General features: G+C 51.5%; 60 protein-coding genes and 1 tRNA gene (1 of these 61 running past the window's edge). 32 read left to right on the forward strand and 29 right to left on the reverse strand.

Annotation, left to right across the window (positions count from 1 at the left end; genetic code table 11):
* Positions 1-28: 28 nt before the first annotated feature.
* The 3 genes from ABUA09_RS06275 to ABUA09_RS06285 all read right to left on the reverse strand — a co-directional run bounded on the left by ABUA09_RS06275 (position 29) and on the right by ABUA09_RS06285 (position 6,664).
* Positions 29-3,472 (reverse strand): pyruvate carboxylase, encoded by a 3,444-nt coding sequence (locus ABUA09_RS06275; RefSeq protein ID WP_349949213.1) that lies wholly within the window; start codon positions 3,470-3,472, stop codon positions 29-31.
* A gap of 341 nt (positions 3,473-3,813) precedes the next feature.
* The gene (gene clpB, locus ABUA09_RS06280; RefSeq protein ID WP_033117425.1) at positions 3,814-6,426 is read right to left on the reverse strand and encodes an ATP-dependent chaperone ClpB; all 2,613 of its coding nucleotides are present in this window, start codon (positions 6,424-6,426) and stop codon (positions 3,814-3,816) included.
* Positions 6,427-6,457: 31 nt separating this feature from the next.
* On the reverse strand, positions 6,458-6,664 hold the full coding sequence (locus tag ABUA09_RS06285) for a helix-turn-helix domain-containing protein (protein WP_033117426.1): 207 nt from the start codon (positions 6,662-6,664) through the stop codon (positions 6,458-6,460).
* Positions 6,665-6,758: 94 nt separating this feature from the next.
* Here ABUA09_RS06285 and ABUA09_RS06290 point away from each other — a divergent pair, with 94 nt between their 5' ends.
* A complete protein-coding gene (locus tag ABUA09_RS06290) occupies positions 6,759-6,968 on the forward strand; it encodes a hypothetical protein (protein ID WP_349949214.1) in 210 nt (69 codons plus the stop codon).
* Between the two features lie 71 nt (positions 6,969-7,039).
* Here the strand turns inward: ABUA09_RS06290 and ABUA09_RS06295 are convergent, their stop codons facing one another.
* The 3 genes from ABUA09_RS06295 to ABUA09_RS06305 all read right to left on the reverse strand — a co-directional run bounded on the left by ABUA09_RS06295 (position 7,040) and on the right by ABUA09_RS06305 (position 8,592).
* Positions 7,040-7,468, reverse strand: coding sequence for an Hsp20/alpha crystallin family protein (locus ABUA09_RS06295; RefSeq protein WP_033117427.1), 429 nt, complete (start codon positions 7,466-7,468; stop codon positions 7,040-7,042).
* Between the two features lie 310 nt (positions 7,469-7,778).
* Positions 7,779-8,192: a cupin domain-containing protein gene (locus ABUA09_RS06300; RefSeq protein WP_195614689.1), complete on the reverse strand. Its 414-nt coding sequence runs from the start codon at positions 8,190-8,192 to the stop codon at positions 7,779-7,781.
* Positions 8,185-8,592 (reverse strand): MerR family transcriptional regulator, encoded by a 408-nt coding sequence (locus ABUA09_RS06305; RefSeq protein ID WP_033117429.1) that lies wholly within the window; start codon positions 8,590-8,592, stop codon positions 8,185-8,187. The genes ABUA09_RS06300 and ABUA09_RS06305 overlap by 8 nt, the downstream gene beginning before the upstream one ends.
* A gap of 432 nt (positions 8,593-9,024) precedes the next feature.
* On the opposite strand from ABUA09_RS06305, the gene ABUA09_RS06310 reads away from it, so the two are divergent.
* The 3 genes from ABUA09_RS06310 (at position 9,025) to ABUA09_RS06320 (ending at position 10,066) form a co-directional block, all read left to right on the forward strand.
* Positions 9,025-9,312 (forward strand): hypothetical protein, encoded by a 288-nt coding sequence (locus ABUA09_RS06310; protein WP_033117430.1) that lies wholly within the window; start codon positions 9,025-9,027, stop codon positions 9,310-9,312.
* A gap of 106 nt (positions 9,313-9,418) precedes the next feature.
* Positions 9,419-9,778: a hypothetical protein gene (locus ABUA09_RS06315; protein ID WP_147586055.1), complete on the forward strand. Its 360-nt coding sequence runs from the start codon at positions 9,419-9,421 to the stop codon at positions 9,776-9,778.
* 108 nt (positions 9,779-9,886) lie between these two features.
* Complete coding sequence (locus ABUA09_RS06320) at positions 9,887-10,066, forward strand: hypothetical protein (protein ID WP_033117431.1); 180 nt, start codon at positions 9,887-9,889, stop codon at positions 10,064-10,066.
* Positions 10,067-10,231: 165 nt separating this feature from the next.
* Here the strand turns inward: ABUA09_RS06320 and ABUA09_RS06325 are convergent, their stop codons facing one another.
* The 10 genes from ABUA09_RS06325 to ABUA09_RS06375 form a co-directional block, all read right to left on the reverse strand.
* Complete coding sequence (locus tag ABUA09_RS06325) at positions 10,232-10,645, reverse strand: DUF3788 domain-containing protein (protein WP_033117432.1); 414 nt, start codon at positions 10,643-10,645, stop codon at positions 10,232-10,234.
* 154 nt (positions 10,646-10,799) lie between these two features.
* Positions 10,800-11,657, reverse strand: coding sequence for an AraC family transcriptional regulator (locus tag ABUA09_RS06330; protein ID WP_058117143.1), 858 nt, complete (start codon positions 11,655-11,657; stop codon positions 10,800-10,802).
* A gap of 65 nt (positions 11,658-11,722) precedes the next feature.
* Complete coding sequence (locus ABUA09_RS06335) at positions 11,723-12,145, reverse strand: GNAT family N-acetyltransferase (RefSeq protein ID WP_349949215.1); 423 nt, start codon at positions 12,143-12,145, stop codon at positions 11,723-11,725.
* Between the two features lie 53 nt (positions 12,146-12,198).
* Positions 12,199-12,495, reverse strand: a complete 297-nt coding sequence (locus ABUA09_RS06340) for a DUF3781 domain-containing protein (protein WP_083631042.1) — start codon at positions 12,493-12,495, stop codon at positions 12,199-12,201.
* Entirely contained in the window at positions 12,492-12,887 is a 396-nt protein-coding gene (locus ABUA09_RS06345; RefSeq protein WP_075705335.1) for an SRPBCC family protein, read from the reverse strand. Before ABUA09_RS06345 ends, ABUA09_RS06340 begins: the two co-directional genes overlap by 4 nt.
* Positions 12,888-12,891: 4 nt before the next feature.
* Positions 12,892-13,449 (reverse strand): DUF3795 domain-containing protein, encoded by a 558-nt coding sequence (locus tag ABUA09_RS06350; RefSeq protein WP_075705334.1) that lies wholly within the window; start codon positions 13,447-13,449, stop codon positions 12,892-12,894.
* 13 nt (positions 13,450-13,462) lie between these two features.
* Complete coding sequence (locus tag ABUA09_RS18330) at positions 13,463-14,290, reverse strand: GNAT family N-acetyltransferase (protein ID WP_116721910.1); 828 nt, start codon at positions 14,288-14,290, stop codon at positions 13,463-13,465.
* Between the two features lie 121 nt (positions 14,291-14,411).
* Complete coding sequence (locus ABUA09_RS06365; RefSeq protein WP_349949216.1) at positions 14,412-15,047, reverse strand: GyrI-like domain-containing protein; 636 nt, start codon at positions 15,045-15,047, stop codon at positions 14,412-14,414.
* The gene (locus ABUA09_RS06370; RefSeq protein WP_033117438.1) at positions 15,037-15,372 is read right to left on the reverse strand and encodes a TfoX/Sxy family protein; all 336 of its coding nucleotides are present in this window, start codon (positions 15,370-15,372) and stop codon (positions 15,037-15,039) included. The genes ABUA09_RS06365 and ABUA09_RS06370 overlap by 11 nt, the downstream gene beginning before the upstream one ends.
* A 1-nt stretch (position 15,373) precedes the next feature.
* Entirely contained in the window at positions 15,374-16,285 is a 912-nt protein-coding gene (locus ABUA09_RS06375; protein ID WP_349949217.1) for a helix-turn-helix transcriptional regulator, read from the reverse strand.
* Between the two features lie 238 nt (positions 16,286-16,523).
* On the opposite strand from ABUA09_RS06375, the gene ABUA09_RS06380 reads away from it, so the two are divergent.
* From ABUA09_RS06380 to ABUA09_RS06390, 3 genes are read left to right on the forward strand one after another with little or no spacing between them, the layout of a single operon-like run.
* Entirely contained in the window at positions 16,524-17,054 is a 531-nt protein-coding gene (locus tag ABUA09_RS06380) for a dihydrofolate reductase family protein (protein ID WP_165366635.1), read from the forward strand.
* Between the two features lie 6 nt (positions 17,055-17,060).
* The gene (locus ABUA09_RS06385; RefSeq protein WP_058117137.1) at positions 17,061-17,810 is read left to right on the forward strand and encodes a GNAT family N-acetyltransferase; all 750 of its coding nucleotides are present in this window, start codon (positions 17,061-17,063) and stop codon (positions 17,808-17,810) included.
* A gap of 9 nt (positions 17,811-17,819) precedes the next feature.
* Positions 17,820-18,269: a GNAT family N-acetyltransferase gene (locus ABUA09_RS06390; RefSeq protein WP_058117136.1), complete on the forward strand. Its 450-nt coding sequence runs from the start codon at positions 17,820-17,822 to the stop codon at positions 18,267-18,269.
* 56 nt (positions 18,270-18,325) lie between these two features.
* On the opposite strand, the gene ABUA09_RS06395 is transcribed toward ABUA09_RS06390, so the two are convergent.
* Positions 18,326-19,570, reverse strand: coding sequence for a HEPN/Toprim-associated domain-containing protein (locus tag ABUA09_RS06395; RefSeq protein WP_147586054.1), 1,245 nt, complete (start codon positions 19,568-19,570; stop codon positions 18,326-18,328).
* Positions 19,571-20,202: 632 nt separating this feature from the next.
* Positions 20,203-20,877, reverse strand: coding sequence for an alpha/beta hydrolase (locus ABUA09_RS06400; protein WP_009260435.1), 675 nt, complete (start codon positions 20,875-20,877; stop codon positions 20,203-20,205).
* A gap of 177 nt (positions 20,878-21,054) precedes the next feature.
* On the opposite strand from ABUA09_RS06400, the gene ABUA09_RS06405 reads away from it, so the two are divergent.
* From ABUA09_RS06405 to ABUA09_RS06440, 8 genes are read left to right on the forward strand one after another with little or no spacing between them, the layout of a single operon-like run.
* Positions 21,055-22,839 carry a type I restriction-modification system subunit M gene (locus tag ABUA09_RS06405; protein ID WP_349949218.1) on the forward strand — a complete coding sequence of 595 codons (1,785 nt, stop codon included), beginning with the start codon at positions 21,055-21,057 and terminating at the stop codon, positions 22,837-22,839.
* 1 nt (position 22,840) lies between these two features.
* A complete protein-coding gene (locus ABUA09_RS06410) occupies positions 22,841-24,172 on the forward strand; it encodes a restriction endonuclease subunit S (protein WP_009260437.1) in 1,332 nt (443 codons plus the stop codon).
* A gap of 32 nt (positions 24,173-24,204) precedes the next feature.
* On the forward strand, positions 24,205-24,468 hold the full coding sequence (locus ABUA09_RS06415) for a hypothetical protein (protein ID WP_172698049.1): 264 nt from the start codon (positions 24,205-24,207) through the stop codon (positions 24,466-24,468).
* 19 nt (positions 24,469-24,487) lie between these two features.
* Positions 24,488-27,550, forward strand: a complete 3,063-nt coding sequence (locus ABUA09_RS06420; protein WP_009260438.1) for a type I restriction endonuclease subunit R — start codon at positions 24,488-24,490, stop codon at positions 27,548-27,550.
* Between the two features lie 2 nt (positions 27,551-27,552).
* A complete protein-coding gene (locus tag ABUA09_RS06425) occupies positions 27,553-27,774 on the forward strand; it encodes a hypothetical protein (protein ID WP_009260439.1) in 222 nt (73 codons plus the stop codon).
* Positions 27,775-27,779: 5 nt separating this feature from the next.
* Positions 27,780-28,901, forward strand: a complete 1,122-nt coding sequence (locus tag ABUA09_RS06430; protein WP_009260440.1) for a DNA cytosine methyltransferase — start codon at positions 27,780-27,782, stop codon at positions 28,899-28,901.
* Positions 28,898-31,507 carry an ATP-binding protein gene (locus tag ABUA09_RS06435; protein ID WP_009260441.1) on the forward strand — a complete coding sequence of 870 codons (2,610 nt, stop codon included), beginning with the start codon at positions 28,898-28,900 and terminating at the stop codon, positions 31,505-31,507. The genes ABUA09_RS06430 and ABUA09_RS06435 overlap by 4 nt, the downstream gene beginning before the upstream one ends.
* On the forward strand, positions 31,507-33,111 hold the full coding sequence (locus tag ABUA09_RS06440) for a hypothetical protein (protein ID WP_349949219.1): 1,605 nt from the start codon (positions 31,507-31,509) through the stop codon (positions 33,109-33,111). The genes ABUA09_RS06435 and ABUA09_RS06440 overlap by 1 nt, the downstream gene beginning before the upstream one ends.
* 144 nt (positions 33,112-33,255) lie before the next feature.
* On the opposite strand, the gene ABUA09_RS06445 is transcribed toward ABUA09_RS06440, so the two are convergent.
* The 3 genes from ABUA09_RS06445 to ABUA09_RS06455 form a co-directional block, all read right to left on the reverse strand.
* Complete coding sequence (locus ABUA09_RS06445) at positions 33,256-34,446, reverse strand: site-specific integrase (RefSeq protein ID WP_101629279.1); 1,191 nt, start codon at positions 34,444-34,446, stop codon at positions 33,256-33,258.
* Between the two features lie 77 nt (positions 34,447-34,523).
* Positions 34,524-34,730 carry an excisionase gene (locus tag ABUA09_RS06450; RefSeq protein WP_101629282.1) on the reverse strand — a complete coding sequence of 69 codons (207 nt, stop codon included), beginning with the start codon at positions 34,728-34,730 and terminating at the stop codon, positions 34,524-34,526.
* A 12-nt stretch (positions 34,731-34,742) separates the two neighbouring features.
* On the reverse strand, positions 34,743-35,792 hold the full coding sequence (locus ABUA09_RS06455; protein WP_257963366.1) for a replication initiation factor domain-containing protein: 1,050 nt from the start codon (positions 35,790-35,792) through the stop codon (positions 34,743-34,745).
* A gap of 497 nt (positions 35,793-36,289) precedes the next feature.
* Here ABUA09_RS06455 and ABUA09_RS06460 point away from each other — a divergent pair, with 497 nt between their 5' ends.
* The 6 genes from ABUA09_RS06460 to ABUA09_RS06485 all read left to right on the forward strand — a co-directional run bounded on the left by ABUA09_RS06460 (position 36,290) and on the right by ABUA09_RS06485 (position 41,893).
* Positions 36,290-36,925 carry a helix-turn-helix domain-containing protein gene (locus ABUA09_RS06460; RefSeq protein ID WP_101629280.1) on the forward strand — a complete coding sequence of 212 codons (636 nt, stop codon included), beginning with the start codon at positions 36,290-36,292 and terminating at the stop codon, positions 36,923-36,925.
* 411 nt (positions 36,926-37,336) lie between these two features.
* A complete protein-coding gene (locus ABUA09_RS06465) occupies positions 37,337-37,651 on the forward strand; it encodes a hypothetical protein (protein WP_009243730.1) in 315 nt (104 codons plus the stop codon).
* Between the two features lie 81 nt (positions 37,652-37,732).
* On the forward strand, positions 37,733-39,688 hold the full coding sequence (locus ABUA09_RS06470; RefSeq protein WP_101629281.1) for a bacteriocin-associated integral membrane family protein: 1,956 nt from the start codon (positions 37,733-37,735) through the stop codon (positions 39,686-39,688).
* A 2-nt stretch (positions 39,689-39,690) separates the two neighbouring features.
* On the forward strand, positions 39,691-40,341 hold the full coding sequence (locus ABUA09_RS06475; RefSeq protein ID WP_009243732.1) for an ATP-binding cassette domain-containing protein: 651 nt from the start codon (positions 39,691-39,693) through the stop codon (positions 40,339-40,341).
* Between the two features lie 638 nt (positions 40,342-40,979).
* On the forward strand, positions 40,980-41,558 hold the full coding sequence (locus tag ABUA09_RS06480) for a GDSL-type esterase/lipase family protein (protein ID WP_349949220.1): 579 nt from the start codon (positions 40,980-40,982) through the stop codon (positions 41,556-41,558).
* Positions 41,516-41,893 (forward strand): rhodanese-like domain-containing protein, encoded by a 378-nt coding sequence (locus ABUA09_RS06485; RefSeq protein WP_349949221.1) that lies wholly within the window; start codon positions 41,516-41,518, stop codon positions 41,891-41,893. The genes ABUA09_RS06480 and ABUA09_RS06485 overlap by 43 nt, the downstream gene beginning before the upstream one ends.
* A 119-nt stretch (positions 41,894-42,012) precedes the next feature.
* Here the strand turns inward: ABUA09_RS06485 and ABUA09_RS06490 are convergent, their stop codons facing one another.
* Positions 42,013-42,978 carry a DUF6076 domain-containing protein gene (locus ABUA09_RS06490; protein WP_009260445.1) on the reverse strand — a complete coding sequence of 322 codons (966 nt, stop codon included), beginning with the start codon at positions 42,976-42,978 and terminating at the stop codon, positions 42,013-42,015.
* 516 nt (positions 42,979-43,494) lie between these two features.
* On the opposite strand from ABUA09_RS06490, the gene ABUA09_RS06495 reads away from it, so the two are divergent.
* The 11 genes from ABUA09_RS06495 (at position 43,495) to ABUA09_RS06545 (ending at position 51,650) form a co-directional block, all read left to right on the forward strand.
* Complete coding sequence (locus tag ABUA09_RS06495) at positions 43,495-43,704, forward strand: helix-turn-helix domain-containing protein (RefSeq protein WP_009260446.1); 210 nt, start codon at positions 43,495-43,497, stop codon at positions 43,702-43,704.
* Entirely contained in the window at positions 43,701-44,141 is a 441-nt protein-coding gene (locus tag ABUA09_RS06500; protein WP_009260447.1) for a helix-turn-helix domain-containing protein, read from the forward strand. Before ABUA09_RS06495 ends, ABUA09_RS06500 begins: the two co-directional genes overlap by 4 nt.
* The gene (locus ABUA09_RS06505; RefSeq protein WP_009260448.1) at positions 44,135-44,506 is read left to right on the forward strand and encodes a hypothetical protein; all 372 of its coding nucleotides are present in this window, start codon (positions 44,135-44,137) and stop codon (positions 44,504-44,506) included. Before ABUA09_RS06500 ends, ABUA09_RS06505 begins: the two co-directional genes overlap by 7 nt.
* Before the next feature lie 350 nt (positions 44,507-44,856).
* Positions 44,857-45,264 carry a hypothetical protein gene (locus tag ABUA09_RS06510; RefSeq protein ID WP_009260449.1) on the forward strand — a complete coding sequence of 136 codons (408 nt, stop codon included), beginning with the start codon at positions 44,857-44,859 and terminating at the stop codon, positions 45,262-45,264.
* Complete coding sequence (gene mobP3 / locus ABUA09_RS06515; RefSeq protein WP_024723266.1) at positions 45,264-47,069, forward strand: MobP3 family relaxase; 1,806 nt, start codon at positions 45,264-45,266, stop codon at positions 47,067-47,069. The genes ABUA09_RS06510 and mobP3 overlap by 1 nt, the downstream gene beginning before the upstream one ends.
* Before the next feature lie 87 nt (positions 47,070-47,156).
* Positions 47,157-47,411, forward strand: coding sequence for a type II toxin-antitoxin system prevent-host-death family antitoxin (locus ABUA09_RS06520; RefSeq protein WP_009260451.1), 255 nt, complete (start codon positions 47,157-47,159; stop codon positions 47,409-47,411).
* The gene (locus tag ABUA09_RS06525) at positions 47,404-47,739 is read left to right on the forward strand and encodes a type II toxin-antitoxin system RelE/ParE family toxin (RefSeq protein ID WP_009260452.1); all 336 of its coding nucleotides are present in this window, start codon (positions 47,404-47,406) and stop codon (positions 47,737-47,739) included. Before ABUA09_RS06520 ends, ABUA09_RS06525 begins: the two co-directional genes overlap by 8 nt.
* 216 nt (positions 47,740-47,955) lie before the next feature.
* Positions 47,956-48,258, forward strand: coding sequence for a DUF6809 family protein (locus ABUA09_RS06530; protein WP_009260453.1), 303 nt, complete (start codon positions 47,956-47,958; stop codon positions 48,256-48,258).
* Between the two features lie 3 nt (positions 48,259-48,261).
* Positions 48,262-49,470: a tyrosine-type recombinase/integrase gene (locus tag ABUA09_RS06535; protein WP_009260454.1), complete on the forward strand. Its 1,209-nt coding sequence runs from the start codon at positions 48,262-48,264 to the stop codon at positions 49,468-49,470.
* Complete coding sequence (locus ABUA09_RS06540) at positions 49,463-51,043, forward strand: tyrosine-type recombinase/integrase (RefSeq protein ID WP_009260455.1); 1,581 nt, start codon at positions 49,463-49,465, stop codon at positions 51,041-51,043. The genes ABUA09_RS06535 and ABUA09_RS06540 overlap by 8 nt, the downstream gene beginning before the upstream one ends.
* A gap of 112 nt (positions 51,044-51,155) precedes the next feature.
* Complete coding sequence (locus ABUA09_RS06545; RefSeq protein WP_225123427.1) at positions 51,156-51,650, forward strand: hypothetical protein; 495 nt, start codon at positions 51,156-51,158, stop codon at positions 51,648-51,650.
* Between the two features lie 93 nt (positions 51,651-51,743).
* On the opposite strand, the gene ABUA09_RS06550 is transcribed toward ABUA09_RS06545, so the two are convergent.
* The 7 genes from ABUA09_RS06550 to ABUA09_RS06580 form a co-directional block, all read right to left on the reverse strand.
* Positions 51,744-52,586, reverse strand: a complete 843-nt coding sequence (locus ABUA09_RS06550) for a DUF6508 domain-containing protein (RefSeq protein WP_009260457.1) — start codon at positions 52,584-52,586, stop codon at positions 51,744-51,746.
* Between the two features lie 18 nt (positions 52,587-52,604).
* On the reverse strand, positions 52,605-53,456 hold the full coding sequence (locus ABUA09_RS06555) for a GIY-YIG nuclease family protein (RefSeq protein WP_009260458.1): 852 nt from the start codon (positions 53,454-53,456) through the stop codon (positions 52,605-52,607).
* Positions 53,457-53,548: 92 nt separating this feature from the next.
* Entirely contained in the window at positions 53,549-54,271 is a 723-nt protein-coding gene (locus tag ABUA09_RS06560) for an alpha/beta fold hydrolase (protein ID WP_009260459.1), read from the reverse strand.
* Positions 54,268-54,840, reverse strand: a complete 573-nt coding sequence (locus ABUA09_RS06565; RefSeq protein ID WP_009260460.1) for an SGNH/GDSL hydrolase family protein — start codon at positions 54,838-54,840, stop codon at positions 54,268-54,270. The genes ABUA09_RS06560 and ABUA09_RS06565 overlap by 4 nt, the downstream gene beginning before the upstream one ends.
* 383 nt (positions 54,841-55,223) lie before the next feature.
* Positions 55,224-55,299 (reverse strand) — tRNA-Pro (locus ABUA09_RS06570).
* Complete coding sequence (locus ABUA09_RS06575) at positions 55,300-55,587, reverse strand: hypothetical protein (protein WP_349949222.1); 288 nt, start codon at positions 55,585-55,587, stop codon at positions 55,300-55,302.
* 232 nt (positions 55,588-55,819) lie between these two features.
* Positions 55,820-55,961, reverse strand: partial view of a peptidase gene (locus tag ABUA09_RS06580; RefSeq protein ID WP_279202948.1) — the 3' portion only. Its footprint extends 3,041 nt past the window's final position; the window shows 142 of its 3,183 coding nt (coding positions 3,042-3,183); its start codon lies beyond the right edge, outside the window — the gene reads right to left on this strand; the stop codon is at positions 55,820-55,822.

Below are 55,961 nucleotides of genomic sequence, written 5' to 3' on the forward strand. Positions count from 1 at the left end.
CCGCATTGCGGTCCGCTTTTCTTCTTTCTTATTGAATGGTAATGAGCAGCTCGCCCGCCTTCACCGAAGTTCCCTCCGTCACCAGGATCTGGTCCACGGTGCCCGACATCCGGGCCACCACGCTGGTCTCCATCTTCATGGCCTCAATGACTGCGAGAACCTGGTTTTCCTCCACCACGTCGCCCGGCTTTACCGAGACCTTGGACACCATACCGGGGATGGAGGCGCCCACCTGGCTCTTGTCCTCCGGGTCCGCCATGGCCACGGGGTGGACCTGCACGGCCGAGTTCCGGTCCGGCACCGCCACAGTACGGCCCATGCCGTTGAGGTCGAAGTGGACGTTCCGGGTGCCGTCCTCATTGAGGTCGCCCAGGCCCAGGTACTTGATGACCAGGGTCTTTCCGTCCTCGATGCTGATCTTGTTGGTCTCGCCCAGGGCCAAGCCATTGAAAAACACATGGCTGCCCATGCGCATGATGTAGCCGTACTCCTGCCTGTGACGGCAGAACTCCTCCACCACCTTGGGATAGAGGCACCAGGAGATGACCGTCCGGTCAGAAGCGCCGGGGTAGAACTTCTCCACCTCTTTCCGGGCTGCCTCCAAATCCACGGGGGGCAGCAGCTCTCCGGGGCGGCAGGTGATGGGCGCCTCGCCCTTGAGGACCACTCGCTGGAGGTCCTCGGGAAAGCCCCAGGCCGGCTGGCCCATCATACCCTTGAAGTAGCTCACCACGGAGTCCGGGAAGGCAAGCGCCGCCCCCTTTTCCACCACGTTTTCCGGCGTCAGGTCGTGCTGGACCATAAAGATGGCCATATCTCCCACCATCTTAGAGGAAGGGGTCACCTTTACAATGTCTCCCAGCATATCGTTGACGGCCTTGTACATCTCCTTGACCGCCTCGAACTTGTGACCCAGGCCCAAGCTCTCCACCTGGGACTTGAGGTTGGAATACTGGCCCCCGGGCATCTCATAGCGGTAGATATCGGTGGAGGGGTTCTTGATCCCCGTCTCAAAGGAGGCATACCGCTCCCGCACGTCAGACCAGTAGTCGGAGAGCTTCTGGAGGCCGTCGGAGTCCAGCCCGGTGTCCCGCTCCTGCCCGCGGAGCGCGGAGACCACCGCATTGAGGGAGGGCTGGCTGGTCATGGAGGACATGGAGTCCACCGCGCAGTCCACGATGTCCACCCCGGCCTCAGCCGCCATCAGGAGGGCCGCCACCTGGTTGCCGGAGGTATCGTGGGTGTGGAGGTGGATGGGAATGCCCACCTCCTCCTTGAGGGCCTTCACCAGCTTCTTGGCGGCGTAGGGCTTCAGGAGTCCGGACATATCCTTGATGCACAGGATGTGGGCCCCTCTGCGCTCCAGCTCCTTGGCCATGTCCACATAGTAGGCAATGGTGTAGCGGTCCCGTTTGGGGTCCAGAATATCGCCAGTGTAGCAGATGGACGCCTCGCAGACCTTGCCCTGGTTGAGGACCTCGTCTATGGCCACTTCCATACCGGGGACCCAGTTGAGGGAGTCGAAGATGCGGAATACGTCAATGCCGCAGCGGGCGGCCTCCTTCACAAAGGCGCGGATCAGATTGTCCGGATAGTTGGTGTAGCCCACGGCGTTGGCGCCCCGGAGCAGCATCTGGAAGGGGATGTTGGGGATCTTCTCCCGCAGCAGGTCCAGCCGCTCCCAGGGGGACTCGTGGAGGAACCGATAGGCCACGTCGAAGGTGGCCCCGCCCCACATCTCCAGGGAGAAGCAGTCCGCCAGGATCTCCGCAGTGCCGTCCGCCCCCAGGAGCATATCCCGGGTCCGCACCCGGGTGGAGAGCAGGGACTGATGGGCGTCCCGCATGGTGGTGTCGGTGATGAGGAGCTTTTTCTGCCCCTTCACCCAGTCCCGCAGGGCCTCGGGCCCCTTCTGGTCCAGGAGCTGCTTGAGCCCGGGCCGGGCCTCGCCGGAGGCGCGTGGGATCCGCGGGATGTCCAGTTGCCGGCGGTCGATGGAGGGATTGTCTACCTGCTTTTGGGCGATGTACTTGAGCACCTTGGTGGCGCGGTCCTGGCCGTACTGCATCTCGAAGAGCTCGGGGGTCTCGTCAATGAACTTTGTGTGGCAGGCCCCGGACCGGAAGGTGGGGTGGCTGAGAATGTTGGTGATGAAGGGGATATTGGTCTTGACGCCCCGGACGTGCTCCTCCCGCACCGCGCGGGTGGCCCGGCGGCAGGCCCCCTCAAAGGTGTTGTCCCAGGAGGTGACCTTGACCAGCAAGGAGTCGTAATAGGGGGAGATCACGGCCCCGGTATAGGCGTTGCCGCCGTCCAGGCGGACGCCGCAGCCGCCGCCGGAGCGATAGGCGGTGATCTTTCCGGTGTCGGGCGCGAAGTGGTTGGCCGGGTCCTCGGTGGTGACCCGGCATTGGATGGCATACCCCTTGATGTGCAGGTTGTCCTGGCTGCCCATGTCGATAGATGGGTGGGAGAGGGGGTGTCCCTCGGCGATGAGGATCTGTGCCCGCACCAGATCGATGCCGGTGACCTGCTCGGTGACGGTGTGCTCCACCTGGATGCGGGGATTCATCTCAATAAAGTAGTGATTGCCGTCCCGATCCACCAGAAATTCCACCGTGCCGGCGTTCACATAGCCCACATGCCGGGCGATCTTCACCGCGTCTGCGCGGAGCTTTTCCAGCGTGGCCTGCGGCACGCTCCAGGCCGGCGCGAACTCCACCACCTTCTGGTACCGCCGCTGAAGGGAGCAGTCCCGCTCACCCAGGTGGACCACGTTGCCGTACCGGTCGCCCAGCACCTGGACCTCGATATGCTTGGGCTCCACCAGGTACTTTTCAATGAAGATATCGTCGTTGCCGAAGGCCTTGTGGGCCTCTCCCTTCACCAGCTCGAAGGCGGGCTTGACCTCCTCGGGCCTGTCACAGCGGCGCATCCCGCGGCCGCCGCCTCCGGCGGCCGCCTTGAGGATGACGGGAAACCCATAGGACACCGCCCGCTCCAGGGCCTCGTCGGCGTCCCGCAGGGGCTCTTTGGAGCCGGGTATGGTGGGCACGCCGCAGGCCAGGGCCGTCGCCTTGGCCGCCAGCTTGTCGCCCATCTGGGCCAGGATGCCGGAGTCCGGACCGATAAAAGTGATCTCCGCCTCCTCGCAGGCGCGGGCGAATTCGGCGTTCTCGGAGAGGAACCCATAGCCCGGATGGATAGCGTCCACGCCTCTCCGCTTGGCCAGATCGATGATGCCGGGGATATCCAAATAAGCCCCCAGGGGGGATTTGTTCTCCCCGATCAGGTAGGCCTCGTCGGCCTTGGTGCGGAAGAGCGCATAGGTGTCCTCATTGGAATACATGGCCACCGTGTGCAGCCCCAGGTCATAACAGGCCCGGAAAATCCGGATGGCGATCTCCCCCCGGTTGGCCACCAGTACCTTCTTGAAGTTGTGTTCTGACACTTTCCCCTTCCTCGCTTTCATTCAAAGGTAAGTCGTGCTCCGAAGAAAAAGGGGCGGGCGAAATCGCCTGCCCCGCTGTCCGACAGCCCTTGTCAGGATTTCACGACCATTGGTTTATTGTTCTTTATTATACGATATGGACGCCATTTTTGCAATCTGTTTCTTCTAAAGTTGCAAAGCTCGTCAGAACGCACAGGGATATGCTGTTTTTCCTCTTTTGTCTCGTTTGAACGCACAATAGTCCGCAATATGCGCACATCCTGTTTTTTCTATGGAAAGCCCACCTTATTTCAAGCGGTAAAAGGCCCCGCCGGGCATACCCGGCGGGGCCAAAGCTTAACATTGATCTGCTTTTTGCGGAATCATTGCACCTGCACGGCGCTGACGGTGAGCTCGTCCCCGGCACAGTCCACCACCAGGGTGTCGCCGGGCTCCACCTCGCCGGAGATGATCTTCCGGCTGATGAGGGTCTCCACGGTGTGCTGGAGGTAACGGCGCAGGGGCCGGGCGCCGTAAATGGGATCGTAGGCGCTGTCGATGACGTGGTCCTTGGCCCGCTCGGTGAGACTCACGGTGAGCTGCTTGTCTCCCAGCCTACGGTTGAGCTCCGCCACCATCAGGTCGATGATGTGGGTGACGTTGTCCTTGGTAAGGGGCTTATAGAACACGATCTCGTCCAGCCGGTTGAGGAACTCGGGCCGGAAGGAGTGCTTCAGCAGGTCGCTGACCTGGTTTCTGGCCTCCTCGGTGATTTCCCCGTTGGGACCGATGCCGTCCAGCAGGAACTGAGAGCCCAAGTTAGAGGTAAGGATGATGATGGTGTTCTTGAAATCCACCGTCCGGCCTTGACTATCCGTAATACGGCCGTCATCCAATACCTGGAGTAATATATTGAACACGTCCGGGTGGGCCTTCTCCACCTCGTCGAAGAGGACCACGGAGTAGGGCTGGCGGCGGACGGCCTCGGTGAGCTGGCCGCCCTCCTCATAGCCCACATATCCGGGAGGGGCGCCGATGAGCCGGGAAACGGAGAACTTTTCCATATACTCCGACATATCGATCCGCACCAAGTTCTTCTCGCTGTCGAAGAGGGCTTCGGCCAGGGTCTTGGCCAGCTCCGTCTTGCCCACGCCCGTGGGGCCCAGGAACAGGAAGGAACCGATGGGCTTGTCGGGGTCGGCGATGCCGGCCCTGCTTCTCAGGATAGCCTCGCTCACCAGGCGCACGGCTTCGTCCTGACCCACCACCCTCTGGTGGAGGATATCCTCCAGATGGAGGAGCTTCTCCCGCTCGCCCTCCATGAGCTTGGACACGGGGATGCCGGTCCATCGCTGGATGATGCGGGCGATCTCCTCCTCCGTGACCTTATCCCGCAGCAGGGAGCGTTCCTTGCCCTCCTGGGCGATCCGCTCCTCGGCCTCCAGGGCCTTCTGGAGCTCGGGGATCTTGCCGTACTGGAGCTCCGCAGCCTTGTTGAGGTCGTACTCCCGCTGGGCCTTCTCCAGCGCCGCATTGGCGTTTTCCATCTCCTCGCGGAGCTTCTGCACCTTGCCGATGGCGTTCTTCTCGTTCTCCCACTGGGCCTTTTGGGCGTTGAACTCATCCCGCATCTCGGCCAGCTCTCTCTGGATCTCGGCGAGATGCTCCTTGGAAATGCCGTCGTCCTCCTTCTTGAGGGCGGCCTCCTCGATCTCATGCTGGATGATCTTCCGGCGGATCACATCCAGCTCGGTGGGCATGGAGTCGATCTCCGTGCGGATCATGGCGCAGGCTTCGTCCACCAGGTCGATGGCCTTGTCGGGGAGAAACCGGTCGGTGATATAGCGGTTGGAGAGGGTGGCGGCGGCAATGATGGCGTTGTCGGTGATCTTCACGCCGTGGAACACCTCGTAGCGCTCCTTCAGGCCGCGGAGGATGGCGATGGTGTCCTCCACCGTGGGCTCGCTGACCATGACGGGCTGGAACCGGCGCTCCAGGGCCGCGTCCTTTTCGATATACTGGCGATACTCGTTGAGGGTGGTGGCGCCGATGCAGTGGAGCTCGCCCCGGGCCAGCATGGGCTTGAGGAGGTTGCCTGCATCCATGGCGCCCTCGGTCTTGCCCGCGCCCACGATGGTGTGGAGCTCGTCGATGAAGAGGATGATCCGTCCCTCGGACTTCCTGACCTCGCCCAACACCGCTTTGAGCCGCTCTTCAAACTCGCCGCGGTACTTGGCGCCGGCCACCAGGGAGCCCATATCCAGGGCGAAGATGGTCTTGTCCTTCAGGGAACCGGGCACGTCCCCTTTGACGATCCGCTGGGCCAGGCCCTCGGCGATGGCGGTCTTGCCCACGCCGGGCTCGCCGATGAGGACCGGATTGTTCTTGCTCTTCCGGCTCAGGATGCGGATCACGTTTCGGATCTCGTCGTCCCGGCCGATGACGGGGTCCAGCTTATTCTGCCGGGCCCGCTCCACCAGATCGGAGCCGTACTTCTTGAGGGCGTCGTAGGTCTCCTCAGGGTTGTCGGAGGTCACCCTCTGGTTGCCCCGGATGGCAGAGAGGGCTTTGAGCACCCCCTCCTTGGTGATGTTGTAGGTACGGAACAAGTCTTTGAGCCCGCTGTTGGCCGTCTCCACCAGGGCGAGGAGCAGGTGCTCCACAGAGACATATTCATCCTTCATGGAGGAGGCCACGGCTTCCGCCCGGTTGAGGGCCTTGTCCACGTCGGCGGCGATATAGACCTTGCCCGCCTCCCGGCCGCCGCCCACCGTCACCCGAGGCAGCTCCTCTACCTCTTTACGGACGGCCGCTTCCAGACTCGGGACGGTGAGGCCCATGCCGCCCAGGAGCTGCGGGATCAGGCCGTTCTCCTGCTCCAACAGTGCGTAGAGGAGATGGACCTGTTCGATCTGCTGGTTGCCGTACTCCTGGGCGATGGTCTGGGCGTTTTGCACCGCTTCCAGGGATTTCTGTGTGAATTGATTCATGTTCATGGTGGTTCACATCCTTTCCGGAGTGATCGATTTACAAATTTTTGGTGTCCCGGCCCAGGAGATAATCCACAGTGACGTGGTAATAGTCGGCCAGGACGATCAGATGTCTCAGTGGAATCTCACGTTTTCCTGTCTCATAGTTGCTATAAACTCTCTGGTCAATCCCCAGGAGACTGGCCACCTGAGCCTGTGTCATATCTCGGTCCTCACGCAAATCGCGCAGCCGCGGCAAATACATATTCTTCACCTCGACTGCATTTTAATCTACTATCAAATAATAGTATTTACTTTACTATCAAAAAATAGTAAACTATCTTCGTGAGGTGAAATTTATGAGATCTACAAAAACCTATATCGTGCGGGCGCAGGTCTGCGGCACTTGCGTCCACTATCGCCAGCACTACGTCCTGAGCGAGGGCGGACGGCTCGAACCTCTCTGGTACGGGCACTGTCATGTACCCCACCAGGGGCGGTATCCGCAGCCCGACGGGACCTGTCCGCACTGGAAGGCATACAGGGAGGAGCCGGCCAGACCGCGCTGACCGGCTCCTTCTCTCCCAGCAGAGCGCTCCGGAGCCCTGGCGCTTGTCACGCTCCGGCCCATCCGCGCTGTTTACTCTATGGCGATGCGCTTGCTCTCCGGCACGGCAGGAATGACCTTGGGGAGATGCAGCTCCAACACGCCGTTCTGATAGGAGGCGGTGATGTGCTCGTCATCCACACCGCTGATGTCGAAGGAGCGGCGGAAGGACCCATAGCGGCGCTCCCTGCGGATATAACCGCCCTGCTCGTTCTTTTCGTCCTTGCTCTCGCTGTGCTCGGCGGAGATGGTGAGGATCCCATCCTTCACATCCAGCTTGATATCCTCTTTCTGGAAACCGGGCAGCTCTGCCTCCAGCACGAACTTGTCGCCCGCGTCGCGGATATCGGTGCGGAAATCGGGCAGGGCGGCGCTGCTGTTGCCGAAGAACTTGCGCTCAAAGTTGTCAAAAATATCAAAGAAATTGTCGTTATTGCGCTCAAAGGGAATCATACCAAACATATAAAAGGCTCCTTTCAAACTGTGATCCATCTTGATTTCTCTGTTAGCAGTCATTAGACTAATTTGCTAAAATCCTTTGCTTTTCATGGAAACCATCCTCTTTCCGGGGACTGCGCCCTCTCGAACGCGCCCCCTTGTCTCATCTTCTGGACCTAGTATAAGCCTGGATTATGAACAAATATACAGACAAATATGTCTAAACTGTAAATATTAGCACTCATCATTATAGAGTGCTAATTCCTTGGCGTCAGAAAGGCGGACCGGGCCGTTTCCGGTCCGCTCCGCCCCCTGCGGTACTTCGCTTCTATAGTTACGGCAACTTCCCATATGCCTCGTCATCCACCGGCTCGCACCACTCGTTCCCGGCGCCCTCCCCCGGTATCTCCACGGCCAGGTGGGCAAACCAACTGTCCTTGGCGGCGCCGTGCCAGTGCTTCACGTTGGCGGGAATATGGACCACATCTCCGGTCCGGAGTTCACGGGCTGGCTTTCCCTCCTCCTGGTACCACCCCCGGCCGCCGGTGCACAGCAGAATCTGCCCGCCGCCTTTTGCGGCCCGGTGTATGTGCCAGTTGTTTCGGCAGCCCGGCTCAAAGGTCACGTTGCCGATGACCACCCCCTCCAGCGAGAGCATATTCAAATAGCTCCGGCCCACAAAATAGGGGGCAAAGGCGGCGTTCTCCGGCCCCCGGGGAAAGATCACGCCTTGCTTCCAGTCACACATGGCCGTTCTCCTTTCCGTCCTGATGCCGCTGAAGCAGCTGCTCCTTGCACATCAGGCCCTTTTCATACCGCTCGATCTTGTGATTGAGCCGGTCCAGCGACTGCTGCATCTCTTCCATGCGGGCCGTCAATTGTTCCCGCTGCTCGATCAGGAGGGCCTTGCGGGCCTCCACGGTCTCGTCGCCCCGCTGGAAGAGGGCCACATACTCGATCAGCGCCTCGATCTGCACGCCCGCGGCGCGCATACACTTCATCAGCTCGATCCAGTTGCAGGACTCCTCGTCGTAGTCCCGGATACCGCTCTTGGTGCGGGGTACCGGTGGAATCAGTCCGATGCGTTCGTAATAGCGCAGGGTGTCCGCCGACAGGTCGAATCTCCTGCTCACTTCTGCAATGGTCATGGCGTCTGTCTCCTTTCCAGCATTCAGCCGGTCTCTCCCTTCGCGCACAAAGGGTCCCGGCGGCCTTTTGAGCCGGACGGGTATCCCGCAGGCCACGCAGTCACCTGCCTTGCCCCGTCCGGCGGTGCGGCCCCATCATAGTAAAGCGTTGTCTCGGCCCTTGTACGTTTGATTCGCGTTCCTGCAGACAGAGAGGCGTCGCAGGATCTTCTCCTCTGTTCCGCATGCTTTTTACTACCATAACACCTGGAGTAGACTCCAAGTCAATAGGCTGCTCCTCTTTTTTGAAAATATTTTTCAGGCCGGTTTCACGCGGGCCTCCCTGGAAAAGGGAAACCTGCTTTTGAACCGGTTCAAAAGCAGGTTTTCCTTCGGCGCCCCAGCGCCGCAGAAAGCGATTGCCCGACCAAAAGAGTTGGTCAAAACCTCCATTTGGAAAATCAGGAAATCCCCTGTTCCGCCAGCCTTACCCGCAAATCTTTCATCCTGAATTCTGCCATTGGGCCGGGGGATGCGGACAAAAAGTTGGAGGGGAAGCAGCTCATTGCTGTGGAGAGCACCAGCTATATCGACAACCATGGTATGAAGTGGAACGGCAACAACCAGTACACCATGCCCATTCAAGTAGCGATGTATCGCTGTTACCAGCAACAGATGCTTCACTTGGAGGAACAGCGGAATCGGCAAGCGGGCAGTTTCAGGAGTTTCCGTGGGCGTTAAAAATGGGGGCGAATCCAGAGAGAAAAATCAGTTCTGCGGTCGTTATCCCGCAGTGCCTGCTCCCACAGGGAAAAAACAGGGGGCAAGCCCCGGAGAGGAGATCAACATGAGCAAAAAAGAGAAACTTCCCCTCTACCTGTCGCCGAAGAAAAAAGCAATCCTGGAGCGAAGATATACGGAAGATGGCAGCCGAAATCTCACCGGCTTTATCGTAAAGTCGGTGGAGCTGGACATGGGTCTGAGTACGCTGGTGGACTGTGTTAAGCTGGACGATGAGTACCTGCGAGGAGAAAGGCGGTACTTTGACGCCCTGGGATACCGAGACCGCCGCGGGGACTCGCACCATTTACCCTGTCGCCCAGCACTGCCGAGTCGCTCCGGGAGCGGAAAAGACTGCCCTGACGGAATGGATCTTTCCCCATCCGTTAAAGCCGGAGCAGCCCACCCGCCCAAGCGCTGCCTCTGACAAAACAGAATCCAGTCACCGACTTCCAGCCGGTGACCAGGTGTACCCGAAAGCCCGGTACCGGTTGCATCTCTGACCTCAATGACCACCTCTTTGGGGGCCCGCTACTTGCCCGCCTGGCCGGACGGAACCAAACACTTCAAGCCCGCCTACGTCCACACCCGGGAGGAACTGAAGGTGCTCATTCGGCAGATGAACGCGGAGCGGAAGGCCGTACAGGACCGCCTGCGGGGGATCCCCCACCGTGCAAGCTCCACAAGAAGGAGCGTCAGATCTGGGAGCACATGAAGTTCCATCCTGATGAAACTAATATGAGCGTCATCGCCAAGGGCGCGAAGGCAACCAGGCACACGGTGGCCAAGCACTATTGAGATGCTCCAAAAGATGTTGGGAATAGAAAAGCGAGAGGGGACGGCATCATAAATGCGCCGTCCCCTTCTAAGGATCATGTCTCTATTTTCTGTTTGGTTTCCTCTTAATGCCCAAAAGCCTGATGAAATCATCAAACAACGAGGTGTCTGCTGGCTCAAACATCAGCCATTTTCCATCGTGGTAGGTCTGCGTTTCGTCATAAATTCTTTGAACTTTCTCTGAGTAATGTTCTCTGTCGTTTACGAATTTCAAGCGCTCATCCTTACCTAAGATGATCATAAATCCTATGCAGTTTTCTCTCGCATACAGTGCGCATAGGGTTTTGCCGCCTCGGCGGTATTTATATTCATAGGTCCATGCTTTCCCACCGCTGCCCCACAGACGTTCCATGTCATATTTTTCATCAATCAAGGCACATAACTGAGTCCAGATCTCGTATAAGGATTTTCCCACTAAAGTTGTCATTTGCTCTGCGTCCGGTACCATGTCAAGCACGACAGCCGCCTCCTCTATCAATCAGAATTATATTGTTATTCTACCGTATAGGTATGAGTTTCTCTATCAAATTCCTCTTATAGCGAGGCGGCTGTCGATCAAGCCTCTCGTGCTCCTTTATCGCACAGGGGCATTTTCCCGTGGGGGATGTGCCTTACTTCTTTTCCACCGGGATCCAGACCTCGCAGTAGTAGTCCTGATCCTGAGCGCCGTTCTCAAACTTGCTGGCGTCGCTGTACAGCTCCACGTTGATGCCGGCGGCGATCTTGTAGTCTGGGTTCGTGGGCAGCCACTGGGAGAATATCTGCTGGTTCAGCCCCTGGAGAGCCTGAGGCATCCGACCGGTGCAGGGGAACACCGCCCAGGTGTGGGCCGGGATGGTACGGGTGGTGAAGCCGTCAGGGATTTCCTTGGCGGGATCGTAGTTGTCGGCGATGAGATATTCAAACTCGTTGCCGCCCATACTCTCGTCCAGGTTGATGCCGTACATGCCGCACACCACCTTGCCTCCACCTGTGCCGAAATGCTCCGCCCAGAACTGGGGGACCTGAGCGGCGGCGTCCTCATACTTGAAAGTCTTTGCCCGGCAGAGCACCGTAAACGCCTCTTTTTTCATAACCTTACAGTCCATGTTTTGACCACCTTCCAATGTCACTTTGATCCGAAGCGGAGCAAAGGAACGGACCGCGCCTCCGCCTTTTCGCAGTGCGGCAGGTGTGAGGCCATGGAACCGGGCAAAGGCTTTGGTAAAGCTGTCCGGCGAATCGTAGCCGAACTCCAGCGCGATGTCGATGATTTTCCGGTCCGTCGTGAGGACCTCCAGCCCGGCGGCGGAGAGCCGGCGCTGGCGGATATAGTCGCCCACCGTCATGCCGCACAGCATGGCAAACCCCTTCTGGAAGTAAAAAGGAGACAGGGCCGCCTGCTGCGCGATCTCCCGGATGGTCAACTCCTCCCGGAGATGTTCCTCGATATACTGGATCGCCTGATGAATGCTTGTTACCCAATCCATTGGTCACACCGTCCTTCTGGATCCAGCATACCGGAAATCAGCGGCCCCTGCCCGATTTTCCGTGCTCATGTTTGTCCGGTGGTCTGTCGTTTTAAAACGAACTCTTGGGCAGGGTGGCCGAATTCTTCGGTCAGTCTGCTCTCTGAAAAGCCCAGGCGCTTGTAGAAGGCCCGTGCGGCCTGTCCGTTGGGGTCGCTTTCCTGGTAGGTGATTCGGGAAATGTCTTTGCCCTCTTCCATCTGCGTCAGCATGAAGGACACCAGCTTCTGCGCAATGTGCTGTCTCCGGCAGGCTGGGTCCACCGCCAGGAAGCATAGCTCACCCGGTTCCTTGGAAAACAGCAAAATGCCCGCCATGCGGTCCGCCTCCGCCGCGCAGACGGCGGAGGAATTTTCCATAAAGCGCAGGACTGTGGCTCTGTGTTCCTCCATAGCTTCGGCGGTCTCCAGACCGGAAAAGACATCCCGGACCTGTTCCACCAGCGCCATCTAGGCATGAATGTCTTGTGTTTGTGCGAGTTTGATTTCCATGGTTTTATTCCTCATTGCGATCCATTGGACGCTGCCCTTTCTGTATGTGCGGTGATGATCGTGTAGCTTCGGGCATGAATGGTGATACGCACCCCATCCACCCCGCAGTACCAGTTCTTGCCCTGCTGATAAATCACGCAGTTTCTCTTCAAAATCAAAGCCTTGCAATATGCGACTGCGTCCGTCTCTATGTTCAGATTCCGCTTGATCCGTTCTGTACCCATCACAGTCGTATGGAGCCTGTCAAGATTAGAGATCAGCGTCCGGTTGTCCTGTGCAAGCGGAGTCCCATCCATAGAAGCGCTCATTTCAGCAGTTCCTTTCGCAGATCGTCCAGATACAGCTTCTGCTGCCGTTTCAGATATCCGGGGATAAAGGGGAACATCCACCAGTGCTTGGCGGTGACGGCCTCAGTGCAAGTCAGCCGGGTGCCGCCCTCCGCCGACTCGAAGGCCCCTTCCCAGGAGCCGGACATGTTGCCGCTCTCCATGGTAAAGGCCCATTGACGGAGCGGCTCACAGACTGTGACCGCAAAGTTGGTGGCGTAGCCGCTTTTGGTGTGTTCCACAAAACGGCCCTCGTCCAGTACCTCCACCCGCGCAAGATCACTGCGCCAGGCGGTATGGGTGAGGTCGGTCACCGTATGCCACACCCGCTCCACCGGACAGGGAAAATGGACTGTCACTTTGGAAACCGCCATACGATCACCCCTTCTTTTGTTTCTTGTTGAGCTTCAGGCTGATACCTTGGCGGTCCGCCGCCTCCTGAAGCAGCCCCACAGCGGCAAGAGCACGATCCTTGACCGTCTGCTCTGCCAGTTCCGGCCGGCTGTCCAGAGCGGCCATCACAGAGCGCAGATCCTCCAGGAGCAAGAGATGGACCGCTGTGTTGAAAAGAGTTTTACGGCGGCCATCGTTGTAATAGGCCAGAAGTTTATCCAGGATCGCCCGTTTTTCCTCCAGTTGGGCAAGGTACGCCTCCAGTCCCAGTTCCCGGGCCTGGGCAATGTCCTGCTGCCGGTTCCGGTGAGGGACAAAGGAATCCCCGTCGCCGAAGCCATCATAGCGGGGACAGGGGTACTCCGGGCATTCCCAGCAAAACTGGACGCCGCCGTGCTCCAGGGAGCACCGGGCCATAGCGCAGCTCTGATTGCCTGCTCCGCCGCCGCAGCCGGGACAGTGGCCGCCCAGGTGCATGGAGCACAGGGCGCAGTTGAGGCCACACAGGGAGAAGCGGGTTTCTGTACGGGTAAAACCTTTCATGCCGTTTCCTCCCTTAGAACCACAGCGCCTGCTCTTCCCGGAACACCGGGGTTTTCCCTTGGGCGTAGGGGTCATAACGATTTTCGTTGCAGCCGAATTCCTGCAAAAAGCGGATCTGTCCCGCTCCATTCCAACGAATGAGGGAGAGACCGTCAAAGCTCTGGATCAGACCATCTGTCATGGCGCACCGGAAGGACCACTCCACTACGGTTTGGTCCCCTTTGTGAAAATACTGCCGGATATCCCAGCGCTGCACGGTTCCCCGGGTGTTCCACTCGTCAAACCACAGCTTGATTTTCCCACTTCCGTGATACTCCGGCCCCCAGCTCTCGATGTAGACGGCGTCGGGGGCAAAAAGGTCCTCAATGCCCGTGTTCTGCTTGTCCAGCCACATGGAAACCCACTGCCGGATTTTGTTTTCCCGCTGCTTCTCCATTGTTGTTTCCATATCCACGCTCCCCTGTTGCACCGCTTGGGTGATGTCCCGCAGCATCAAATATTCCGTGTCTTTTTCCTCCAGGATCTGAAATTCCGCCCGCTCATACAGGCGCAACGCTGGATTTTTTCTCTGAACAGAGAGCGATGCCCGTAGATAACCGTTCTCCCGCAGCAGAAACAGAAGGCTGTCCAGCAGCTGTGTCCCAATGCCCAGCCCGCGGTATCCCGGCAATAGCGAGATGGTCAGGGATGGCGTACTGCTGTCGATGTGGCCATAGTACTCCATGATACGGCTCCACACTGCGCCAACGACCGTTCCCTCCGTCTCGGCAACAAGACAGTGATCCCCGGGTTGTGTGCCAAAACCTGCAATATAGACCTGCAGCTCCGGCAGATCGACCACCGACCGGGGCGGCGGTTCCGCTCCCTACGGGAGATAGGATAGATGGCCTAATAGAGAAATTCCCGCAGAAGACCACATCCCTTCGGGCACATTTTGCGGATTTGTGTATAAATGTGTTTCATTACTCTGTCCTTTTGGTGGGGTGCCGGATGACGGTTTTCATCCGCTCCGGTTTACACCGCCGCACATCACTGAGGTAGATCTCGTGGTGGAACCGGCCCTCCCCAAAGTCCGCCTCATAGCCCTGGGCCTTGGCGTATTCCTCCATGGCGGCCACCGTGGCGGGCTCGTCGTCGTAGGGGCCAATGTGCATGCACTGGACGCACACTCCCTCCTCCCAAGGGAAGAACTCCACCGGAGAGAAATCCTTCTGCTTCTTTTCCGTAGCCTCCCGGATCGCCCAGTCAAAGACCTCTCTCGTCACAAACTCCGGCAGCCGGATGAGGGAGATCCACCGAAAATCCGCCTTGCAGGCGTAGTCTATCCCATGGACGCCCTCCTGCCACCACAGGCCCTCCAGGGGCGGCACCACATAGTCAAAGTACCCCTCCAGCTTGTGCTTGCCCATCTTGCTCATTTTGATGGTGAAGGCCACGGCGTAGAGCATTCCCAGGGCCTGCTTATAGGCGCCATCCTCCTCATTGGGATCACCCTGGCCCCGCACCGCCAGGAAATTCATAGCCGGTACCGTGACGATACCCGGCGTCGTGGGAGGCAGATAGAATTCCTTGTATTCTTTCTTGTAATCAAAGGGCATGGTCATTCCTCCTCTTCTTTTGGTGCCTGCTTCTCAGCGCCTCGCAGGTGACGCGCACCAGCCCCGTCATCCGCTCCCGGTCCTCCACATCTTCCACCAGCAGGGAGTCCTTCGCCCCCTCATAAGGCGGAGCCTTGGGCAGGTCGGGGAACGCCGCTTCGCCCCGCGGGGTAATCTTTACGAAAAACTGGTCGTCACAGATGACGGCGAAGAACACATCGTCGCAGTAAAGGCCGTATTCGCCGAACATCTTCCGGCTGCGGATGGCTCCGGCCTCCCGCAGCTGCTCGGCCACATAGTTCACAAAATCCGGATGAGACGCCATGCTAATCCCTCCCTCGATAACGGTCGGCCAAGGTTTGACTCCAAACTCCAAGCCGCTCCCGCAACTCTTCCGGCTCCAGCAGCTCCGCCTTGTCTCCGAAGGTCAGGACCCAGCTGAGCACGCTGTCCGCGTCTGGAAAGCCTCCGGTAAAACGCAGCCGCCCGTCCGGCTCCACGGTGAAGCGGTCCGCGCCGTACTCTTCCACCAGACGCCAGCGGCAGGTCGGGTCAAAGAGAACGGTGACCTGATATTTCACCGGAAAGACCCGCTCCGGCTCCAGGTCGGGCAGAGGCGCAGGCCGGGGCTCAAAAAGTTCCCCGGAGGTGAGGCCCGTCATGCGGTTCAATTTGAACAGGCGGAAATCCTCCCGCATTTGGCACCAGCCCCACACATACCAAGCGGACCAGTGGAACACCAGGTAGCATGGCTCGACGATTCGCACCGATTCCTCTTTGGGCGAGAAATAGGTAAAGCGGATAGTATGGTGCTGCTCGATGGCCCCCTGGATGAGCTCAATTTTCGGCGGCAGGCTGGTCTTGTACCAGGAGGAGAGGTCAATGAGCATGTGGGCGCTGCCGGGCACCAGCCCACCTGTCCCGGCGGACAGCTTCTCCATCAGCTGAGCATAGCGCCGGGTGCCGCTGACGCTGTCCAGGCTCCGCAGCCCTGCCAGGATGGCCTGCATCTCCGGATCGGTGAGCACCGTACGGTCCACCCGATAGCCCTCCATGATGGAGATGCCGCCGCCTGCGCCCTGGGCGGTGGAGATGGGGATGCCCGCCCGGCACAGGGACTCGATGTCCCGCTGGATGGTCCGGCGGGACACTTCGAACTGTTCCGCCAGCTCCGGGGCGGTGACATTCTCCCGCTGGAGCAGGATGGATAGGATACCGATGAGCCGCTCCATCTTCATGAGATGCACCGCCCTTCCTGGTTTTTCCTGCATAATACCATGACGACGGCCCTGGAGTGGTATCACGCCATGTTTTTCGGCTGCCCCGTCAGGGGCGAGAAAACGACTGAAAATCGAAGCATAATCGCCGTTCTGTAGCTATTATACCATAGGAACACGACAACTGTCTGTCATGTTTCTTTTTGCCTTGTGCTTTTTGTGACCATTGGGTACAATAGGGGCAACGGAGGGGATGGTCATGGGAAAGATCGTTTTATATCTCGCCATGAGTGTGGACGGATATATTGCGGACGAGCAGGGCGGCGTGGGCTGGCTGGGCGGTGACGGCAGTGAACCGGATGCCCCCGGCAGTTACCCGGCGTTTTATGAGACGGTGGACACCATCGTTATGGGTTGGACCACCTATCGTCAGATCGTCACGGAGCTTTCCCCGGACAGCTGGCCCTATGAGGGCCGTCCCTGCTATGTGGTAACCCACCGGCAGGAAGAGGACCAGGAGGGTATCTGCTTCTGGAATGGAGAACTGACCGCCCTGGCGGGCAAGCTGAAAGCGGAGCGGGAGGGAAACATCTGGATCTGCGGCGGTGCGTCCGTGGCCGGGCAGCTGCTGAAAGAGGGGCGCATCGATAAACTGTGGCTGTCGGTAATCCCCACAGTACTGGGCAAAGGCGTGCGGCTGTACCCCGAACTAGGGCCGGAACTGCCGCTGAAGCTGGTGGGAACAGAACATTACAACGGAATCGTAGATCTGGTATACGAAAAGCGGTGACAAGCAATGAGTGATCAATTTATCAATTTGACGGAAGACAATCTGGCGCAGGAGCATTTGTGCTGCATTATCCGCAGCAAGAAGCCCCACCCCGGCGTGGAAGCCAAGCGGGCCTGGCTGGCCCAACGGCTCCGGGAAGGCCATGTGTTCCGCAAGCTGGACACCAAGGGTGTGGTGTTCATCGAGTACGCTCCGCTGGAGACCGCCTGGGCACCAGTGGAGGGAGAGAACTATCTCTACATCTACTGCTTGTGGGTCTCCGGCGAATTTAAGGGCAAGGGCTACGGCAGGCATCTGATGGAGTACTGCCTGGCCGACGCCAAATCCAAGGGGAAATCCGGTGTGTGTATGCTGGGTGCCGAAAAGCAAAAGGCCTGGCTCTCGGACCAGGCCTTCGCAGCGAAATATGGGTTTGAAACGGTGGATACCACCCCGGGCGGCTATCGGCTGCTGGCCCGCTCCTTTGACGGAACCAAGCCGCACTTTGCGGAGAATGCCAAGCAGTTGGAGATCGAAAGCTCGGACTTGACCATCTATTATAGCCCCCAGTGTCCCTACATCCATCAGAGCGTAGAACTGGTGCACAGGACCTGCGGGGAGCTGGAGGTACCCTATATCCTCATTCCAGTGGACACTTTGGAAAAGGCCAAGGCTCTGCCCGGTGTGTTCAACAACTGGGCGGTATTTTATCAAGGGAAGTTCGTGACGGTGAATCTGCTGAACGCCGCCGCTTTGAAACGGCTCCTAAAAAAGTAAGGTGTGCCCATGGAAATCAGAAAAGTTGAGAAGGATAAAAAGAAATACCTCGCCTTGCTGTTGTTGGCGGATGAGCAGGAGGACATGATCGACCGCTATCTGGAGCGTGGGACCATGTATGTGCTGGAGGACGGCGAAGTCAAAGCCGAGTGCGTGGTGGCTGACGAGGGCGACGGCGTTCTGGAACTGAAAAACATCGCCGTGGAGCCGGGCTTTCAGGGCAAAGGCTATGGAAAGGCCCTCGTGGACTTCCTCATCCGAACCTATTCAGGACGCTATGCGGTGCTGCAGGTGGGCACTGGAGACAGCCCGTCCACCATTCCGTTTTACGAGGTCTGCGGGTTTCGCAGGCACCATCTGGTGAAGAACTTCTTCACCGACCACTACGACCATCCTATCTATGAGTGCGGGGTCCAACTAGTGGATATGGTGTATCTGCAAAGGAAGATCGGAACATGAGGTTGCCGGAACTGTTTAGAATGGAAGATGAAAATGATTGTTGTAAAGGATACTAATTAATTCGATGGAGCGAATGCATTGAAAAGACAATTTAGCAAAAGTCTCATCTCTGTCCAGTTATCATCATACTCAAGAATTTGGTTGCCATTTTCAGGTGTTTTACACTTGTTAAAGAATTTGGATTGAATCAATCCCTTTTGCATCACTTCACCTTGGTAGGTTTTAGTTTTATCATTATAACCTTTCCAATGCACAGGAATTAGTTTGCCATCATTTGAAAGAACATCAGCACCTAAATAAAGCTCTATGGAACATGCTTGGCCATTAATATTGAGACAGTATTCACCGTTTGGGCCAAGTGTGGGGTAATTATTTGCGAGGGCAATGTTAGGCAAATGCAATATCCTAAAATTATCGGGAAAATGAAGTTTTTCCAAATCCATCAATTCGGCTAATCCCGCTGAATCATTATCGTACAAAGCAATTACTCGGTTCTGAATGCCAGCTGCAATAAAGGCTTTGAGATAATGAGTCAAAAAGTTCGTACTACCTTGCACTTTATATTCTGAAAAGTTCATGAAAGAGTAGAATTTGCTCATAAACGGGTAGAGAAGCTCAATAGACTTCGAAATAACCTCGGCATCAAATTTTCCTTCTGTTAAGATTATTGTTTTGGGTACATCGTAATCTTCTTCTGTCGGATATTCGTCGCACCAACCGCTTTCGTACAAATCTGTATAGTCTAAAATAACATCCATTTCAGATGGAAATGCATCTAAAAGCGTTCGAAAAACACTCCAGACATTAAATTCAACATCAGTAAATCCCCAGTATCCCTCTCCGTAAGGCAGTGAATCCAGAAGAATCTTTTCTGCAATTGATAAATTTTCGGTTCGAAATTGATCTAACTCATATTGTCCATTGGCCAAAACTTCCGCATATCGCAAAGCTGCCTGATACCAATTCTCAAAAGTAAAATTGGTTGCAACATCTTCCTGTGAAAGGCCAAAGGTTTCGCCATCGCTCTCGAGACAATATTGAATGAAGTCTAATTTTTCTGTTTTTAATGTGGCAAAGTTTTGTTTGGCTACCTCAATCGTAAATCCATAAGAATCTAAAATTAGTTTGAGTCTTGATACGGTAGAGGAGAAGTATCTTCGCGTATACTGCTCTCCATCCTCGTCAAAAGCATCTTCGATTCTTAAATCTCTTGAGGAAAACGGAAGAAGTAACTCTCCAAAGGAGTTTTTTGATGTCAAAAAATCAAATTCTCCTATTGATATGCTTACATAAGTTCCCATGTTCTCTTACCTCAGTACAACTCTTTTTCCCTCTGACTGTAATGCAAGCCAACGAATACATCTCACAGCAATCTCATCCAACAGTAAATGTGTGTTTCTGAAATTATAGCAGAAAGATTCTGTAATGTAAATTTCATCAACTTCTTCTACACAAAAGAAGTTGGATAATATATGAAATTGTTTTCTGTGCTTGAACAATACCTCAAATCCTGCGCCGCAATAGACAAGGAATAAGCAAAAGCCCTCTGAAATCAATCGATTTCAGAGGGCTTTGGTCCGAGTGGGGAGATTCGAACTCCCGGTCTCTTGATCCCAAACGCTTGAACCAAATTTTTTGTGGTGATTTGTAGTGCTTTCCTGCACTTTCCGCTCGGTATTGAATGTTTTTTGACGCTCTTAAATCCGCTGTTTCCACGTGTTCCGGTCCTGACTGTGGTCAAATATGGGGTCAAAAACGCTTCCTGACCAGGGGCGGTAGGTGTCTACCAGTCCCGGCCGGGAAGCGTTTTTTCACGACTCTGGGTTTTGGGTATTGTACCTCCGCCGTAGCGGTTAAGCAAGTCCTTTCTGTGCGACGGGCGTATCAGTTTTTCACACGCCTATTCAAAGAATAAAAGCCTGCGGACCGCAGCCTATCTGTTCAGTAGCCACTGGATGCCCGCCACCGTCCGCTCGAGCCCATGGACAAAGTGGTTTCCGGGATTCAGCTGGAACACCGTGTCGATGCCTTTGCTCTGGTAAAAGGTCTGGATCTCCTCTGTATTTTCCTGAACTGTTTTCAGGACTGGATTGCGGGTCTTGGCCTCTTTGTCCCCCAGAGAGAAATAGATGCAGTCTGGCCGGCGCTTCGGCTCGTGGGAGAAGATGTACTCCTTGAAGCCAGGAAACCATAAGGAGGCGGACATGCACCCCACCCGCGAGAACACATCCGTCCGGTAGATAGCGTACAGGGCGAACAGACCAGCCAAAGAGTATCCAGCAATCCCCCGCCATGCCGGAGGCCCGACCAACTCTTTTTCTGCCCTGGGTATGATTTCTTCAACCAGCAGCCGCAGATAGTCGTCCGCACCGCCGGTGAAAGACTCCCCGTTCTTGAACGCCGCCGGGCCGTCCCACGGGGCCATGTCCCGGTTCCAGTCCAAATCGCTGATGGCCACTAAAGTAAACGGTGGACAACCAGCCGTCTGCGCCGCCTCAAATACCTTCTGCCCCTCGTTAGAGTAAGTATTCAGGTAGATTATAGGAGCGTTCAGTACTACGCATGGAAAGACAGCTATGTGCTTATCCCCAAAAATAAATGCGTGCATGAATTCACCGACTTTCTGATTTGTCCCTATTATAGCATATTTCTAACTCGGCACAATTTTAAATGTTGAATTTTGTGTATTTATGTTGCGGTTTCCACTTGTATCTGTTATACTGCTAATTAGATAATAGGAAATTTTTTCATAGACAAAAGAAACAGATACAGAAAGGGCGATTTTATGACCGCAAATGAACAGCTGGCCTCTGTAGGGAAGAACATCCAGGAAAAGGCCACTCTCATCTGGAATGTGGCGAATACCCTCTTTGGCGCTTTCAAGCCTCATGAGTATGGTCTGGTGATTCTGCCGATGGTGGTCATCAAGCGGTTCCACGACTGCCTGCTGCCAACCCACCAGGCGGTATTGGATACTTACAAGAAGGTGGAGCATCTGGCGGTCAAGGAGGGGTTCCTGCGGACTGCCGCCGGATACCAGTTCTATAACACCAGCCCTTTCACCTTTGAGACCCTACGGGCGGACCCGGAGAACATCAATGACAACTTCCGGGCCTACCTCAATGGCTTTTCCGACAATGTTCAGGACATCCTCTCCCGCATGAATTTCAGTGCCCAGATTGACCGCATGGTAGAGGCGGGTCTGCTCTATCAAGTGATTGTGGACTTCTGCTCTGACAAGGCGGATATGGGGCCGGAGAAGATCAGCGCCGTGGATATGGGGTACATCTTCGAGAACCTGGTCCAGCGGTTTTCCGAGTCCTACAATGAGGAGGCCGGAGCACACTTCACCAGCCGGGACATCATTTACCTGATGTGTGATCTGCTGGTGACCGGTGACCAGAACGCCTTCAACGGGGATGGCATCACTAAGACGGTCTACGACATGACCATGGGCACCAGCCAGATGCTCACCTGCATGGAGGAGCGGCTGAAGCAGTTGGCTGCCGATGCGGATGTCACCTGTTTTGGCCAGGAGCTGAACCCCTTCACCTTTGGCATCGCCAAGGCCGACATGCTGATCCGTGGGGGCGATCCCGACAACATGCAGTTCGGCGACACCCTGGACGACGATAAGTTCGACGGCTACCAGTTTGACTACTGTATCTCCAATCCCCCCTTCGGCATTGACTGGAAGCGGGAGGCCGCTGCGGTGGAGGCAGAGCATAAGAAGGGGGCTGCGGGCCGGTTTAGCCCGGGTCTCCCCAGCAAGAGCGACGGGCAGATGCTGTTCCTGCTCAACGGCCTGTCAAAACTGAAACCGGAGGGCCGCATGGCCATCATCCAGAACGGCTCCTCCCTGTTTACCGGGGACGCCGGTTCCGGCCAGTCGGAGATCCGCCGTTACCTGATCGAGAGCGACTGGCTGGATGCCATTGTGCAACTCCCCAACGACAGCTTCTACAACACCGGCATCGCCACCTACATCTGGATCATCACCAAGGACAAGCCCTCGGAGCACATCGGGAAAGTGCAGCTCATTGATGCCAGCAAGTGCTATGAGTCCCGCCGGAAGTCCATCGGCAACAAGCGGGTGGACATTACCGAGGTGTGTCGAGACCTGATCGTCAAAGCATACGGCGAGTACCGGGACAACACCTATGAGCAAGATTTGGAATCCGGATCGAAAATCGTCTGCAAGAGCCGGGTGCTGGACAGTGTGGCCCTGGGCTACAACAAGATCGCCGTGGAAAGCCCCCTGCTGGACGAGGACGGAAATAAGGTACTGAAGAAGGGCAAGCCCGTTGCCGACCCCAAAAAGCGGGACACGGAGAATGTGCCGCTGGACGAGGATATCGACGCTTACTTCGCCCGTGAAGTCCTGCCCTATAATCCGGATGCCTGGATCGACAAGAGCAAGACCAAGGTGGGCTACGAGATCCCCTTCACCCGCACCTTCTATGAGTACAAGGAGATCGAGCCTGCCGACCAGATCGCCCAGCGCATCGAGGAGCATGAACACGCCCTGATGCAGAAACTCCACGACCTGTTTGGGAAGGACGGTGAGTGAGATGACTCCGGCAAATGGTTTTGCGGAGATGAAGGACAGCGGGATTCTTGGGTGTGGAAGTATTCCTTCACATTGGGAAACAATTGCTCTTAAATATGTTGCTCTACTGGATGGAAAGGTGGACACATCCAATATTACCCCAGAAGATACGGTTTCTTTTGTACCGATGGAGTGTATCCGCAATGATAAACGAATTCCAAAAACAGCCCAAAAATCCAAAGACAATGGAACATACAGCAGTTTTTGCAACGGAGATATTGCTATTGCCAAGGTAACGCCTTGCTTTGAAAATGGGAATATTTGTGTAATGGCATCTCTTGAAAACGGCTATGCATTTGGAAGTTCAGAGTTGTTTTCAGTTCGTCCCCAAAATATTGTTGGGCGCTATTTGTTTTATTCTCTACAAACTCCATATTTTCTTGATGGTGGCGCCGCAACTATGACTGGCGTTGGCGGATTAAAAAGAGTTTCTTCTTACTACATGAAAAATGTCAAGATAGTGTTTCCCCCTCTTTCCGAGCAATCCACCATTGCCTCCTATCTGGACGCTCAATGTGCCAAGATTGACGAGATCATCGCCCAGGACAAGGCCAGCATCGAGGACTATAAGCAGTGGAAGGCCTCCATTATCTACGAGGCCGTCACCAAGGGCCTGGACTCGAATGTGGAAATGAAGGACAGCGGAATTCCTTGGATTGGGAAAGTGCCAACACACTGGCGAGTCACAAAAATTAAGAATTTTGTTTCTATCCGTTCAGGTATAACACTTGGTAAGCAGTATCCTCCCGGTACACAATTAATTTCCTGTCCTTATCTACGGGTTGCAAATGTTAAAGCTGAGTATGTTGATTTGCAGGATGTTGCCACAATCATGGTTACCAGTGAGGAAGCTGAAAAATATGCTTTGAAATCTGGTGAACTACTTATGACAGAAGGTGGAGACCGGGATAAGCTTGGGCGCGGAACAATCTGGCATGGTGAGATCCCTGGTTGCCTTCACCAGAATCATGTTTTCGCTGTGCAGGTAAATGAAAAATATATGCTTACTAAATTTTTAGATTACCTCACGGCATCACCAGTTGGCAGGGAGTATTTTGACTTAACGGCCAAAAAAACCACTAATTTAGCAAGCACGAATTCAACAACGATACTTCAATTTTCAGTTCCAATACCCCCATTGACTGAACAAGAGAAAATTATTGCGATATTGGATCGGAATACCGCTACTATCAACGAAGTAATTGCTGAAAAGGAGACTCTTGTGTCTGATCTGGAGTCCTACAAAAAATCCCTCATTTATGAGGTCGTGACCGGGAAAAGGCGGGTGTGCTGAAATATCACATCTTCGAGAAAGGAATGAAAAATATGAGCAGAAACATTACTAAATTCCCAATCAGTTACGCTGAAAGGCATAAGAATATATTGGGGCCTCTTGCTGTCGAATGTCAGGTTTCAGGGCGCTATTTACAATTCCATGAAAAGTCCGCTGTCCTGGATACCGGAGAATTTATTTCCGTTGATGTAATGGCAATGCCTGATGATGGCAAGCCTGCGAGAAAAATCTGTGGATTAGTAATCAAGAGAGAAGACTTATTGGAAGCGTTGAAACATGTTACGCCTTCCGATTAAGTACCAGGAGGAATAAAGTATGCCTGACAACGAAAAGCAATTTGAACAGGATATTGAATCCTTTCTGATCTCTCCCGCTGGCGGCTGGCAGAAGGCCTCTGACGCAGGCTGCCGGGCCTCTATGGACTCCGGCATGGCCCTGGACCTCGGCACCCTGGTGGAATTTATCAAAGCCACCCAGCCCATCCAGTGGCAGCGATTTGAAAAGCAGTGCAACTCCGATCCAGAGAAGAAATTCTACAAGGCCTTTGAGAATGCGGTGGAGAACGACGGCCTGATCAGCGTCCTGCGCCACGGGTTCAAGCACCGGGGGATCGAGTTCCGGGTGTGTTACTTCAAGCCGGAGTCCACCCTGAACGATGTGGCTGTCAAACACTATGGTCAGAATATCTGCCAGTGCATCCGGCAGTGGCGCTATTCCGGCCAGAACAGCAACAGTGTGGACATGATGCTGGCCGTCAACGGCATCCCAGTGGTGGCGATTGAATTGAAAAATCAGCTCACGGGCCAGAGCGTGGACAACGCCAAGCGGCAGTGGATGTTTGACCGTGACCCCAAGGAACCGGCGTTCCGGCTGAACCACCGCATCCTGGTGTTCTTTGCTGTGGATCTCTACGAGGCGGTGATGACCACCAAACTGGACGGGGCCAAGACCTATTTTCTCCCTTTCGACCAGGGCAGCAATGGCCCCGGCAAGGACGGTGGTGCAGGTAATCCGCCATCTTCGGATGGGGATTATGTGACCTCCTACCTCTGGAAAGACGTTCTGCAGAAGGACAGCCTGCTGGACATCATCCAGAAGTTCATCAATCTCCAGGTAAAAAAGGAGAAGGTGCCACAGAAGGACGGTACCCAGAAGGAGATCACCAAGAAGTCCGTCATCTTCCCCCGGTATCACCAGATGGATGTGGTGCGGAAATTGGTCCAGGATGTCAGAACTAATGGCCCCGGCAAAAACTATCTGGTGCAGCACAGCGCCGGTTCCGGGAAGTCCAACTCCATCGCCTGGACCGCCTACCGGCTCGCCAGCCTGCACGATGACAACAACAAACCCATTTTCAACTCCGTGGTTATCGTGACCGACCGCACGGTGCTGGATGCCCAGCTCCAGGAGACTATCTCCGGCTTTGACCACACCCTGGGTTCCGTGGTCACCATCGGTGAAAAGAAGTCCTCCAAAGACCTGCGGGATGCACTGAACGACGGCAAGCGGATCATTGTCACCACCTTGCAGAAGTTCCCGGTTATTTATGAGCAGGTGGACGACACCACCGGTAAGTCCTTTGCCATCATTGTGGACGAGGCCCACAGCAGTCAGACCGGGCAGAGCGCCATGAAGTTGAAAATGGCCCTGGCGGATACCCACGACGCTCTCAAGGAGTATGCGGAACTGGAGGGCAAAGCGGAGGATGAACTGGAAGATGCCGAGGATGGGCTTGTGCGGGAGATGATCACCCACGGCAAGCACAAAAACCTGAGTTTCTTTGCCTTCACAGCCACGCCAAAGAATAAGACGTTGGAGATGTTTGGGGAGGAATATGCGGACGGCTCCTTCCACCCCTTCCACATTTACTCTATGCGGCAGGCCATTGAGGAAGGTTTTATTCTGAATGTGCTGGAGAACTACACCACCTACAAAACCTGCTTCCAGATTGCCAAGAACACCCCGGACAACCCGGAAGTGCCTACCACAAAAGCCATCAAAACCATCCGGCGCTTTGAGGAACTGCATCCTCATAACTTACAGCAGAAGGCAGCCATTATCGTGGAGACCTTCCGGGACGTAACAAAGCACAAGATTGGCGGGAAGGGTAAGATGATGGTTGTCACTGCCTCCCGACTTGCGGCGGTTCGCTATTACCATGAGATTAAGGCTTACTTGGAGGCAAATCACTATGATGACATCGAGATCCTGATTGCTTTCTCTGGAAGTATCAAGGACCCGGACGAGGCAGATGGTCCAGAGTATACCGAAAGCGGCATGAACCAGGATAGGGCCGGAAACCGGGTCAGCGAGGCTCAGACCAAGCAGGTATTCCACGACGAGGGTGATGTGTTGATCGTGGCGGAGAAGTACCAGACCGGCTTCGACGAGCCACTGCTGCACACCATGATTGTAGACAAGAAACTACGAGATGTGAAGGCCGTCCAGACTTTGAGCCGTCTGAACCGTACTTATCCCGGTAAAGAAGATACCTACATTCTGGACTTTGTAAATACCAAGGAAGAAATCCTGGAGGCCTTCCAGCCCTACTACCAGGAGACCAGCCTCTCCGAGGAGATCAATGTTGATCTGATCTACAAGACTCAGAAGCAGCTCCGGGAGTTCAAACTGTATAATGACAGCGACATAGAAACCGTTACTAAAATCTATTTTTCTCCAGACGCGAAAAAGGTTGGCTCGGTGCAGGCGAAGATTTCCAATGCCCTGCTTCCTGTTGCCAAGGCCTACAATCAACTCAGCAAGGATGACCGCTACCAGTTCCGCCGTCTAATCCGGGCCTTTGTGAAATGGTATAACTACATTTCTCAGATCGTGCGGATGTTTGATAAGGACCTCCATAAGGAGTATCTCTTCTGCTCCTATCTCTCCAAACTGATCCCTGCGGAACCTTCTACTCCCTGGGACCTGGAGAACCGGGTGAAGCTGGAATACTACCGTCTGGAAAAGACCTTTGAGGGAGCGATCACTCTGGAAGAAAAGCCGACGGCCCTGGAGCCTGCAAAGACAAAGAAGGGCGTCAATATGAACACGAAAAGGGACCCGCTGGAGGAGGTCATTGAGAAGATCAATGAGACCTATAAAGGCGATTTTACTGAAGCAGACAGAGTCTTGATTGGAACTTTGCGGGAAAAACTTCTGGCGGATAAGAAACTCCGAAAAGCGGCAAAAGTAGATGGTCAGCAAATCTTCGAGAAGAATGTTTTCCCCAAGATCTTCGACCAGACCGCCCAGGCGTCCTACATTGAGAGTACAGAAACCTATACAAAATTGTTCGAAGACACCGCTAAGTACAAGGCCGTCATGGTTGCCCTGGCAAAAGAACTGTATCGGGAACTTCGGAACGGTCAGGAGGGATAACAATGCCGAGAGCAAAGAAAGACGGGCAACATATCAACTGCTACATCGATAGAACCCTCTGTGAGCGGCTGAAAGCCTATGCGGATGAAAAGGGGCAGACGATGACGATGGCGCTGGAACGAATCTTAAAACAATATTTTGAAAGCGAAAACAAAGAGGCTATCGATAAAGATGATATGGAGGCATTGTGCTCTGATGAGTTTGAAAAGAGAAAAGGACTGTAATCATTATGCAAAAGAAAATCTCTATTTTCTCTTTCTTTGCTGGGATAGGAATCTTAGATTTAGCGTTCGAAAAAAGCGGTTATAATATTGTATTCGTTAATGAATATGATGACCTTTTCATGGCCTCATATCAGTATGCACGAACACAAATGACTCATCTGGTTCCGCTATATGGATATCACAATGATAGTGCGGAACGCTATGCAAAAAAGCGCGGGAAAAGGAAACTTATCAACCTTGTTGCAAAAGAAAGAGAAAAAGGAAATTTGGTCGGTTTCATTGGCGGTCCTCCTTGCCCAGACTTTTCGGTTGCGGGGAAAAATGCTGGTGTTGTTGGCGAAAATGGTCGATTAACTAAGGTATATTTTGATATTATCTGCCGTTGCCGTCCAGATTTCTTCCTTTTCGAAAATGTTAAAGGACTGGTAAAAACAGAAAAGCATCGAGCATTCTATAACGAAATGATGATGAAAGTTCAGGCCAATGGCTATATTATAGATGAAAAAGTCCTTAACGCTCTTGCATATGGAGTCCCACAATTTAGAGAGCGTGTGTTTATGGTGGGCATTCAAAAGGGAATATATCAGAATCCGCCTGATGCATTGTCATTTGCATGGGACAAATACGCCCTCTTCGAAACAGCGGATATATTGAGGAGGGATTGGCCCAAACAACGAGAATTTGCAGTAGATAGTCCTTATGAGTTCTCATTTGAGAGAATTCCCAAAAGGCTTACTGTTGAGTATTGGTTCAATAAAAATGATGTCGAAGATCATCCGAATGGTAAAGATATATTCCAAGTGAAAAAGGGCCGAGAAAAAATTGCAACTATTGCAGAAGGCGACACAAGCGGCAAGTCATTTAAACGGCTGCATCGATGGAGATACTCTCCGACTGCAGCGTACGGGCACAATGAAGTACACCTTCACCCTTACAAAGAGCGCCGTATTTCTGTTGCGGAGGCAATGGCAATTCAATCTTTACCCAAAAAATTTCTTGTGCTCCCAACGCTTTGCTTATCAAAGAAATTTAAAATGATAGGTAATGGTGTTCCGTATTTAATGGCTGTAGCAATTGCAAAAACACTAAAGGATACATTAGAAACCATACGGGAGGATGGGCCATGAAAAAAATTGTGATCGATCCACGTGTCATAAAGCATTTGGGCAGAGATTTGATAACATCACCTGAGGTTGCTGTAATTGAATTAGTAAAAAACTCTATTGATGCCAAGGCAAAACATATCAACTTGCGCTTGTACAACAACTATTCACATTATGAGTCGCTCCCTAATTATGTTCGAGCGGCTATCCCTAAGCAGTATCTTGACTTACCGATGTTGATTGTCGAAGATGATGGACGCGGTATGACTAATGCCGCCCTGGATGATGGCTTTTTGAAAATTGCTACAGATATTAAAACCAACGAAGAAGGAACACTTGGTGAAAAAGGTATCGGTAGGCTGGCTACACAGAGACTTGGGACGGCATTGCTTGTAGAGACTTCCTCTGTGGAGGAAAGTCAAACTTCGTATGTTTTTATCGATTGGAATGATGTGATTAATGGTGTGGAAGAGGTTCCCAACTTTGAAGGCCCTGCAACTCCTCATCATACTCGCTTGATCATTTTCAATGTAAATTTAGAGGACTACATCGATAATGCAATGCAATTCGAGCAGTTGTCCTTGGACAACTCAAACGTACAGGTTCAAATTAACCGAGAGCTTAAGTCTGCGCTCAATTTTTTGATTTCCCCCTTTGATAATTCGAAAGAAACATTACCTATACCCCAGCTCAGGTTTTATTTTGATGATTATGAAATCGACATCACTTTCCCATATGACACCCTAAGTTTGGCGGAATCAATCCACAGTTTTCGATTTGAGTCAAAACAAAATGGCATATTAAGCTATGGTTTAGATATAAAGCCATGGTTTATTGAGCGTGTCCATCGAGCTTTAGTAAAAGCAGACGCTTTCAATCGTTTAAAGAAGCCACATGACTTTTATAGAGATATGTTGGAACGCAATTCCATAAGAATCGAAAATACGCTCAAAACTACCGCAACAAAGGAAGAACTTAAGGACTTATTTGTAAGTATTCTTAGCGATTTCTATGCTGTTACAGAGGATGAGCAGAAAAAAGAATTTTTCGATTCATTCATTGAAAAGAAAGCTCTATCCGCAATTGATGAGCTTTTAAAAATAATGCCCATCACAGGTTCGATTTACAGTTTTAAACAGGGGGCTGCAATTGGCGACAAAATCATTATTGATGCAGCGTACACTTTAAAACAAACAACCAAGCGATATTCATTAAAAGATCTCAAATATTTTCTGGAAGACTATAACGGGATTAAGTTATATCGAAACATATTCCGTATTGGCTTTTTGGGAAATAAAGAGAGCGATTGGATCAAGCTTCAACAGTTCAGGACAAAAGGTCAGCAGTGGTATCGATTTGACCTTGGCAATACTGTTGGATATGTTGCTTTGTCTGATGCAGGACAGAAGCATATTCAAGAAATCAGTTCTCGATTAGATATTAGTGAGAATGAGACATCTGAAGCATTCAAACTCCTTATAAATGTTGTATTCAATTATCTTTTCTATATCCTCAATCGGAAAGCCAATGATTTAATGAAAACACTTCTGGCAGAGGAAGGATTGTTAGAGGAAAATCTCTCGAAACGTGTTAAGAAAAATGATGCCGCACTTCGCGAGATGATGAAGCGTAATAAGCGTATGCAAAAGGCATTGGCCGATGTATCTGAGCACTTAGGGCGCGGGACGCAAATAAGTGGAACCGACAAAGTGGCATTGCCCCAACGAAGCTACGCATTTCTTACTGACACATTCAAAAAGCTTGATGCTGATATCAAAGCGGATTCTTCTGTTCAAGAGTCTACCGCTGTTCTTCTTTCTGAAGCTGATGCGCAATTGAAAGCTATTGAAATAGAGTCTTACAACAACTATAAACTTATGGCAAACGGACTCATTACTGAAACAATCACTCACGAACTTCACTCATTGAGTAAAACGGGCATTACGCCGGACGCAAGTAAGCATTTTGACTTTTTGAAGGACTACTTTGTTCAGAGCAGTAGTGTAAGGACTTATAATGATCATGTCGTCCCTATAAAAAATAGCTATAGTAATATCTCAGGGAAATTAGATCAAATTGGAAACCTCTATTCCTTTCTTGAAACTACTTTTATCAAAAAAGGCACTTATGATGAGTTTATCCACGAAAATATCAAAGGTGTGATAATGAGTATCAGGAAAAACCTTTTGACAACAGTAAAAAAGGAGAAAATAGAGATTATATGCAACGCTGATGATTTAACATGGTTTGTTCCAAAGGGGGTTTTATTGCATGTCTTTTATAATTTAATCAATAACTCCCTATATTGGATTGATATACGTCGCAAACGAGCACAAAGTGATCGCTCGTACGCACACTCTGGGCCAGATGCCATTATGATTGAAGAATATGGCGTTGATGGCATCGTCGTGTATGATACTGGCACTGGAGTTTCTAAGAGTATGGAAGATATCTTGTTTGAACCATTGCAGTCTGGTAAGCCACTGTCTGAAGGTCGTGGTATGGGATTGTATATTGTTCGAAAGCTACTGGAATCTTTCGGTGGAGAAATTGAGTTACTTGACGAGCGTAATGAATACGGAAACAGATATAAATTTTTGCTTGTATCCAATACCTCGGAGGAATTGTAATGGGCTATAAAGAACTACTTTCATCTATCGACTGCAAGTTCGTTGTAATTATTGAAGACGATTTTAAGCAAATCGAATACAAAAAAGAGCGAGCCCTATATGATATTACGCGAATGGCTATCGATGATCGTCGTCAATATCTTTCTGAAATCGAAACTGTTTCACCAGTATTACATGAGATTTTGTCGAAATTTCTTTCTTTATTTGATAAGTGCTTTGATAAAATCGGAGTGTGGGATGATAAAATTCCCTATGGGGATATCAGTTGTGCTTTTGCACTTATTGAAGGAATAGATCCTGAACTGAAAAGACAAATTGAGGAACAATATGTTCTTTTTGAAGGTGAAACTGTTCAAAAAATATATGAGATTGGAGCTAAATATGGAATTGGGGTTAATCACCCTTCTAATTTTGACGAACTTTACGATGACTATGTGTTGAGTAAAAACAGAGCTCAATCTGTTCGCATCTATACAGATTTTTCTGCAGAAACACAACGCTTATTTTCTGCAGACATCGAACAAGCTTCACCGGAGTGTGCAGTTGTATGTATCGTTGATAACTATATGTCTGGTGCCAACAGAGCAAAAGAGGTTATTGAAGTAATATCTGAAAAATGCAGTACTACGCGCCGGAACATTATTGGAAGCATATTCTCATCCAAAGAAATGTATGAAGAAATTAGTGATAAGCTATACTTTGAATATGCTTCTAAAGAAAAACCAGAAGAATTGAAATCCTGTATTGCAAGGAGCGCATATAACTATTTTATTTCCGAACTTAAAAATGAAACTCTTGTGAGTATGAGTACTGCTTTTGATAAAGCCCTTAAGAATAAGGGAATTGCATTTTTTCTTGCACAAAAAGCCCGAACAGAAGGAGCCTCAGAATACGAAATCATTAATGATTGGATTAGACTATTAGCAACCACCCCTCGTGAAGACGCTAATACAATAAAAAGAATGATTCGTTTGTCGAGAGTCATCAACAGTTTAGAGGATACTGAAGAATTGTCGGACACAGATCTTCAAAAGCTAAACACATTGGAGGCTTTTGACTATACGATTAATGACTACTTTTTGCCCGTAGCAGCTGGCGATGTTTTTACAAACAGCAAAGGCGAGTGGTTCGTACTGATTGGGCAAGATTGTGACATGGCACGAAGTATTACGCGTACGCCTAAAAATGCTTTAGCAGAACTCTTGCCTGCAAAAGTACGTCACCAAACAGAATTTGACAAGTGGGCTAATGACTTGAGAAGTGCATCAATTTATAGTTTTAGAAAAACCATTGACGCAGAATGCGAAGTGCTTCAAGTTGAGTATCAGAGCCGTCAATATATAGCAAACGAAGTTTTAAATCTCTGTTCCTTTAATTCGGACGGACAATGTAGAATCTCTCTTTCTGCGCCCCTCGGTCTGGACCAGGAGCAACTGATACCGAACTATATGACTACATACTATTCTAAATTGCAGCATTTTTTTAATTCAGTCAAAACATTAAGGATACATGCAGAAGACGCATTTGAAACTGTAATAGCAGAGGAATATTCTCCGCGCCTGCTTTCTTTTAAAGATTTTGACAAACTTAATATAAATTTTTGATTATCTTTTCATATCTTCTTAAATGTCCGCAAAGCCTTATTTTATCAGCTTTACGGGCATTTCTCTTTTCGGCTGATACTTCCAAACAGCTACGTTTCATCACGTTTTCTCACGGTCAATCGTGGTAAATATCGTGGTAAAACTTTAAGCTATCATGCTTCTTAATTCTGCCTTGACGTTCTCTATGGACGCATGGGCGTACAGGTTCAGCGTGATACTGATGTTTGCGTGTCCCATGATATACTGTAAACTCTTAGGGTTCATGTTCCTGTTCGCAAGTCTGGTACAGAACGTATGACGCAGGATATGGGGCGTTATCTTTGGTAAGCTGTCCTCATGGCTCTTGTTATATTTCTTTCTCAGATTAGCGAAAGTAGAAGTATAATAGGCATTCGTCATAGGAAAGCCTTTCCCGTTCAGAAAGAGGAAACCACTGTACCCGTCTATCTCTGTCGGCTCTGCCTTTGCCTTGTTTGCCATGACACGCTCAAATGCCTGTTTCACTTCCTCACTCATGGGAACATCACGCACACCGCTTTTTGTCTTTGGTGTTTCGATATAATAGCCCGTTTCCTTGCTGGATAATAGCTGGTGGTCTACATGGATAACGCCGTTTTCAAAGTCTATATCCTGCCTTGTCAGTCCGCACAGTTCCGAGATACGAAGCCCTGTCTTTAACAGTATTACGATTGCGTCATAATACTTTTTATATACCCTGTCCCTGCTGGCAAAGGACAAGAGCCTTTCTTCCTGTTCCTCGGTCAATGCCTGCCGTGGTGTCCTGTCGTCCTCTATGACCTCATTCAGCTTGAAATCAAAGGGGTTCTTCCTCACGAGGTCGTCCGCTATGGCAATGCGGAATGACGCATTTAACGAGCGTTTATAATTGCTTATGGTCTGATAAGCATAGCCCTTGTCTTTCATGCGTAACGCCCATTCCTTAGCGTCTGAAAGGCGTATGCTGTCAATGCTCCTAGCCCCCAGTATATCGCCCTCTAATGTCCGCATGAGCTTTTTCCTGCCCTGTCTTGTGCTTTCCTTTACGTTGGCTCTCTGGGCGTTCTGTTTGGCGTATAGCTGGCACAGCGTCATTTTTCCGCCTGTTGTGTCGATACCGTCCTGTAAATCCCTTTGTATCTCCGTTTCTAATTCCCTTAGGGATTTCCCGTCCCTCTTGCCTTTAGGTACGAGGTCTGTCGGCACAAGTTTCCATGAATAGGCATACCTTGTCTTTCCTGCCTTGTCCACATATTTGTATAAGTATCTTCCGTCTGCTCGCTGGCTCTCTCCTGTCTTTAAGAGGCGACCTTTACTGTCCCGTCTTTTTTCCGACATTTCTTATCTGCTCCTTTCGTAAGAAAGAGCCTTGATATGACTTACTGAAATAATATCACATACAAGGCTCTTTTGCATTAGATTGCGTCTGTTTTATCCATAAATTTCTCAAACTGTTTTTTCTTAATCAAGATACGGTTGCCGTTCATCACATACCAGTCGCCGTGTCGGTTTTCTTCTACCAATCGGCGTAGCTTGTTCTGTCCGATTGTGAAGTATCTTGACGCTTCCTCAATGGTAAGGGTGTATTTTTCCCATACAGGAATATCAATCTTTTCGTTCATCATGCCACCCCCCTACCTGTTCTTTGTGTCATACTGGACGTAGGGTATCAATTCTGTCCTGTCTATCCGCTGTAAATGGGCGGTCAGCTTGCTGGAAAGGGAAGTGCTGTACCTTGCCTTATCTACCATATCCCCGACACGTTCCAGCCCACCTAAAGCGTCATGGGATTCGAGGAAGTAAAAGCCTTTGACAGCGGATATGACACCACCCTCTGTAAGCCACTGTTGCGTTTCTTCAAGGGAATTATGCGGTGTGGGTACATGGAGTTTTAAAAGTTCCACAGCCCCTAAAAAGCGTTGCCAGAAACGGCACGTTTTCCACCTGCTCTTGTTGCTCTCATTCCTGTTTGCTACGACAAAACGCAGGTTGTCCGCCAGCAGTCCGAAAGCCAGTTCCCCAATCTCCAGCGGTCTTGCCTGAAATGCCATAGCAAAGGCATGAGCCTTTTCATCACGCAGTTGCATTTCCGTCCGTTTCCAACTCCCGACTTCATCAAGCGTCCTGTTGTATTTGCCGCACACTTCCTTGTCCTTGTCATAAAAGCGGTAGGAAAGCCCCGATTTTCCAGCCCCGATATAGACGGTCTTTGCGGTGTCAAAATCATCAAACTTGCTCTCGTCAAAATGGTAGCCCTCACTGTTGGCGATAAATTCCTCTTTTTCACATTTCTTCTTTATCTGCTCTATGGTAAAGAACGGCGTTTCGTTCCTGTCGTCAATGGCAACGTCCAGCCTTGTGAAATGGTAGTTTCCAGCCCCATATCTCCTTTCACAGCGTCCGAACATATCCCCAAAGGTCAAGCCGTTGTTATCGAGGATACGGAAAATATCATCACACCCCCTGCCTGTCATCACGAGATAACAGCCCAGCCCTTGTGGGTTGTCCTCTGTCTTTTTTGCGTCGCCCGATACATAAATATCTCCGATTTCCCAACGCGCCTGATACGTCTTAAATTTGACCGTTGCAGGATAGACATTAAAAATATCGGTCGGCAAGCATAAAATGTGCCGTATCACATCTTCTGCCGTTGCCGTATCAAAGACAATGCTGATGTAATCAATCTTGACGGATAAATTTTCATGTGTTGCGATAGTGCATTACTCCTTTCGTACTCCCCGTTTTTTTGCGGGGTAAAAATCGTGTTTTGTCCTTTATTTATCACAGTTTCTAGGTACTATGACATGTATGCGCAGGGCGGTGTTACATATACGCCCTGTACGGAACGCCTACGGCGTTCCTTTTCTTCCTGCACCAGCCCCGTTCTTAACGCTCACGAGCCTTTGGGAGGCTCGTGGCTAAACGGGGCAGGCACAGGAAGAAACACCGTTTTCGGTCGGATAGTCCATGCCTATTCATGCTATCAAAGCGAAAATAACTCTTTTCTATGCCTACTCAAGCGTGTGATTGACCTCATTGTGCTTAATCACTATATCCTCCATGATAATAACGCCGTTAGAATTACTTGTCAAGAACTTTTTCTTGACTTTTTCGGCTATAATAAGTATGATAGGCTTATAAAGGAACGAAAAAGCCGGGAAAGGAAAAGATATAAGAAGTTATGGAGCATGACACAAAGAAAATAAATTTTTTAGGGGAGAACATACAGACCATAAGAAAACACAGGAAAATGAAACAGCAGGAGCTTGCGGACGCCATCGGTATCAATATGCAGAGCCTTTCTAAGATTGAACGAGGGGTAAACTATCCCACCTTTGACACGCTGGAAAAGATAATGGACGTACTGGAAGTAACACCGAATGAATTGTTGTCGGGAGAATGGAAGTTTGTCCAACAGGCGGAAAAAGAGGTATGCAAGTTTTTACGGACGGAAGAACGCCTAAATGCAGAACTGAAACACGGACACTATGATAACTTCTTTGACAGTGAAGAAGAATGGCTAGAGTATGAGTTGGAGCAGTTGCGGAAATACATCACAGACTATATCAAGGGAGAGGACATACAAGCGTCCGACCTTTACCCTATCAAAACATTTATCCAGCACTTGAAATTTCAGAAAGTATTAGACCGTTATGATGATTTATACAGCATGGATATGTTCGGGGAAAGCACAGACGGACACAAGTACGGTACACCTTATCAGGTTGTAAAGAGGATAAATCCCAACTCAAAAGAAGATATGGAGCTGTTGCGGGAAGTCTTAAAGGACAGCCATTTTGACAACGGGGACGAGTAGCCTTTTTCCTCTTGCAAAAAGATACAGCAAACAAAAAGCCCAGATCAAGAGTGCAAGCACCACTTCTAAAGAAGTGGCAGGCTCTTGACAGGGCTTTTTCTTTTCTGTTTATGGCAGACAAGAGAAAAAAGGATAGCTATATTGTATAGTTTCTCTAATAATTTTAGAGCAATGAATTTATCACAGGTACTTCGTCTTTTCATTGTAAAAGTACAATCGTGGAAAGCACTAATATTGGCACTTTGATTTTGTGCATTATGCACAAAATATGATAGCAACAAAGAGGTCATATATAAAATAGAAACAAAAATAACTTGACATTTAATGAAATATATGTCATGTTGAGGTTAGTAAAAACAGTACGTGACATAAAACTATCAAAAAGTAAAAAAGAGAAAGGAGGTTTATCGAATGAGAGCAAAGAAGTTGAGAACGAAAGTAGTTGGTCTTGTAGCAGCAGTTATGGTTGTCGGCGCTCCACTTACAGCGTGGGCTATTGATGTAGCGGGTGGAGATTTGTACTACAATGGAGGGCAAACAGACACCATTGTATATTCCGAAATTGGGCGTAAAGCAGGTATTAGTCGCAACTACATGGTAAAGGCAACTGTAAAGGTCGGCGGAGATACATATACCAGTGGATTCAAGTCAAACTACGCTTACAAAGATGCAAAGAGAGTTTGGTGGGCGAACGAAACATCTTATTATGATTATTATCCATATTAAGTAAAATAGTTCAAACACCTAGGGCGGGGCTATTTGTCCCGCCATATTTTATACATTTCTTCAAAGAAAGGGGCGTATGTTATGAAAAAATTTTTAAAGATTTTTATTTTCCTTGAAGTCATACTCTTTGCATATATTTTTAATACTTCTATTTACAACATTTATGAAAAGAATAACATTGCTACTGAGAATTTAAAAGGGTATGTTTTAGAAGAAACATCGCCAGAAATTCTCGACAAATTTTATACAATATTTACAGAAGAATATTCTCAAAATAAATTAGAACTCATTAACAATACGCTCACTTCCACAGATAAATCTGTTTATGATTTATATTGCTATCCATTAAATGAGTTTACACAAAAACAGCCTATATCTTCCTCTATTTTGTTTCAATATCATGAATTGCAAAAGGAAGATTTTTTAGATAGTGTTGGTGTATTCTATACAGATTTACCAGCTAACGCAATTAAAGAGATAGCTTCTCAACTGTCCGTCGCAATAAATAACTTTGAAAATGACGCTATTCCGTATAGTATGGTATTAGAATTGAATCTTCTGAATTTTGTAATCTTATTTATTGTACTTCAAATCATATACTGTATTTATACGTCTTATAGTTTGAAAAAAATAGGTATTAAAAAAAGCATGGGCTTTTCTACTATACATATTTTAAAGGAGCAAATTACCAGTGTAATAAAATATTTTGCTGTAATATGTTTAGTATTACTGTTCTTGCTAAATTTATATTACGCATTAACAAACAGATATGATTTTTCTTATTTAGCAACAAGTGTACTGTTCTTTATTGGTGTTTTAGCTATAAATATACTTTGTGTTTTAATTACAAGTATTTTAATTAAGTTTGTTTCTTTAGAGGCAATGATAAAAAATAAGACTTTAAATAGCGGCACAAATATTGTAGTTCAGGCTATAAAAATAATTTTTTCGGTAATAATCGCTATCACTATTATTTCATTGCTGAATCAGGGGAACTCATTTAGACAAAGCCAACAAGCTGTTTTAGATTATAAGTATCTGGACGGATATTATACCGCTAATGGTTTTAATTCATCGGAGTATGATTATGCGTTAGCAAACACAGACATATTAGAAAAATATTCTGAACAAACATTAGAGATGTATAATCATAACCATTCACTACTATGTGATTTTAGGACAGACGGTGGTTTGCAGACATCACGCCCCTATTATGAACAACAGCTTGTTATTGCAAATAGAAATTATCTGAATGAATTTTCAAATATCCAGCTCAGTGGAAAACCATTGGGAGAAGATATATTTAGTGAACCAACAGTATTAGTTCCACATAAATATAAGAATGATGAAAATTCTATTAGCGAATATATTAAGCAAGAATATTTCCGATTGATGAATTACAATCAATTTTATGGAATACCGGGAGAAGAAAAAACTATTGATAAATTTAATGTTGTTTATATAGACGATGATTCTACGATAAAAGTCAATACAGAAAATGGTTTTTCGGATATGGCTAATCCTGTTATCATTGTTGATACGGGCAATTTTGCAGGACTTTACTATTTGGATTCTTTAAATACAAGGTGTTTATTTTTTCAAATGGAGTCAAGAGAAGATTTTTCTTCTTTGTTATCAGAATATGATTTAGAGCAATTAGTTACAGCTGGAACATTACTTACACCTTATTTAATGCAACTTGAAAATGTGACATTCGTTCTTAAAACACTCACTATGTTTACGATTGTCTTTATAGTGTCTTTACTGTTTATTTTGTATATTTCAAATTATGTGGACATTTTTGTAAATCGAAAGAGATATGCGGCAAAAGAGATTTTAGGATTCTCTCATTTTAGGACACTGAAAAATCGGTATATTTTTTGGGGAATCGAAATAATTATATCAGGCGTATTAACTGCTATAAATTATTATTTTGCTTGCCTTTTTGCGATTATACTTATTGACTACATATTCTGCGAATTGCTTTATAGAATTTATATCTCAAACGCTTTATATGAGATTGAAAAGGGGGCATAAGTATGTCATTGATTACATTAAAGAACGTCAAAAAAGAATATGGGAAAAATCAGGTTCTATTTGAAAATTTATCTTTAGAAATAGAAAAAGGCGAATTTGTGGGGCTTGTAGGGAAAAGCGGGGCAGGTAAAACGACACTTTTAAATATAATAGGATTGATTACTGATATATCCGAGGGAACAATCACTATTGATAGTCATAAAAATTTGTCCATGAACGGTAAAAATGCTATGATTTTGAGAAGATATACAATAGGCTATCTATTTCAAAATTATGGACTAATAGAAGATGAAAGCGTGTTGTGGAATTTAAAATTAGCTCTTGAATATAAAAAAGTAAAAAAAGAAGAAAAACTGAAACTAATCAATAAGTATTTAAAGCAATTTGAGCTAAGTGACATGCTTAACAAAAAAGTATATCAGTTAAGCGGTGGAGAGCAACAGCGAATTGCAATTATTAAATTGATTTTGCAAGGAAGTCAGATTATATTAGCTGATGAACCAACTTCTGGACTTGATAAAGAGAACGAATTGATAGTGATGAAACTTTTGAAAGAATTAAATGAAAAGGGCATTACTATAATCATGGTCACTCACAACATGAATTTGTGCGATTGTTTTTCCAGAGTTATAAATGTAGAAAACTTTAGATAGTTTGTTAAAGGGAGATACGCGGTTTTATTATACGTGCAATCTCCCTTTATATTTCGTCATATCAAGACTCATATTCAATTATGGTAAATTCGTGGTAAAACACTTATTTTTTCAAGTGATGAACAGCCCTTAAATGCTGTATTTATGCGGATAATCGGATTTTCTATATCAAGTTTGTCAAAAAACATCTGAAACGGTATCTTTTGACCTAAGACGTGTTTGTCGACTGACCCACGACTATGTTTTCTATTTATATAAATTGTACTTGGAGTACCGTGGAAGAAAGCCGTTTCAGACAATCAATTTGATTCGTCAGGAAGACACTTCACTTCCTGTTCTGTTTAACAAAAAAGAAACTGGTGAGTATCTGTCATTTCGTAGCGTGCCAATTCCGGGCAAAAATAATCGCAAGGACTGGTGTTGGATTATAGATGTATCTGAACTAAATCGAATACTTGAATCATTGGGTTTGCCTATACTGTTAAAAACCGATCAAGAAGTGATTCTCAAAAATGATAATGCCGAACTAAACCTTGAGTTAGGCAAAAAAGTACAAATAGTGAAGGCGCGAAAAAAGGTGTATTTAGAAACCTATTAGAGTGAAAAATCCAATATTCCTGTACATAAGAAGGAAATGAATGAGAATGAACGTCATCTGTTTCGGTGACTCCAACACCTACGGCTACGATCCACGCTCCTATCTGGGCGACCGCTATGACGCGGACAGCCGGTGGGTGGACATCCTGGCTACGGCGACCGGATGGATAATCTCCAACATGGGCCAGAATGGCCGGGAGATCCCGTCTGCGGCTCCCGCCTTCCCTACTGACACAGATCTGCTGATTGTCATGCTTGGGACCAATGATTTACTCCAGGGACGAAGTCCTGAGAAGTCCGCTGAGAGATTGGAGCGATTTCTCTCAGGACTCTCCCTGGATCAAAACAAGATTTTGCTGATCGCACCACCGCCAGTTACTCTGGGAGCATGGGTGCCCAGTGCGAAGCTCATTGATGACTCCCGCACCTTTGCCCGGCTCTGTCAGACCCTTGCGGAACGAATGGGTATTCGTTTTGCCGATTCCGGAAACTGGGACATCCCCTTGGCCTATGACGGCGTCCACTTTACGGAGCAGGGGCACAAAACCTTTGCCGCCGGACTTCTGGAGGAACTCAAATGGAACGAATTCTGCCTGTACTCTTATCTCTTCTGCGGTTGACTGGGTGCGGCGGAAACTCCGCGGATGGATACCAGCAAATCACCCAGGAGGAGGCCAAAGAGATGATGGACACCCAGGAAGTCATCATCCTGGATGTGCGGGAGCAGGATGAGTACGACAGCGGCCATATCCCTGGCGCAGTATTGTTGCCAGTGGGGACCATCGACGAAGACACCGCCGCCGAGGTGATCCCCGAAAAGGATTCTACCGTTCTGGTCTACTGCCGTAGCGGGAATCGCAGTAAGACAGCATCCTCTGCCTTGGCGGAACTGGGCTACACCAATATCTACGAATTCGGCGGCATCAACACCTGGCCCTATGAGACGGAGTCGTAGACTCGGAAATAGGGAGCCTAAGCACATGTGACCCATGCAAAAACTGCATCGCCGATACAAAGAATACACGGGACGCGCCTAAAGGCGCGTCCCGTTGCTCATTTTCTGCCGATTCGTCCTCACGGTTTCCCCAGCCAGTCCTTGAACTCGTCCAAGGTGATGACCTCCCGGTCGCATTTCTTTTTCATCTCTCTGGCCTGCTCGCTCCAGGCATAGAACTGCTCGTCGGTGATACGGCCGGCCTTAATCCAGGCAAAGCGCTTCTTGTATTCCTTGCGGTAGGCCTTAAACACCGGATCGTCGGACTGTTTCTTGGTCCACTGCTGGAAGGCCCCGGCCTCCCGGCAGGTCTGCTGATCAGAGGCCACCGGGCGCTCACAGTACTCCGCGCTGACCCGACCGGTCTGGGGGAACCAGCGTCCGCAGTTCTTGCACCGTCGGACGGTAATGCCGCGCTCCACACAGCTACGCAGGGAGTAGTCGATCATGTCCGAAATGTGGAGGGGATACAGAACCGGCGAGCACCGTCCCGGCTCCACCGGTTCAAAGCTGAGGGGGATAGGCCGGAAGGTGAACAGAGACGGATCCTTGGGGGCATCGTAGAGATAGTGGGCCGATGCCTGCTGCTGGGGATCCCGCCCCGCCTTGTCCACATCCAGAACGAGATCAAAGAAACGCTGTACCTGCTGCTGATAAAGCGGGAGCTGTTCCGGGATGCCCTGCAGCTCCTCCAGCATCTGCTGATCCTCCCTGCTTCCCCGGTCCTGGGTGATCCCCATGCGTCCAAACCGCTCAAACCAGCGCACATACAGAAGATTCAGGTAGATGTGCCGGCTCCCAAGGTCACCCAGGTCCATCAAGGTACGGACCCCAGCATCTCTATCATCCCTGTCGATCAGAAGGGACCAATTCTCATAAGCCCGCTGCAGCAGGGGCTCCAGCTCCTTACAGTCGGTCTCCAGAAAAGACAGCAGGCTCTCCAGGAACGGGAATTCCTTGTAGGTCGAGGGAACGCCCTGGACCCCGTGGCTATCAAATTGGAAAACCTCTTTTTTCTCAGAGAAGTACATCTTGGCATACCACATGTCGGCGCCCTCCAAAATAGACAATCGTAAAAAAATTATAAAATAGTCTTGACAAGGGGGTAGGTTCACATGCTACAATACTCTCGCAGGGAACTGTCAAAATAATCTTACAATAGTCTAACACCCGCAAATCCGATTGTCAACGGGGAATTGGTCCCCAACATTCGGAACGGCACCTTGAAAACCGAATACCCATCACCAGAGACGATACTCTCCGGGGAAGCAGCGCCAGGACGTTGTCGCAGAGCACCGACAATTGAGCGTGCCAAGGGGAAGAAAACGCTGTGTTGGTCAAACAAGGCCGCAGGGCAGGAACCGGTATGGTGCATGGCCAAACCCAGAAAACCAGAAAGGGAAAAGACAGACCCTGTAAAAAAACCGCTGAACTGCTGCAACAGTTCAGCGGCCTGCCGCGTTTCGGAAAACACAGCCTGATCTGTGTCCCAGTTTAACAGAGAGACCTCCGAAACGCAAGAAATTTTTTCTCTGAATTTGAAACACCGGAGGTACTAAGCATTGAAACTGTCTGTCTACAAATCCTACGACGACCTGCCCCTGTTCCTCAACGCCAAGATGGTGGCGCAGGTACTGGGCGTGTCCATCTCCACTGCCTACGAGCTGCTCAACGATCCCGGTTTCCCCACGCTGCGGGTGGGGAGCCGTATGGTAGTTCCGAAAGAGAAGTTCATCCTGTGGGCGGAGGGACAGTCGGGAGGTGCGAAATGAGAAAACAGCACTGGCCCAAGCGGGACCCCATCAAGAACTACTTCCCCCTCCCCAACGAGATCTTCTCCCTGGGACTGTCCGCCGGGGCGATCGCAGTCTACGGATTTCTCCTCCACCGGGAGGATCGGAGGACCTACCAGTGCGTGGTCAGCTACCGGACCATCGGAGAGGCTGTGGGGATGAGCGTCAACACGGTGCGCAAGTATGTGACCGAACTGGAGGATCGCGGTCTGATCCGGACGGAGCGCACCACCGTCACCACCCGGGACGGCCGCACCCTCAATGGCTGTCTGCGTTACTACATCCTGCCCATCCAGATGTCCATTGAACAGTTCTATGCGCGGCAGCTCCACGCGGCTGACCTGGCTCTGGAACGACAGAGAGTGGAGCGGCGCATGGCGGCGCTGGAGAGAAAGGAGTGTGCATCCGGATGCTGATGCAGATGATCGACTGCCTGATCGAGCAGGATCCGTCTCTGTCAGCACGGCGCACCATAGACGTGCGGCGGTACATTGTCAACCGGTGGAACCGTACGCATGAGGAGTCTATCGACGAAGATGGAGTGGCTCTGTTCCTCTGCGATGAGAACCGTGGAACCCTGACAGATGAACAAAGAATTTTTGCGAGGGAGTGCCGTGAGGAGATCAAGGCCTGCTATCGAAATGCGGTGTTCCAGATGTTTCAGTGCGGCGAAATGATGCGCCGGCATCTGGTGTCCGGCCCGGAGGAATACTGCCGGATCTTTCTGTCGCAGTACGCCGTCCTCTGCAGCAAGCGGTTTTCCCTGAGTAACGGCCTGTGAGGGGCTGTGTGCCCCGATTACGGGAGAGGCAGGGACCCTGCCCCTCCCGGCGGTTTCGGGGCGGATTTGGCCCGTTGTTCCACCTCTGTGGAGGAGGCCTATCCGGGGAATTTGCCGCCCCATAACTGATTTACGGAGGACGAAAGGAAAAGCAGGAGAAAGCCTTGGCGCTTTTATGGCGCCTGGGCGGTCACAACCGCCCGCAGTGCGGGCGGTTTCAGGGGACGGGGGCTGACGCTTTTCCGGGTCGCCAAAACTGCGATTGACGCTGTTTTCGGAAAAACAGGCGAATATCCCCGCTGTTGAGGGATACTCGCTGACGCTACGATAGAGTTTGGAGGGATTTGACGATGGATGAAAATAGACACCGGCACACCGTTTGGATGGACGACGATGTGTGGGATCAGGTGGAGTCCCACTACCAGAGGGACAACTGTACGACCAAAAACGAATTTATTGAGAAGGCCATCCGATTCTACTCCGGTTACCTGGACACGGAATCTGCCGATGCTTACCTGCCCCGGGTTCTCGCCGATGTGCTGGAAGGCAAGCTGGGGGCCCTGGGAAACCGAATGGGACACCTGCTGTTTAAGCTGTCGGTGGACCAAAACCTCATGGGAAATATCCTGGCTGCCGACATAGAGATCGACCCGGATCAGCTGCGGAAAGCTCGCGTCCGCTGTGTCAAAGAGGTAAAGGAGACCAACGGTGAGATCAGCTTCGAAGACACGGTCCGTTACCAAAAGGGGGCTGAGTGATGCCGGGACTAATCCAGAAGTCGGGCTACATCAAGCCGGGAAACGGCGGCAGTCACTACGCCGAGTACATCGCCACCCGGGAGGGTGTGGAGCTGATCGAGGCTCCGCCCCCCTCCCATGACGGCGGCGGATACCTGGAATATATGGCCCAGCGTCCCCGCTCCCACGGACTGTTCTCCGCCGACGGTCCCGCCGATCTGGAGAAAACCATGGAGGAGATCAACGGACATACCGGACCGGTGTGGACCTTTGTCTACTCTCTGAAACGGGAGGATGCCCACCGGCTGGGCTATGAAAACGGTGAGAGCTGGCGCAGGTTATTGCTGGCTCATCAAGCAGAATTGGCGACAGCGATGAAAATTCCGCCAAGCAATTTTCGTTGGTGTGCCGCCTTCCACGATGAGAAACACCATCCCCACATCCACATGATGGTCTGGTCGGCGGACCCAAAGCAAGGATTTCTAACAGAAAAGGGTATCGAGAAGATGCGCTCCCAGCTGTCCAATGAGATCTTCCGGGACGAGCTGCTGTCCCTGTATCAGCAAAAAGATCTGTCCTACAGCCAAGTGCGGGACGCGGCGACGGAGGCCATGGGGCGGCTCATCCGGGAGATGGAGACGGGCCTGTGCCACAGTTCGATTATCATGGAGCAGATGGAGACGCTGGCCGGGATGCTGGAGTGCCACAAAGGGAAAAAGGTCTACGGCTACCTGAAAAAGCCGGTGAAGGCCCAGGTGGACGCCATCGTGGATGAGTTGGCCAAGATCCCGGAGGTGGCCCAGTGCTATGAGCAGTGGAATCAGCTTCGAGATGAGCTGGAGCGTTACTACAAGGATTCACCCAGAGAATACCTGCCGCTCTCACAGCAAGAAGAATTCAAAGCCATCAAGAATATGGTCATCCGGGAGGCGGAGCGGCTCCGGCTTGGCACATTTACCTTCGAGGATGCCAGCATGAAAGATGAAGTGGACGAGGATCAGGATGCGGTGTGCTTCGCCTGGAACTCCAGCTGGCGGATGGCCGAGGTCTACCAGAGCGCCAAGGAGGTGCTGGAGGAGTACGAAAATCCAGAGGAGGAAAAAGCGGAGCAGGTACAGGTGCTGGAACAACTCTGGCAGAGAGGTTTCCCCCTGGCCGCCTACCAGCTGGGCAAGTGCTGGCGGGATGGTCGGGGCGTTCTCCCCGATGACGAGCAGGCGGAACTGTGGTTTCAGCGGGCGGCGGACGCGGGATATGACTTCGCCCAATACGCACTGGGAAAGTTCCTGCAAGGCCAAAATCGAACGAATGAGGCGGTATCCTGGTATGGAAAAGCGGCGGCGCAGGAGAACACCTGCGCCGCCTACCGCCTGGGAAAGCTGTATCTGGAGGGGAAAGATGTTCCGAAAGACGTGCAAAAGGCGGTGGCCTATCTCACCGACTCCGCCGAACATGGAAACCAGTACGCCCAGTACGCTCTTGGAAAACTGTACCTCACTGGGCAGGGCGTCAAACAGGATCGGGAGCGGGCCTGGGCGTATTTCTATGAATCGGCGGAACAGGGAAATGAGTACGCCGACTTCTTTCTGGAGCACTTCGATCAGGTGCGCAGGCCCAATGTGTTCCTGGCGGCCACCCGACTGCTCCACCATCTGAGTCAGATCTTTCGTGACAACTCGGTGCCGCCCGCCGCCCCGGTGGGACAGCGGGTGGACCGAAAGCTGCGGCGGAAGATCCAGGAAAAGAAGATCGCCATGGGCCACAAGCCGGATGACCATGAGGAAACTCCCCGGCAGGACATGGGCGGCATGACCATGGGGTGGTAGCAATCGCCAACGAAACCGCAGTAAAAAATGCTGTTGAATTTTACAGCAGATCGAGGTATACTAAGGGCAAGAAAGGGGCTGAATACCATGCCGAACATCAAACCCATCTCTGATCTGCGTAATTACACGGAGGTTCTGCATGACGTGGCAGTTGGCGCTCCGGTTTTTCTGACGAAGAATGGCCGGGGCCGCTACGCCATCGTGGACATGCAGGACTATGAGCGGACACAGGCCACCCTCCGGCTGATGAACGAGCTGGCCAAGGGCCGCAAGTCCGGGGAGGAAAAGGGCTGGTTGACGCTGGAGGCCGTAGAAAAACATCTCGGAATCGCAGATGAATAACCTGCATTTATCCGACGAGGCGCAGGCTGATTTGGACGGGATCAAGTCCTATATCGCAAAGAATTTGGAAAATCCCAGCGTAGCGATCTCCACGGTACGGAACATCACAAAGGACATCCGCAGATTGCGGGAGCACAGTCTGATTGGCGCGTCCCTGTCCTCGATTGCCGATGTCGAGAGTGACTATCGTTTCCTGGTGACCGGCAGTTACCTCACTTTTTACCGAGTTCTTGACAACGATGTCTATGTGGATCGTGTGCTCTACGGCCGCCGGGATTATCTTCGCATCCTCTTTGGAGATGTGCAGGACGACGAAACAAACGAATAGAGACAATCTTCTCCATAGGGAGAAACGATTTGTCACCGGAACCGTCTGCAGAGATGCAGGCGGTTTTTTCTATGGCAGGCATATCAAAATCTGGACCGCAATACAAAGATAAAATCCTGCCCGCAGATGATAACTTTCTGAAAATAGTTGCAGTTGGGGGTAGCTATTGGAAGGAAGTTCGGGTATTGTGTGTTGCTGACAAAGGAGGCGGCACACATGCGCGACACACTGGAAAATCTATACTTTGGAAACATCACCCCCAATGATCAAATTGTCAAATCGGGGACTGCCCTGAAAAAGGCTATGGAACAGTCAGCAGAGTGCGAGGAGAAACTCACCGCCCTGCTGGAGGACAAAGAAAAAGCGCTGCTGCTCCGGCTCATCAACGCAGAGAATGAGATCGGCAGCACCATGGCCCTGGAGAACTTCATCCTGGGTTTCCGGCTGGGAGTGCGCATGATCCTGGAGGCCCTGGACGAGGACGACGGCAGTCTGCTCGACCCAAACAAGGAGGGATAGCCTATGGCAAAACGCAGGCCGTCCGGCGACGGCATGGTCCGAAAGCGGGAGGACGGCCGCTGGGAGGGCCGCATCGTGGTGGGCCACAAACAAAACGGCGAGCCCATCTTCCGGTATGTCCTGGCCAAAACCCAGAAGGAACTGCTGGACAAGCTCCACCGGGACCTGGAGGCCTTTCAGGATGTGGAGCTCACCGAGGACAGCCGCATGACTCTGGGAGAGTGGCTGGACCGGTGGATGGAGGACTACGGCGTGGCCACCCTGCGCCCCAACACCCTACGCAGCTACGAGCAATTCATCCGGTGCTACATCAAGCCCTATCTGGGGGATAAGATCGTGTCCCGGGTGACCCGCATGGACATCCAGAAGCTGTACCGCAAGCTGAAACACGAGGGCCGTGTCCGCGAGCACCCGGAACACGGGCATGAGCTGTCGGACACCATGGTGCTCCGCATCCACGCCATGCTCCACCGGTGCCTGAAGGACGCGGAGGCTGCCCATGTGATCGCCCGGAACCCCACTGACGGGGCCGTGGTGCCCAAGGCCAGCTATAAGCCCAAGCAGATCCTCACGAAGGAGCAGATGGAGACATTTCTGGCTGCAGTGGAACGCAACGAGATCTGGCGGGACTTCTTCTACACGGAGCTGACCACCGGTCTCCGCCGGGGCGAGATCTGCGGCCTCATGTGGCAGGACTTCGATGAGAAGGCCGGGACGCTGAAGGTCCTTCGGTCGGTGAATGTCCCCAAGGCCGGGGAGCTGGAGATCGGCGAGACGAAGACCAGCCAGGGCCGGCGGACCATCCGCCTGCCGCCCAGTACCGTCCAGCGGCTGCGGGAGCGGAAACAGCACGCCGTCAGCCAGTGGATCTTCCCGGAACCTCTGGCCCCGGAGAAGCCGGTACGCCCCAGCGCCGCCTACTACTGGATGAAGCGGATCTTAAGAGAGGCGGGCCTGCCTGCGATCCGATTCCACGATTTAAGGCACACTTTTGCCACCCACGCCCTCACCAGCGGCGTGGACGCCAAGACTCTGTCCGGCATCCTGGGCCATACCAGTGCCAGCTTTACCCTGGACACCTACACCCATGTGACGCCGGACATGCAGCAGGAGGCCAGCCACATCGTGGGCGGTTTCCTGGAAGATCTCCTGGGGAAAGACCTGAAACCGTGGCAGAAACACAGGCCGGAAGGAGGTGCATACCATGGGTAAGCGGCGGAAAAAGGGCGAGGGCTCTGTCCGCCAGCGGAAGGACGGCCGCTGGGAGGGGCGGGTGGTCATCAGCTACGACGAGAAGGGCCTGCCCAGGACAAAAAACGTCCTGGCCAAAACGAAGCGGGAGTGCCAGGAGAAGCTGAAACAGCTCCGGGAGACGGTGACCGGCTCCAAAACGGAGAAGGTCCGGCCGGAGATGCCCTTCGGGGAGTGGCTGGACTTCTGGTATCAAAACTATGTAAAACCCCAGATCCGTCCCACCACCCAGGCCAACTACGAAGCGAAGATCTATCAGCACATCATTCCGGAGCTGGGGAAGATCCCCCTGAACCAGCTGGCACAGAAAGACCTCCAGCAGTTCTATGCCCGGATGAAGACGGGCGGGCGGCTCATCCGCACGGAGCAGTTCGGCAAGGGGCTGTCCGACTCCATGGTGCGCGGCCTTCACGCCGCCTGCCGGTCCGCGCTGGAGAAGGCGGTGCAGGAGGGGCTCATCCGCACCAACCCGGCGGTGGGCTGCAAGTTGCCGCCCAAGCGGGGCCGGGAGATGCAGGTATTGGGCCGGGAGGAGCTCCAGCGGTTCCTCATCCAGGCCCAGGCAGAAGGTTATTTCGAACTGTTTCTTCTGGACTTATGCACCGGCCTGCGGCGGGGCGAACTGCTGGCCCTCCAGTGGGACGACCTGGACTTCAAGACCGGGACCCTGACCGTGAACAAGCAGGTCTACGAGGTGAAGGGGCGGCTCCAGGTGAGCATCCCCAAAACCCGCGCCTCCATCCGCAGGCTGGTCCTGCCGCCCGGCGTGGTGGAGGTGCTGCGGCAATACCGGGAGACGGTGGACTCCCGGTGGATGTTCCCCTCACCGGTCAAAGAGGATATGCCCATGACGCCAGGGGCGGTGCGCCGACGGCTCCAGATCATTCTGGAGCGGGCCGGGTGTAAGAGAATCAGATTTCACGATTTACGCCATACCTTTGCCACCCTGTCGCTGGAGAACGGCATGGATGTGAAGACCCTCTCCGCCATGCTGGGCCATGTGTCGGCGGCCACCACCCTGGACATCTACACCCATGTCACCGGGGATATGCAGACCGAGGCGGCGGCCAAGATCGACCGGGGGCTGGGCAACGAGGTGTTGGGGAGCCCTGAGCAGGCAGAGCAGGGTTCAGTCGAAGATTTCCAGCCGGTGCTGAGAAAGACCCGAAAGCCCGGCACCGGGTGCATCTCTCAAATCAATGACCACCTGTTTGAGGGGCGCTACTCCCCCACCTGGCCGGACGGCACCAAGCACTCTAAATGCGTCTACGCTCATACCCAGGAGGAATGCGAAGCGAAGCTGAAGGTGCTGATTCAGCAGATGAACGCAGAGCGGCAGGCCCTACGGGACAAAATGCGGGGCATCACTCCGCCGGATAAGCTCACCAAAACGCAGAAGAAAATCTGGTTGTTCATGAAGTTCCACCCCGACGTGACCAGCTATCGAGCTATTGCCAGGGGCGCCGGGGTGACGAGGCATACTGCGGCTAAGTGGTATGAGATGATGCGGGGAATGCTGGGGCGGGCGGCGTAAAAAGACGGCCTGCCTATCTTATCAAATTTTATAATGCATCATCAAAAGTATCATTCTGCCTTGCGGAGCGCCGCCAAATATCGTATGATGAGCACAGGAGATGCCGGGGGAGGTGCTGAAATTGAGTATCCAAGAGGCTCTCATCACGATGTTTACCGACGATCCTGTCAACTGGCTCAAATGGGCAATCGTATTCGCCGTCCTGATCGGCGGCTATGCCATCGCGGTGCCGCTCTACAAAAAGGTGTCCCACGGCGTCAGCTGGGAACGGAAACGGGACATCGCAAAGAGCAGGGACCACGTCATCAAAGCGTCTCTGGCGGACAAGCACCCCTCCGGTGAAGTATCCCGCTATGATTGGCACGCTACCTACCACTACACGATCGACGGCAAGGAGCGGCAGTATACCGCCTATTTCAAGCATCCATCGACACCGCCCCTGTACCTGTATCTCTATTATGTCGATGATCCTGACAAGCTGTTCTCCTGTGAGGAGTACCACTACGAAAACCACAAAGGGCTGCTCCTGCTTCCGGTCATCTTTCTGCCCTGGATCCTGGCCGGCATCGCCCTCGTCCTCCTGGGCGTAGACCTGTCGGGATTTTGAAAGTCATATCGGCATTCTGAACGTTCAAAAGAGGTTGGCATCACAATGTGATGCCAACCTCTTTTCTCAAGGTCATTTCTTGCTTTCCCTCTCTCATCCCCGCCAGTTTGCCAGTGGATAGGAGCCGTTTTTCTCTCGGTATTCCTGCAGCAATTGTCGTTCCCGTTCTCCTGGGTTTTCACAGGCTTCGTAAGCAAGCAGCAAAAGTCCGCAGTCCGAGATCTGCCAGACAGCACGTCCGCCTGCGTGGATATTTCCTCTTCCCAGTCCGTAGTCCATATACTGCCTCAGTCTCTGCCGCAGGCCACGCTTTCCTTCCGCTTTTCCAATATACAGGATACTTTGGTCGGCACATCCCTCATATTTCTCCTGAAGCTTTTTCGCAGGATAGATTTTAGCCTTAGGGCGGTACTCCTGTTCCGAGAAACGGATTGCCATTCCCTCAGGCGCAAATACCCAATAGACTCCTGGCACCTCAGGGACAGAATGACAATCGTTACAACAGAGTTCTTGTAGTGTGACGGCGGGAACCGATGTGGGACAGAGCGCTTTGAGCCGACGAAACAGGCGTAACAGGACCCCTTCCGCGATGCTTTGACTGATCAGGGAACCCTCGCAAAAATGGTCTCTGCGGAAATGCCATGCGATACAGGCCAATACACACAAATAGGGCTGCATCTCCAGCCATCCCGGAGGGGCAATCGCGATATTCCGCTCCTCGAGGCCCCACTTTTGGATCACCTCGTGATAATTCTGGATCACCAATCCCGCCTGGTAGGTTCTGTCTACAAAATCATGTAAATCGCGAGAGAGTGTTTTCTGCCCAGGACTACGGGAATACACGGAATAACGGCGGCACCAAAGCTTCTTTTCCTCAGAAGTCTCGATTTGCTCCAGCAATTTGATCGCCCAGTCCAAAAACAAATCTTCTGTCATAGACGCATCTCCCGATATTCAATTGTCGTTCATTCCAAAAGGAATCGTGAGCAATTTCTTTTTATATAGGCTCTCTGTCCGGATGACCTCATCATCTGTCACAGTTTTGGGCAATATCTGCAAAATGGAGAACTGGAAATCGTGGTAACGTTCGGGGTAGGCGCAAATCAGTTCCTTCATCAGCTTATTATTGCCGTGCAGGGAATCCACATAGCAGGCCCACCGCCCCAGCAGTCCATCTTTTCCATAAGCCGATCCCACATACTGCTTTCCCGTCTCCCGGTCAACGATGAGATAAATGGCGTTGACGGAGGACAGCGCTGTGTGCCACGCCTCATAAACGGTTGGATTTTCAACGATTTCCTTCAGTTCATCATATGTAAGGATCAGATTTTCAAAGCCGGAAAAGACTTTCTTTTCATCTGCCTGAATTGCCACAACAGGCTTTTCGGTCGTTCCCTTCTGATGCCACATGCGCGCAGACTTCCCCCAATCGATGATCAGTCTGCCCTCATATTCTTTCAGCAAATCGAGGGGTTCGAGATGAAAATATGCGTTCTTGCCCTGGAATTTTCTGGCCTCAATTTCCGGGATACCCTTCGGGATCATATCGGGCGTATCCGGAACAGCAGCACCTACTTTATAGCAGGAATCCAGCTTACAGAGAGTCCCCTGGTCGCTTATAAAGGTCACCCAATAATCGTACCCTTTGCTGAATCCAGATTTCTGATGACAGGTATATTCATATACCACATTTGCTTTATAACACTCTCGAAATCCACGATCTGTCAGTGCATGACGAATTAATTTAACTTTTGAGGGATCCAGCCCTACTTTTCTTAATACGTCTGAGAAATAAAAAATCGCCATTTTATATCTTCCTCCGCGTATAAACTATCAGAGTCAAACTTGTCGCCCAGGGTGATATCGCCATGAAATTACCTTTTTTGAAGGAAACTCTTTCACTTCTGGCGTTGGGCAATAAAATCCGAGATAGCCTCCACCGTCTGGGCCTGTTGTTCCTCCGCCGAGATCGTGGCGGGCAGATCTCCTTTCTGCGGCCCGTAGTTGCCGAACTGGGCGTGGTTGCCGCCCTCAATTTCCACCACGTTCTCTGTGTAGTCGATCTTGTCCTCCACACTCTGGTTCAGGGAGCCATAGACGGTGAGGGTATCGGCAGGCGGATAGTCGCCGTAGAGATAGGCTCCCAGCAAAAGCAGGCCGTCCACCTCGTCCGGGTACTCCGAAGCGAACTGGGAGGCCATGGCCCCGCCCATGGAGTGGCCGGCGATGTACCAGTGCTGGATATCCGGGAACTGGGCCATCACATCCTCTGCCGCATTCACGTCGAAGATGGCCAGGTGGAAGGGCATCTCCACCAGAATGCAGGTGAGGCCGGTCTGCCGGAGCTGGTTCAACAGGGGCAGATAGGCGGCGGCCTCCACCTTGGCCCCGGGGTAGAAGATGATCGCGGTGTCCGTGGGATAGGACAGGGAGAGGATGGTCAGATCATCCCGAACCTCCAGATGATCTCCGCTTGCCAGTACCTCCAGAGCCACGTCCTCCGCCTGGTAGTAGTCGGACACATACCAGAAAAAGCCGCCCGCCAGCAGAATCAGGACCGCCAGCAAAATACTGACGGCTATCTTCCACTTTTTGCGGCAGGATTTTGCCTCTGCCGTCATTGCACACCCTCCTCCCACTGCCGGATCACTGCCGCAACGGTCTCCGCTGCAATATGGGAACCCAACTCACTGGGGTGGACGCCGTCGGCGGCATAGAGGTCCTGAGGAACGGACCATTCATAAAACCGCCGGCCCACATCGGCGATCAGGGCGTTATTTTCCTGTGCCGCCTTGTGGTAGGCCTCGGACAGCTTTTGGGTCATCTCGTCGTAGTCCCAGCCCTTGTCCGTCAGCTTGGCCCCGCCCCTTTGATAGGCCCATGTAGCAAACAAAATGGGGACCGCTCCGTTTGCCCGGATCTGCCGGCAGAGCCCCTCCACGCTGGAGAAGAAACTCTTAGGGGCGGTGATGGGGCCGTGGCTCATCTCTTGGAGCACCACATAGTCCCACTTCTCGTTTTGAAGCGCCGCCTGGGTCTGACTGCCCAGCCTGGTGTTGGGGTTCAGCTGTTCCGACAGCCGTGCCCCGCCCCGGGTGTGGTGGACCACCTCCGCCCCGGTCAATTCAGCCAGCATCTGAGGCATGTTATTGGTGAATGTAAAACTGTTGCCCAGCATGAGAATGCGCATGGCACTGCTCCTTACTCGTTTCTTTCACTGCTTCCAACTGCCATTATACACGGCCCCGCCGAGAGGAACAAGGCCAGGAAGCGCGATGGGCCTATCAGATTTTGCGACGCAAGATACAAAGATAAGGCTACGGCCGCGTGAACTGATCGTGAATGGGTGGTCATGACCACATGTTTCAAAAATTGTGCAGTTTGCTTTTGCCTCCTTTCGGAACGAATTGTGGCGGAGACGGACAAGAAACTATATTTACAACGAAAATCCAAAACAAATCCGCAAAAGTGAGTTGACCACATTTGAGGCCTTATTTATGCAGAACGCCAAACATATTATTGTCGAAAAAGTTACAAAAACCGCCTCAAAACATCAGTTTTGAGGCGGTTTTTTGGTCCGAGTGGGGAGACTCGAACTCCCGGCATCTTGCTCCCAAAGCAAGCGCGCTACCAACTGCGCTACACCCGGTTATGAAGTTTTCTGATTGTGGTCAAATATGGGGTCAACGCCGGTTTTTGACCAGTTACCGGCGTGGGGCAAAACCCCGTCGGCCTTAGCGTCCCAGAGCTTTCCGGGATTTTGGAAAAGTGCGGCTCGAACTCCGGCCTCACGCTCCCAAAGCAAGCGCGCTACCAACTGCGCTACACCCGGATATTCAGTTTTTCCTGCATGATACCATGCGGAGAAGAAAAAAGCAAGTTTTTCGTGTCTGTGGGCGCCGCTGTGGTCAAGCCCGATTTTGCGAGAGTTTTTCAACTGGGGAATTTCCGCCGCAAGCTACTGTCCCAAAGGCTTCCGGGTCTTCGCTTTCAGGAAAATGGATAGGGTATCTATCCTCCCAAAAAGGCAGGCACACTACCAATTGTGCTAATCTCGAACAGACCGTTTTAGTATAGTATATTCTGCGGTTATTTGCAAGCCCTTTCCCGCTGTAAAAGGCCTCCGCTCCCGGCGACCATCTCCCGGGATGCGGAGACCCTTCTTTATACTATACTGCCGCCTTGCTGCGGTCCTTTTTTTTGTGCCGGAGCAACACCAGCAGGGCTGCCAGTACCGCGGCGGACGCCGCAAAGAGCCAGGGAGAGGGGACGCCAGGCCTTGTCAGCACCGCAAAGGATCCCTCGCGCTCC

The sequence above is a fragment of the Intestinimonas sp. RTP31139st1_F5_RTP31139_211217 genome (assembly GCF_040226735.1).
Taxonomy (GTDB): domain Bacteria; phylum Bacillota; class Clostridia; order Oscillospirales; family Oscillospiraceae; genus Intestinimonas; species Intestinimonas butyriciproducens.

What these genes read in the sequence shown, in the direction of transcription:
- ABUA09_RS06465 (WP_009243730.1), top strand. Translation starts at nt 37,337, where the DNA reads ATGAGAGCAAAGAAGTTGAGAACGAAAGTAGTTGGTCTTGTAGCAGCA.
- ABUA09_RS06275 (WP_349949213.1), bottom strand. Translation starts at nt 3,472, where the DNA reads ATGAAAGCGAGGAAGGGGAAAGTGTCAGAACACAACTTCAAGAAGGTA.
- ABUA09_RS06485 (WP_349949221.1), top strand. Translation starts at nt 41,516, where the DNA reads ATGGAACGAATTCTGCCTGTACTCTTATCTCTTCTGCGGTTGACTGGG.
- ABUA09_RS06410 (WP_009260437.1), top strand. Translation starts at nt 22,841, where the DNA reads ATGACTCCGGCAAATGGTTTTGCGGAGATGAAGGACAGCGGGATTCTT.
- ABUA09_RS06540 (WP_009260455.1), top strand. Translation starts at nt 49,463, where the DNA reads ATGGGTAAGCGGCGGAAAAAGGGCGAGGGCTCTGTCCGCCAGCGGAAG.
- ABUA09_RS06340 (WP_083631042.1), bottom strand. Translation starts at nt 12,495, where the DNA reads ATGAGCGCTTCTATGGATGGGACTCCGCTTGCACAGGACAACCGGACG.
- ABUA09_RS06510 (WP_009260449.1), top strand. Translation starts at nt 44,857, where the DNA reads ATGGATGAAAATAGACACCGGCACACCGTTTGGATGGACGACGATGTG.
- ABUA09_RS06345 (WP_075705335.1), bottom strand. Translation starts at nt 12,887, where the DNA reads ATGGCGGTTTCCAAAGTGACAGTCCATTTTCCCTGTCCGGTGGAGCGG.
- ABUA09_RS06335 (WP_349949215.1), bottom strand. Translation starts at nt 12,145, where the DNA reads ATGGCGCTGGTGGAACAGGTCCGGGATGTCTTTTCCGGTCTGGAGACC.
- ABUA09_RS06535 (WP_009260454.1), top strand. Translation starts at nt 48,262, where the DNA reads ATGGCAAAACGCAGGCCGTCCGGCGACGGCATGGTCCGAAAGCGGGAG.
- ABUA09_RS06440 (WP_349949219.1), top strand. Translation starts at nt 31,507, where the DNA reads ATGGGCTATAAAGAACTACTTTCATCTATCGACTGCAAGTTCGTTGTA.
- ABUA09_RS06520 (WP_009260451.1), top strand. Translation starts at nt 47,157, where the DNA reads ATGCCGAACATCAAACCCATCTCTGATCTGCGTAATTACACGGAGGTT.
- ABUA09_RS06400 (WP_009260435.1), bottom strand. Translation starts at nt 20,877, where the DNA reads ATGCACGCATTTATTTTTGGGGATAAGCACATAGCTGTCTTTCCATGC.
- ABUA09_RS06295 (WP_033117427.1), bottom strand. Translation starts at nt 7,468, where the DNA reads ATGTTTGGTATGATTCCCTTTGAGCGCAATAACGACAATTTCTTTGAT.
- ABUA09_RS06405 (WP_349949218.1), top strand. Translation starts at nt 21,055, where the DNA reads ATGACCGCAAATGAACAGCTGGCCTCTGTAGGGAAGAACATCCAGGAA.
- ABUA09_RS06370 (WP_033117438.1), bottom strand. Translation starts at nt 15,372, where the DNA reads ATGGCGTCTCATCCGGATTTTGTGAACTATGTGGCCGAGCAGCTGCGG.
- ABUA09_RS06330 (WP_058117143.1), bottom strand. Translation starts at nt 11,657, where the DNA reads ATGGATTGGGTAACAAGCATTCATCAGGCGATCCAGTATATCGAGGAA.
- ABUA09_RS06380 (WP_165366635.1), top strand. Translation starts at nt 16,524, where the DNA reads ATGGGAAAGATCGTTTTATATCTCGCCATGAGTGTGGACGGATATATT.
- ABUA09_RS06385 (WP_058117137.1), top strand. Translation starts at nt 17,061, where the DNA reads ATGAGTGATCAATTTATCAATTTGACGGAAGACAATCTGGCGCAGGAG.
- ABUA09_RS06445 (WP_101629279.1), bottom strand. Translation starts at nt 34,446, where the DNA reads ATGTCGGAAAAAAGACGGGACAGTAAAGGTCGCCTCTTAAAGACAGGA.
- ABUA09_RS06415 (WP_172698049.1), top strand. Translation starts at nt 24,205, where the DNA reads ATGAGCAGAAACATTACTAAATTCCCAATCAGTTACGCTGAAAGGCAT.
- ABUA09_RS06500 (WP_009260447.1), top strand. Translation starts at nt 43,701, where the DNA reads ATGAGAAAACAGCACTGGCCCAAGCGGGACCCCATCAAGAACTACTTC.
- ABUA09_RS06290 (WP_349949214.1), top strand. Translation starts at nt 6,759, where the DNA reads ATGAGATCTACAAAAACCTATATCGTGCGGGCGCAGGTCTGCGGCACT.
- ABUA09_RS06390 (WP_058117136.1), top strand. Translation starts at nt 17,820, where the DNA reads ATGGAAATCAGAAAAGTTGAGAAGGATAAAAAGAAATACCTCGCCTTG.
- ABUA09_RS06450 (WP_101629282.1), bottom strand. Translation starts at nt 34,730, where the DNA reads ATGAACGAAAAGATTGATATTCCTGTATGGGAAAAATACACCCTTACC.
- ABUA09_RS06505 (WP_009260448.1), top strand. Translation starts at nt 44,135, where the DNA reads ATGCTGATGCAGATGATCGACTGCCTGATCGAGCAGGATCCGTCTCTG.
- ABUA09_RS06365 (WP_349949216.1), bottom strand. Translation starts at nt 15,047, where the DNA reads ATGCCCTTTGATTACAAGAAAGAATACAAGGAATTCTATCTGCCTCCC.
- ABUA09_RS06480 (WP_349949220.1), top strand. Translation starts at nt 40,980, where the DNA reads ATGAGAATGAACGTCATCTGTTTCGGTGACTCCAACACCTACGGCTAC.
- ABUA09_RS06375 (WP_349949217.1), bottom strand. Translation starts at nt 16,285, where the DNA reads ATGAAGATGGAGCGGCTCATCGGTATCCTATCCATCCTGCTCCAGCGG.
- ABUA09_RS06395 (WP_147586054.1), bottom strand. Translation starts at nt 19,570, where the DNA reads ATGGGAACTTATGTAAGCATATCAATAGGAGAATTTGATTTTTTGACA.
- ABUA09_RS06565 (WP_009260460.1), bottom strand. Translation starts at nt 54,840, where the DNA reads ATGCGCATTCTCATGCTGGGCAACAGTTTTACATTCACCAATAACATG.
- ABUA09_RS06420 (WP_009260438.1), top strand. Translation starts at nt 24,488, where the DNA reads ATGCCTGACAACGAAAAGCAATTTGAACAGGATATTGAATCCTTTCTG.
- ABUA09_RS06435 (WP_009260441.1), top strand. Translation starts at nt 28,898, where the DNA reads ATGAAAAAAATTGTGATCGATCCACGTGTCATAAAGCATTTGGGCAGA.
- ABUA09_RS06550 (WP_009260457.1), bottom strand. Translation starts at nt 52,586, where the DNA reads ATGACAGAAGATTTGTTTTTGGACTGGGCGATCAAATTGCTGGAGCAA.
- ABUA09_RS06430 (WP_009260440.1), top strand. Translation starts at nt 27,780, where the DNA reads ATGCAAAAGAAAATCTCTATTTTCTCTTTCTTTGCTGGGATAGGAATC.
- ABUA09_RS06425 (WP_009260439.1), top strand. Translation starts at nt 27,553, where the DNA reads ATGCCGAGAGCAAAGAAAGACGGGCAACATATCAACTGCTACATCGAT.
- ABUA09_RS06490 (WP_009260445.1), bottom strand. Translation starts at nt 42,978, where the DNA reads ATGTGGTATGCCAAGATGTACTTCTCTGAGAAAAAAGAGGTTTTCCAA.
- ABUA09_RS06300 (WP_195614689.1), bottom strand. Translation starts at nt 8,192, where the DNA reads ATGTGTGACTGGAAGCAAGGCGTGATCTTTCCCCGGGGGCCGGAGAAC.
- ABUA09_RS06555 (WP_009260458.1), bottom strand. Translation starts at nt 53,456, where the DNA reads ATGGCGATTTTTTATTTCTCAGACGTATTAAGAAAAGTAGGGCTGGAT.
- ABUA09_RS06350 (WP_075705334.1), bottom strand. Translation starts at nt 13,449, where the DNA reads ATGAAAGGTTTTACCCGTACAGAAACCCGCTTCTCCCTGTGTGGCCTC.
- ABUA09_RS06285 (WP_033117426.1), bottom strand. Translation starts at nt 6,664, where the DNA reads ATGTATTTGCCGCGGCTGCGCGATTTGCGTGAGGACCGAGATATGACA.
- clpB (WP_033117425.1), bottom strand. Translation starts at nt 6,426, where the DNA reads ATGAACATGAATCAATTCACACAGAAATCCCTGGAAGCGGTGCAAAAC.
- ABUA09_RS06305 (WP_033117429.1), bottom strand. Translation starts at nt 8,592, where the DNA reads ATGACCATTGCAGAAGTGAGCAGGAGATTCGACCTGTCGGCGGACACC.
- mobP3 (WP_024723266.1), top strand. Translation starts at nt 45,264, where the DNA reads ATGCCGGGACTAATCCAGAAGTCGGGCTACATCAAGCCGGGAAACGGC.
- ABUA09_RS06560 (WP_009260459.1), bottom strand. Translation starts at nt 54,271, where the DNA reads ATGACGGCAGAGGCAAAATCCTGCCGCAAAAAGTGGAAGATAGCCGTC.
- ABUA09_RS06475 (WP_009243732.1), top strand. Translation starts at nt 39,691, where the DNA reads ATGTCATTGATTACATTAAAGAACGTCAAAAAAGAATATGGGAAAAAT.
- ABUA09_RS06315 (WP_147586055.1), top strand. Translation starts at nt 9,419, where the DNA reads ATGAGCAAAAAAGAGAAACTTCCCCTCTACCTGTCGCCGAAGAAAAAA.
- ABUA09_RS06530 (WP_009260453.1), top strand. Translation starts at nt 47,956, where the DNA reads ATGCGCGACACACTGGAAAATCTATACTTTGGAAACATCACCCCCAAT.
- ABUA09_RS06460 (WP_101629280.1), top strand. Translation starts at nt 36,290, where the DNA reads ATGGAGCATGACACAAAGAAAATAAATTTTTTAGGGGAGAACATACAG.
- ABUA09_RS06470 (WP_101629281.1), top strand. Translation starts at nt 37,733, where the DNA reads ATGAAAAAATTTTTAAAGATTTTTATTTTCCTTGAAGTCATACTCTTT.
- ABUA09_RS06525 (WP_009260452.1), top strand. Translation starts at nt 47,404, where the DNA reads ATGAATAACCTGCATTTATCCGACGAGGCGCAGGCTGATTTGGACGGG.